General features: G+C 74.2%; 55 protein-coding genes and 2 tRNA genes (1 of these 57 only partly in view). 23 read left to right on the top strand and 34 right to left on the bottom strand.

The genetic code is table 11. The features are described 5' to 3' along the window. On the bottom strand, positions 1 to 533 hold the start of the coding sequence (locus WCD41_RS27465) for an OFA family MFS transporter (protein ID WP_337718426.1). The gene continues 844 nt to the left of window position 1, outside the view; only the first 533 of its 1,377 coding nucleotides appear in the window; the start codon lies at positions 531 to 533; its stop codon lies beyond the left edge, outside the window. 95 nt (positions 534 to 628) lie between these two features. On the opposite strand from WCD41_RS27465, the gene fdhD reads away from it, so the two are divergent. Continuing rightward, positions 629 to 1,486: a formate dehydrogenase accessory sulfurtransferase FdhD gene (gene fdhD / locus WCD41_RS27460; protein ID WP_337718425.1), complete on the top strand. Its 858-nt coding sequence runs from the start codon at positions 629 to 631 to the stop codon at positions 1,484 to 1,486. A 66-nt stretch (positions 1,487 to 1,552) separates the two neighbouring features. Then, positions 1,553 to 2,488, top strand: coding sequence for an alpha/beta hydrolase (locus WCD41_RS27455; protein ID WP_337718424.1), 936 nt, complete (start codon positions 1,553 to 1,555; stop codon positions 2,486 to 2,488). Positions 2,489 to 2,715: 227 nt separating this feature from the next. Here the strand turns inward: WCD41_RS27455 and clpX are convergent, their stop codons facing one another. From clpX to tig, 4 genes are all read right to left on the bottom strand, one after another. Continuing rightward, a complete protein-coding gene (clpX, locus tag WCD41_RS27450) occupies positions 2,716 to 4,002 on the bottom strand; it encodes an ATP-dependent Clp protease ATP-binding subunit ClpX (RefSeq protein WP_337718423.1) in 1,287 nt (428 codons plus the stop codon). A 273-nt stretch (positions 4,003 to 4,275) separates the two neighbouring features. Further along, the gene (locus tag WCD41_RS27445) at positions 4,276 to 4,929 is read right to left on the bottom strand and encodes an ATP-dependent Clp protease proteolytic subunit (protein ID WP_337718422.1); all 654 of its coding nucleotides are present in this window, start codon (positions 4,927 to 4,929) and stop codon (positions 4,276 to 4,278) included. Between the two features lie 17 nt (positions 4,930 to 4,946). Beyond that, a complete protein-coding gene (locus tag WCD41_RS27440; protein ID WP_133828384.1) occupies positions 4,947 to 5,546 on the bottom strand; it encodes an ATP-dependent Clp protease proteolytic subunit in 600 nt (199 codons plus the stop codon). A 211-nt stretch (positions 5,547 to 5,757) separates the two neighbouring features. Beyond that, positions 5,758 to 7,251: a trigger factor gene (gene tig / locus WCD41_RS27435; RefSeq protein WP_337718421.1), complete on the bottom strand. Its 1,494-nt coding sequence runs from the start codon at positions 7,249 to 7,251 to the stop codon at positions 5,758 to 5,760. Positions 7,252 to 7,908: 657 nt separating this feature from the next. Here tig and WCD41_RS27430 point away from each other — a divergent pair. Continuing rightward, positions 7,909 to 8,709: a pentapeptide repeat-containing protein gene (locus WCD41_RS27430; RefSeq protein WP_337718420.1), complete on the top strand. Its 801-nt coding sequence runs from the start codon at positions 7,909 to 7,911 to the stop codon at positions 8,707 to 8,709. Next, positions 8,706 to 9,032 carry a YnfA family protein gene (locus WCD41_RS27425; RefSeq protein WP_337718419.1) on the top strand — a complete coding sequence of 109 codons (327 nt, stop codon included), beginning with the start codon at positions 8,706 to 8,708 and terminating at the stop codon, positions 9,030 to 9,032. Before WCD41_RS27430 ends, WCD41_RS27425 begins: the two co-directional genes overlap by 4 nt. On the opposite strand, the gene WCD41_RS27420 is transcribed toward WCD41_RS27425, so the two are convergent. From WCD41_RS27420 to WCD41_RS27400, 5 genes are all read right to left on the bottom strand, one after another. Then, a complete protein-coding gene (locus tag WCD41_RS27420) occupies positions 9,013 to 9,366 on the bottom strand; it encodes a DUF4180 domain-containing protein (RefSeq protein WP_337718484.1) in 354 nt (117 codons plus the stop codon). The two genes, WCD41_RS27425 and WCD41_RS27420, sit on opposite strands and share 20 nt — an antisense overlap. 148 nt (positions 9,367 to 9,514) lie before the next feature. After that, positions 9,515 to 9,916: a cupin domain-containing protein gene (locus tag WCD41_RS27415; protein ID WP_337718418.1), complete on the bottom strand. Its 402-nt coding sequence runs from the start codon at positions 9,914 to 9,916 to the stop codon at positions 9,515 to 9,517. A 39-nt stretch (positions 9,917 to 9,955) separates the two neighbouring features. Beyond that, positions 9,956 to 10,159: a helix-hairpin-helix domain-containing protein gene (locus WCD41_RS27410; RefSeq protein WP_337718417.1), complete on the bottom strand. Its 204-nt coding sequence runs from the start codon at positions 10,157 to 10,159 to the stop codon at positions 9,956 to 9,958. Between the two features lie 43 nt (positions 10,160 to 10,202). Beyond that, positions 10,203 to 10,415 (bottom strand): hypothetical protein, encoded by a 213-nt coding sequence (locus tag WCD41_RS27405; RefSeq protein WP_337718416.1) that lies wholly within the window; start codon positions 10,413 to 10,415, stop codon positions 10,203 to 10,205. A 234-nt stretch (positions 10,416 to 10,649) separates the two neighbouring features. Further along, a tRNA-Pro gene (locus tag WCD41_RS27400) sits at positions 10,650 to 10,723 on the bottom strand. Positions 10,724 to 11,106: 383 nt separating this feature from the next. Between WCD41_RS27400 and WCD41_RS27395 the strand changes: the two genes are divergently transcribed. Together WCD41_RS27395 and WCD41_RS27390 are read left to right on the top strand one after the other, a co-directional pair. Continuing rightward, a tRNA-Gly gene (locus WCD41_RS27395) sits at positions 11,107 to 11,180 on the top strand. 28 nt (positions 11,181 to 11,208) lie between these two features. Next, positions 11,209 to 11,592 (top strand): VOC family protein, encoded by a 384-nt coding sequence (locus WCD41_RS27390; RefSeq protein WP_337718415.1) that lies wholly within the window; start codon positions 11,209 to 11,211, stop codon positions 11,590 to 11,592. Here the strand turns inward: WCD41_RS27390 and WCD41_RS27385 are convergent. Both WCD41_RS27385 and WCD41_RS27380 read right to left on the bottom strand, forming a co-directional pair. Next, on the bottom strand, positions 11,540 to 12,505 hold the full coding sequence (locus tag WCD41_RS27385) for a DMT family transporter (RefSeq protein ID WP_337718414.1): 966 nt from the start codon (positions 12,503 to 12,505) through the stop codon (positions 11,540 to 11,542). The genes WCD41_RS27390 and WCD41_RS27385 overlap by 53 nt on opposite strands. Before the next feature lie 47 nt (positions 12,506 to 12,552). After that, positions 12,553 to 13,725, bottom strand: a complete 1,173-nt coding sequence (locus WCD41_RS27380) for a serine hydrolase domain-containing protein (protein ID WP_337718413.1) — start codon at positions 13,723 to 13,725, stop codon at positions 12,553 to 12,555. A 112-nt stretch (positions 13,726 to 13,837) separates the two neighbouring features. On the opposite strand from WCD41_RS27380, the gene WCD41_RS27375 reads away from it, so the two are divergent. The 5 genes from WCD41_RS27375 (at position 13,838) to WCD41_RS27355 (ending at position 18,189) form a co-directional block, all read left to right on the top strand. Then, positions 13,838 to 14,386: a DinB family protein gene (locus WCD41_RS27375; RefSeq protein WP_337718412.1), complete on the top strand. Its 549-nt coding sequence runs from the start codon at positions 13,838 to 13,840 to the stop codon at positions 14,384 to 14,386. A 64-nt stretch (positions 14,387 to 14,450) separates the two neighbouring features. Then, positions 14,451 to 15,962: a glycan biosynthesis hexose transferase WsfD gene (gene wsfD, locus WCD41_RS27370; RefSeq protein WP_337718411.1), complete on the top strand. Its 1,512-nt coding sequence runs from the start codon at positions 14,451 to 14,453 to the stop codon at positions 15,960 to 15,962. Between the two features lie 9 nt (positions 15,963 to 15,971). Beyond that, on the top strand, positions 15,972 to 16,877 hold the full coding sequence (locus tag WCD41_RS27365) for an NADP-dependent oxidoreductase (RefSeq protein WP_337718410.1): 906 nt from the start codon (positions 15,972 to 15,974) through the stop codon (positions 16,875 to 16,877). A gap of 251 nt (positions 16,878 to 17,128) precedes the next feature. Further along, positions 17,129 to 17,413 (top strand): hypothetical protein, encoded by a 285-nt coding sequence (locus tag WCD41_RS27360; RefSeq protein ID WP_337718409.1) that lies wholly within the window; start codon positions 17,129 to 17,131, stop codon positions 17,411 to 17,413. Between the two features lie 149 nt (positions 17,414 to 17,562). Then, a complete protein-coding gene (locus WCD41_RS27355) occupies positions 17,563 to 18,189 on the top strand; it encodes a TetR/AcrR family transcriptional regulator (RefSeq protein ID WP_337718408.1) in 627 nt (208 codons plus the stop codon). On the opposite strand, the gene WCD41_RS27350 is transcribed toward WCD41_RS27355, so the two are convergent. From WCD41_RS27350 to WCD41_RS27335, 4 genes are read right to left on the bottom strand one after another with little or no spacing between them, the layout of a single operon-like run. Further along, positions 18,186 to 19,547: a uracil-xanthine permease family protein gene (locus tag WCD41_RS27350; protein ID WP_373695206.1), complete on the bottom strand. Its 1,362-nt coding sequence runs from the start codon at positions 19,545 to 19,547 to the stop codon at positions 18,186 to 18,188. The two genes, WCD41_RS27355 and WCD41_RS27350, sit on opposite strands and share 4 nt — an antisense overlap. Positions 19,548 to 19,557: 10 nt before the next feature. Continuing rightward, positions 19,558 to 20,151: a TetR/AcrR family transcriptional regulator gene (locus WCD41_RS27345; RefSeq protein WP_337718407.1), complete on the bottom strand. Its 594-nt coding sequence runs from the start codon at positions 20,149 to 20,151 to the stop codon at positions 19,558 to 19,560. 34 nt (positions 20,152 to 20,185) lie between these two features. Then, entirely contained in the window at positions 20,186 to 20,380 is a 195-nt protein-coding gene (locus WCD41_RS27340; protein WP_337718406.1) for a ferredoxin, read from the bottom strand. Positions 20,381 to 20,402: 22 nt separating this feature from the next. Next, positions 20,403 to 21,587, bottom strand: coding sequence for a cytochrome P450 (locus WCD41_RS27335; RefSeq protein WP_337718405.1), 1,185 nt, complete (start codon positions 21,585 to 21,587; stop codon positions 20,403 to 20,405). A 100-nt stretch (positions 21,588 to 21,687) separates the two neighbouring features. Between WCD41_RS27335 and WCD41_RS27330 the strand changes: the two genes are divergently transcribed. Beyond that, complete coding sequence (locus WCD41_RS27330) at positions 21,688 to 22,389, top strand: SDR family NAD(P)-dependent oxidoreductase (protein WP_337718404.1); 702 nt, start codon at positions 21,688 to 21,690, stop codon at positions 22,387 to 22,389. 43 nt (positions 22,390 to 22,432) lie between these two features. Here WCD41_RS27330 and WCD41_RS27325 read toward each other — a convergent pair whose 3' ends face one another. Further along, complete coding sequence (locus WCD41_RS27325) at positions 22,433 to 23,320, bottom strand: LysR family transcriptional regulator (protein ID WP_337718403.1); 888 nt, start codon at positions 23,318 to 23,320, stop codon at positions 22,433 to 22,435. A gap of 139 nt (positions 23,321 to 23,459) precedes the next feature. On the opposite strand from WCD41_RS27325, the gene WCD41_RS27320 reads away from it, so the two are divergent. Further along, positions 23,460 to 24,581, top strand: coding sequence for an FAD-dependent oxidoreductase (locus WCD41_RS27320; RefSeq protein ID WP_337718402.1), 1,122 nt, complete (start codon positions 23,460 to 23,462; stop codon positions 24,579 to 24,581). Positions 24,582 to 24,703: 122 nt separating this feature from the next. Beyond that, on the top strand, positions 24,704 to 25,660 hold the full coding sequence (locus tag WCD41_RS27315) for an SGNH/GDSL hydrolase family protein (RefSeq protein WP_337718401.1): 957 nt from the start codon (positions 24,704 to 24,706) through the stop codon (positions 25,658 to 25,660). A 22-nt stretch (positions 25,661 to 25,682) separates the two neighbouring features. Here the strand turns inward: WCD41_RS27315 and WCD41_RS27310 are convergent, their stop codons facing one another. From WCD41_RS27310 to WCD41_RS27285, 6 genes are all read right to left on the bottom strand, one after another. Further along, entirely contained in the window at positions 25,683 to 26,387 is a 705-nt protein-coding gene (locus WCD41_RS27310; RefSeq protein ID WP_337718400.1) for a PIG-L deacetylase family protein, read from the bottom strand. A gap of 34 nt (positions 26,388 to 26,421) precedes the next feature. Beyond that, entirely contained in the window at positions 26,422 to 26,793 is a 372-nt protein-coding gene (locus WCD41_RS27305) for an MmcQ/YjbR family DNA-binding protein (RefSeq protein ID WP_337718399.1), read from the bottom strand. Positions 26,794 to 26,806: 13 nt separating this feature from the next. Beyond that, positions 26,807 to 26,935 (bottom strand): hypothetical protein, encoded by a 129-nt coding sequence (locus WCD41_RS27300; RefSeq protein WP_337718398.1) that lies wholly within the window; start codon positions 26,933 to 26,935, stop codon positions 26,807 to 26,809. Positions 26,936 to 26,975: 40 nt separating this feature from the next. Continuing rightward, positions 26,976 to 28,124, bottom strand: a complete 1,149-nt coding sequence (locus WCD41_RS27295; RefSeq protein WP_337718397.1) for a hypothetical protein — start codon at positions 28,122 to 28,124, stop codon at positions 26,976 to 26,978. Between the two features lie 140 nt (positions 28,125 to 28,264). Beyond that, positions 28,265 to 29,080: an Fpg/Nei family DNA glycosylase gene (locus tag WCD41_RS27290; RefSeq protein ID WP_337718396.1), complete on the bottom strand. Its 816-nt coding sequence runs from the start codon at positions 29,078 to 29,080 to the stop codon at positions 28,265 to 28,267. Positions 29,081 to 29,109: 29 nt separating this feature from the next. After that, positions 29,110 to 29,580 carry a ribose-5-phosphate isomerase gene (locus WCD41_RS27285; RefSeq protein ID WP_337718395.1) on the bottom strand — a complete coding sequence of 157 codons (471 nt, stop codon included), beginning with the start codon at positions 29,578 to 29,580 and terminating at the stop codon, positions 29,110 to 29,112. A gap of 95 nt (positions 29,581 to 29,675) precedes the next feature. Here WCD41_RS27285 and WCD41_RS27280 point away from each other — a divergent pair, with 95 nt between their 5' ends. From WCD41_RS27280 to WCD41_RS27270, 3 genes are read left to right on the top strand one after another with little or no spacing between them, the layout of a single operon-like run. Further along, entirely contained in the window at positions 29,676 to 32,237 is a 2,562-nt protein-coding gene (locus WCD41_RS27280) for a glutamate--cysteine ligase (protein WP_337718394.1), read from the top strand. 27 nt (positions 32,238 to 32,264) lie between these two features. Next, a complete protein-coding gene (locus tag WCD41_RS27275) occupies positions 32,265 to 34,040 on the top strand; it encodes an N-acetylglutaminylglutamine amidotransferase (protein WP_337718393.1) in 1,776 nt (591 codons plus the stop codon). A 14-nt stretch (positions 34,041 to 34,054) separates the two neighbouring features. After that, a complete protein-coding gene (locus WCD41_RS27270) occupies positions 34,055 to 35,911 on the top strand; it encodes a prolyl oligopeptidase family serine peptidase (RefSeq protein ID WP_337718392.1) in 1,857 nt (618 codons plus the stop codon). Positions 35,912 to 35,935: 24 nt separating this feature from the next. Here the strand turns inward: WCD41_RS27270 and WCD41_RS27265 are convergent, their stop codons facing one another. Continuing rightward, entirely contained in the window at positions 35,936 to 36,226 is a 291-nt protein-coding gene (locus WCD41_RS27265; RefSeq protein WP_337718391.1) for a hypothetical protein, read from the bottom strand. Positions 36,227 to 36,334: 108 nt separating this feature from the next. Here WCD41_RS27265 and WCD41_RS27260 point away from each other — a divergent pair, with 108 nt between their 5' ends. Beyond that, on the top strand, positions 36,335 to 36,694 hold the full coding sequence (locus WCD41_RS27260; RefSeq protein WP_337718390.1) for a DUF488 domain-containing protein: 360 nt from the start codon (positions 36,335 to 36,337) through the stop codon (positions 36,692 to 36,694). On the opposite strand, the gene WCD41_RS27255 is transcribed toward WCD41_RS27260, so the two are convergent. From WCD41_RS27255 to WCD41_RS27245, 3 genes are all read right to left on the bottom strand, one after another. After that, a complete protein-coding gene (locus WCD41_RS27255) occupies positions 36,675 to 38,099 on the bottom strand; it encodes an aldehyde dehydrogenase family protein (protein WP_337718389.1) in 1,425 nt (474 codons plus the stop codon). The genes WCD41_RS27260 and WCD41_RS27255 overlap by 20 nt on opposite strands. A gap of 128 nt (positions 38,100 to 38,227) precedes the next feature. Next, the gene (locus WCD41_RS27250) at positions 38,228 to 39,118 is read right to left on the bottom strand and encodes an endonuclease domain-containing protein (RefSeq protein WP_337718388.1); all 891 of its coding nucleotides are present in this window, start codon (positions 39,116 to 39,118) and stop codon (positions 38,228 to 38,230) included. Between the two features lie 119 nt (positions 39,119 to 39,237). Then, on the bottom strand, positions 39,238 to 39,846 hold the full coding sequence (locus tag WCD41_RS27245) for a mycothiol-dependent nitroreductase Rv2466c family protein (protein WP_337718387.1): 609 nt from the start codon (positions 39,844 to 39,846) through the stop codon (positions 39,238 to 39,240). Between the two features lie 126 nt (positions 39,847 to 39,972). On the opposite strand from WCD41_RS27245, the gene pepN reads away from it, so the two are divergent. Further along, positions 39,973 to 42,534 carry an aminopeptidase N gene (gene pepN, locus WCD41_RS27240; RefSeq protein WP_337718386.1) on the top strand — a complete coding sequence of 854 codons (2,562 nt, stop codon included), beginning with the start codon at positions 39,973 to 39,975 and terminating at the stop codon, positions 42,532 to 42,534. Between the two features lie 80 nt (positions 42,535 to 42,614). On the opposite strand, the gene WCD41_RS27235 is transcribed toward pepN, so the two are convergent. From WCD41_RS27235 to WCD41_RS27220, 4 genes are all read right to left on the bottom strand, one after another. Next, a complete protein-coding gene (locus WCD41_RS27235) occupies positions 42,615 to 43,145 on the bottom strand; it encodes a DUF5130 family protein (RefSeq protein WP_337718385.1) in 531 nt (176 codons plus the stop codon). Continuing rightward, positions 43,132 to 43,386 carry an aa3-type cytochrome oxidase subunit CtaJ gene (ctaJ, locus tag WCD41_RS27230; RefSeq protein WP_337718384.1) on the bottom strand — a complete coding sequence of 85 codons (255 nt, stop codon included), beginning with the start codon at positions 43,384 to 43,386 and terminating at the stop codon, positions 43,132 to 43,134. The genes WCD41_RS27235 and ctaJ overlap by 14 nt, the downstream gene beginning before the upstream one ends. Positions 43,387 to 43,454: 68 nt before the next feature. After that, on the bottom strand, positions 43,455 to 44,861 hold the full coding sequence (locus WCD41_RS27225; protein WP_337718383.1) for an amidase: 1,407 nt from the start codon (positions 44,859 to 44,861) through the stop codon (positions 43,455 to 43,457). Between the two features lie 40 nt (positions 44,862 to 44,901). Then, positions 44,902 to 45,564 carry an HNH endonuclease gene (locus tag WCD41_RS27220; RefSeq protein ID WP_337718382.1) on the bottom strand — a complete coding sequence of 221 codons (663 nt, stop codon included), beginning with the start codon at positions 45,562 to 45,564 and terminating at the stop codon, positions 44,902 to 44,904. Between the two features lie 249 nt (positions 45,565 to 45,813). On the opposite strand from WCD41_RS27220, the gene WCD41_RS27215 reads away from it, so the two are divergent. Genes WCD41_RS27215 through WCD41_RS27205 form a run of 3 tightly spaced genes read left to right on the top strand, consistent with a single transcriptional unit; the run spans position 45,814 to position 47,937 of the window. Then, a complete protein-coding gene (locus WCD41_RS27215) occupies positions 45,814 to 46,803 on the top strand; it encodes a mechanosensitive ion channel family protein (protein ID WP_337718482.1) in 990 nt (329 codons plus the stop codon). 37 nt (positions 46,804 to 46,840) lie between these two features. After that, positions 46,841 to 47,239 (top strand): globin, encoded by a 399-nt coding sequence (locus WCD41_RS27210; protein ID WP_337718381.1) that lies wholly within the window; start codon positions 46,841 to 46,843, stop codon positions 47,237 to 47,239. A 2-nt stretch (positions 47,240 to 47,241) separates the two neighbouring features. Beyond that, entirely contained in the window at positions 47,242 to 47,937 is a 696-nt protein-coding gene (locus WCD41_RS27205) for a dienelactone hydrolase family protein (RefSeq protein ID WP_337718481.1), read from the top strand. Positions 47,938 to 47,982: 45 nt separating this feature from the next. Here WCD41_RS27205 and WCD41_RS27200 read toward each other — a convergent pair whose 3' ends face one another. From WCD41_RS27200 to WCD41_RS27190, 3 genes are read right to left on the bottom strand one after another with little or no spacing between them, the layout of a single operon-like run. Next, positions 47,983 to 48,555, bottom strand: coding sequence for a DUF8010 domain-containing protein (locus tag WCD41_RS27200; protein ID WP_337718380.1), 573 nt, complete (start codon positions 48,553 to 48,555; stop codon positions 47,983 to 47,985). Then, positions 48,552 to 48,989 (bottom strand): acyl-CoA thioesterase, encoded by a 438-nt coding sequence (locus WCD41_RS27195; protein ID WP_337718379.1) that lies wholly within the window; start codon positions 48,987 to 48,989, stop codon positions 48,552 to 48,554. Before WCD41_RS27195 ends, WCD41_RS27200 begins: the two co-directional genes overlap by 4 nt. A 22-nt stretch (positions 48,990 to 49,011) precedes the next feature. Beyond that, entirely contained in the window at positions 49,012 to 53,946 is a 4,935-nt protein-coding gene (locus WCD41_RS27190; protein ID WP_337718378.1) for an NAD-glutamate dehydrogenase, read from the bottom strand. 189 nt (positions 53,947 to 54,135) lie between these two features. Between WCD41_RS27190 and WCD41_RS27185 the strand changes: the two genes are divergently transcribed. Continuing rightward, on the top strand, positions 54,136 to 55,134 hold the full coding sequence (locus WCD41_RS27185; protein ID WP_337718377.1) for a molybdopterin-dependent oxidoreductase: 999 nt from the start codon (positions 54,136 to 54,138) through the stop codon (positions 55,132 to 55,134). Positions 55,135 to 55,176: the final 42 nt, after the last annotated feature.

Here is a 55,176-nt window from a genome sequence, read left to right as displayed (position 1 = left end):
GGCGACGTCCCGAAGCCGGAGAGCAGCGCCTTCTCGACGGGCTGGGCGATGAGCGCGCCGCCGCCGAAGCCCATGATCGCGATACCGGTCGCCATGCCGGGCCGGTCGGCGAACCACTTGATCAGCGTCGAGACCGGCGAGATGTACCCGATGCCCAGGCCGATGCCGCCGACGAAGCCGTAGCCCACGACGACCAGCCAGTACTGGCCGATCGCGATGCCGCCCGCCGAGATGAGGAACCCGGCGGCGAAGCAGACGGTGGACACGAACATCGCCCACCGCGGCCCCTTGCGCTCGACCATGGTGCCGCCGAACGCCGCGGAGAGCCCGAGCATCACGATCGCGAGCTGGAAGGGCAGCGCCGTCGCCGTGCCGGAGAGCCCCAGACCCTGCCCCAGCCCGGCCTTGAGCACGCTCCACGCGTACGCCTGCCCGATGCCGAGGTGCACGGCCAGCGCGGCCGGCGGAACGAGCCAGCGACTCCATCCCGGTGGTGCGACGATGGAGGAGCGATCGAAGAAGCCGCCGGCCATGGATGGTCTCCCTTCGACCCGGTGCGGTGCCGGGCGACTACCCGGTCGGACGATCGGTCACACACCGATCACACACAGCGAGCAGGGAGGTCGGCATGGGACGGGTCACCGTGAAGCGTCCGGTGCTGCGCATCGTCGACGGCGAGACACGACGGCGTCCCGACACGCTGGCCGCCGAGGAACCGCTGGAGATCCGGGTCGCCGGCCGGCCGCTGGCGGTCACCATGCGCACGCCGGGCCACGACGTCGAGCTCACCCACGGCTTCCTGCTCACCGAGGGCGTCATCGGCGACCGCGAGGACGTCTCGACGGCCCGCTACTGCGACTCGCTGGACGACCACGGCCGCAACACCTACAACGTGCTCGACGTCGCCCTCGCCCCCGGCGTCGCCCCGCCGGACGACTCGGTGGAACGCCGCTTCTACACCACGTCGTCGTGCGGGGTGTGCGGCAAGGCCTCGCTCGACGCGGTGCGCACGAAGACGCGCTTCGCGCCCGGCGACGACCCGGTCACGCTGACGCCGGACCTCCTGTCGACGCTGCCCGACGCGCTGCGCGAGGCGCAGGCCGTGTTCGACAGCACCGGCGGGCTCCACGGCGCCGGCCTCTTCCGCGCCGACGGCACGCTGATCGTGGCCCGGGAGGACGTCGGGCGGCACAACGCGGTCGACAAGGTCCTCGGCCACGCGCTGCTCGAGGGCGCGATCCCGGCGACGGGCACGATCCTCATGGTGTCCGGGCGGGCGTCGTTCGAGCTGACCCAGAAGGCCGTGATGGCCGGGGTCCCGGTGCTCGCCGCGGTGTCCGCGCCCTCGTCACTGGCGGTGGAGATGGCCCGCGAGAGCGGGATGACGCTCGTGGGGTTCCTGCGTGGCCGCTCGATGAACGTCTACGCCGGCACGCACCGGATCGTCACCGAGGATGCTCCCCTGGTGGGTGCCGACGGCGCCTGACGCGCCGCGACGGCCCGTACGGTGGGCGGACCGCCCGCCCGCCCGTGTGTCAGGAGGTCACCGACCGTGCCGGCACGCCCGACCCGACGCCAGTTCCTCCTCGGCACCGCGGGCGCGCTCGGGGTCGCCGGCGCCGTGGGGCTGGGCGGGGTGCTCGTCGGGCAGGACAGCCCGGCGCCGCCGCCGCAGCGGATCCCGGCGCCGTCGCGCCGCCCGGAGCCCACCGACGCGGTCAGCACCGTCGAGTGGGTGGACTCCACCGCGCGCGGACGCCCGGTGCGGTTGGTGACCGTGCTGCCGCCCGCCGCGCAGCGGGCCGGCCTGCCGGTCTGCGTCGCCCTGCACGGGCTGCGGGGCAACGCGCTGTGGTGGGGCGAGGCCGGCAACCGCGGGCTGCTCGGCGACGCCTGGGCCCGCGGGGTGCCCCCGTTCGCGGTGGTCGGCGTCGACGGCGGCGACAACTACTGGCACCCCTACACAGCGGGCGACGACCCGCTGCGCATGCTGCTCGACGAGCTCCCGGAGTGGCTGCGCCGGCGGGGCCTCGCGACGACCCCCGCGTCCGGCGACATGCCCGGCGAGCCGGCGATGGTCACGGGCATCTCGATGGGCGGCGCCGGCGCGCTGCTCTACACCCGCGAGCGGATGCGGCGGCGCCGCCCGCTGCGCGCGGTCGCCGCCGTCAGCCCCGGGCTGTTCACCGACTGGCGGGTCGCCTCACGCCGCCCGTTCGCCGGGCAGGCCGACTGGGAGGCCAACGACCCGCTGCGCTTCTCCGGCGAGATCGCGGCGACGCCCGCGGGCATCTGGTGCGGCGACCGCGACCCCTTCGTCGACGCCACGCGCCGCTACATCACGACGGCGCGCCCCGAGGTCGGGGCGATCAGCCCGGGACGCCACGACGGCGTCTACTACGCGAAGGTCATGCCGGAGGTGGCCGGCTTCCTCGGCCGGCACGCCCGCGACGAACCGATCGGCCCCGGGGCGCGCCGGGCGGGCTGAGCGCGATCGGGGCAGTCGCCGTGATCGTGAGGTCGGTGACGGAAGCCCGCGGATGTGCGGGTGTTCGTCACCCGGTTGACGATCTTCTGCTGCGGACGGTGGACGCCCCGGCGGCACGAGCGAACGGGGACTTCGGACGCAGAGAAGCGGCGAACCGCACGTTCGCTGCCACAGCGACAGGGTCACGGCTCCCGCGGGGGAAGGGGAGCCGGGCGGGGGTGAGCCCGTCAGGCCGACTTGTCGCGGCGCTCCCGCCGCGAGGGCTGGCGCGGGACGATCGTCGGGTTGACGTTGTCCTTCACCGTCTGCTCGGTGACCACGACCTTGGCGACGTCGTCACGACCCGGGATGTCGTACATGACCGGGTTGAGGACCTCTTCCATGATCGCGCGCAGACCGCGGGCGCCGGTGCCGCGCAGGATCGCGAGGTCGGCGATGGCCTCGAGCGCCTCGGGCGCGAACTCGAGCTCGACGCCGTCCATCTCGAAGAGCTTCTGGTACTGCTTCACCAGCGCGTTGCGCGGCTCGGTGAGGATCTGCACGAGGCTCGGCTGGTCGAGGTTCGACACCGACGCCACGATCGGCACGCGGCCGATGAACTCGGGGATGAGCCCGAACTTGATGAGGTCCTCGGGCAGCGTGTCGCCGAACGACTCCGCGGACTCCATCTCGGCCTTCGACCGGATGTCCGCGCCGAAGCCCAGGCCGCCCTTGCCGACACGCTCGGCGATGATCTTCTCGAGACCAGCGAAGGCCCCCGCCACGATGAACAGCACGTTCGTCGTGTCGATCTGGATGAACTCCTGGTGCGGGTGCTTGCGCCCGCCCTGGGGCGGCACCGACGCCGTGGTGCCCTCGAGGATCTTCAGCAGCGCCTGCTGCACGCCCTCGCCGGAGACGTCGCGCGTGATCGACGGGTTCTCCGACTTCCGCGCGATCTTGTCGACCTCGTCGATGTAGATGATGCCGGTCTCGGCGCGCTTGACGTCGTAGTCGGCGGCCTGGATCAGCTTGAGGAGGATGTTCTCGACGTCCTCGCCGACGTAGCCGGCCTCGGTCAGCGCCGTGGCGTCCGCGATGGCGAAGGGGACGTTGAGCAGCTTCGCGAGCGTCTGGGCGAGGTAGGTCTTGCCGCAGCCCGTGGGGCCGAGCATGAGGATGTTGGACTTGGCCAGCTCGACGGTGTCGTCGTTGCGGCTGCCCTCGCGGTTCTTCTCGCCCGCCTGGACGCGCTTGTAGTGGTTGTAGACCGCCACCGACAGCGTCTTCTTGGTGTCGTCCTGGCCGATCACGTACTGATCGAGGAACTCGTGGATCTCGGTCGGCTTCGGGAGCTCGTCGAGCTTGACCTCACCGGCCTCGGCGAGCTCCTCCTCGATGATCTCGTTGCACAGGTCGATGCACTCATCGCAGATGTACACACCGGGGCCGGCGATGAGCTTCTTGACCTGCTTCTGGCTCTTCCCGCAGAAGGAGCACTTCAGCAGGTCACCGCCGTCGCCGATGCGTGCCATCGCAGCAGACCTCGTGTCCCCTCCGGCGCACCGTGGTCGATGCGCTCATCCGTGGTTGACCGTACCCGCCCACCCCGTCGGACGGGGAGGTTCGCGCACTGTCGATCGTGCCGTGGATCGTGCAGGTCGCGGGCCCGGGACGTCTTCTCCTGCCCGGGCGTCGCGCCGCTCCCTCGACGGGCGGTCGGCCCGCTGCGCCGGGTGCGCCGGAAGGTACCGCTGCCCCTCCCGGGGCCGCGTGGGACGCGGCCCCGGGAACGGGGCGTCGGGGCGTCAGCGGCCGGCGGAGAGCTTCCGGCTCGCCACCACGTCGTCGATGAGGCCGTACTCCTTGGCCTCCGGCGCGGTCAGGATCTTGTCGCGCTCGACGTCGGAGCGGATCTGCTCGGCGCTGCGGTTGGTGTGCGTCGCGAGCGTCTCCTCCATGAGGCGGCGCATGCGCGAGATCTCCTGGGCCTGGATCTCCAGGTCCGACGCCTGGCCGTAGAAGCCCTCGGTCGCCGGCTGGTGGATCATGACCCGGGCGTTCGGCACGGCGAGCCGCTTGCCCGGCGCGCCGGCGGCGAGGATCACCGCGGCGGCGGAGGCGGCCTGGCCCAGGCACACCGTGGCGATGTCCGGGCGCACGTACTGCATCGTGTCGTAGATCGCCATGAGCGCCGTGAACGAGCCGCCGGGCGAGTTGATGTACATCGTGATGTCGCGGTCCGGGTCGTTCGACTCCAGGAACAGCAGCTGCGCCATCACGTCGTTCGCCGACGCGTCGTCGATCTGCACCCCGAGGAAGATGATCCTTTCCTCGAAGAGCTTGTTGTAGGGGTTGGACTCCTTGACGCCGTAGCTCGTGCGCTCGACGAAGGAGGGAAGGATGTAGCGCGCCTGCGGCGAGGCCGGAGCCGTGCCGCCGGGCACGTGGAGCTCACTCATGTGCTCTGTCTCCCGTCTCAGGACTGACCGTTGCCGTTGCTCGACGGCGTCTCGCTCGCGCGGGTGACCACGTGGTCGATGAAGCCGTACTCGAGGGCCTCGTAGGGGTCGAACCAGCGGTCGCGGTCCGAGTCCTCGGTGATGCGCTCGAACGTCTGGCCCGTGTGCTGGGCGATGAGCTCGGCGAGCTGGCGCTTGAGCTTCTTCATGGACTCGGCGCGGATCGTGATGTCCGATTCGGTGCCGCCGAGGCCGCCCGAGGGCTGGTGCATCATGATCTGCGCGTGCGGCAGGGCGAGGCGCTTGCCGCGGGCCCCGGCCGAGAGCAGGAACTGGCCCATCGAGGCGGCCAGGCCCATCGCGACCGTGGACACGTCCGGCTCGATCCACTCCATGGTGTCGTAGATCGCCATGCCCGCCGACACCGAGCCGCCGGGCGAGTTGATGTAGAGCGTGATGTCGCTCTTCGGGTCCTCGGCCGAGAGCAGCAGCAGCTGCGCCGAGATCTGGTTCGCGATGGTGTCGTTGACTTCCTGGCCCAGGACCACGATGCGCTCCCGGAGGAGGCGCTCGTAGACCGAGTCGTTGAGCGACATCGACCCGCCGGCGGTACGCATGACCGCCCCGGCCGCGTCGGAGAGGTGCTGGGTCACCTGGGTCCCTGCTTTCTTCGCTGAGGTGATCTCGTTCTGGCGTCGGTCGGGCCCACCGACCTCGACAGTAACCACCGGCGCGGGCCGGACAGTCCGTCGACGGGCCGTGTTCGCTCCCGGCCGATGAACTGCCCGCCCGACCGACCGGTGGACGAGCGGGCGTGCGCCGTCCGGGTCAGGCGCGCGACGTCGAGTCCGGGGCGCCGACGACCTCGGTGTCGGCCGTGTCGTCCACCTCCACCTGCGAGCTCGGCGACTCCGGGTCGCCGGTGTCGGTGGCCGTGCTGGTGTCGGTGTCGGCCTCGGCGACCTCGGTGCCCTCGTCGACCGTCTCCCCCTCGACCTCGCCGGCGGTGCCGAAGAGCTCCGAGAGGTCGACGTCGGCGCCGCCGGGGCCGGTGATCGTCGCGGCCTGGACGACCGTGGCGAGCGCCTTGCCGCGGCGGACGTCGGCGAAGATCGCGCCGAGCTGGTTGGCCTGCTGCGCCTGCTGGATGTACTCCTCGGGGCTCACCCCGAAGCGCTGGGCCTGCATCATGATGCGTTCCATCAGCTCGTTCTGCTCGACCTGCACGTTCGCCTCGTCGGCGATCCGGTCGAGGAGCAGCTGGGTCTTCACGGCCTGCTCGGCGTTGGTGCGCAGCTCGGTGTCGAACTCCTCGCGGGTCTGGCCCTGGGACTCGACGTACTCGGTGAGCTTGGCCTCGTCGTGGTCGAACTCGTGCACCGCCTCGTGGGCGCGCACCTCGACCTCGGACTGGACGACCGACTCCGGCAGCGGCACGTCGGCGGCCTCGAGGAGGGCGTCGAGCACGCGGTCGCGTGCCTGGCTGCCCTGCTCCATCTTCTTGACGCGCGAGTAGCGCGTGCGCAGGTCGTCCTTGAGCTCGTCGAGCGTGTCGAACTCGCTGGCGAGCTGGGCGAACTCGTCGTCGGCGTCGGGGAGCTGGCGCTCCTTGACCGTCTGCACCGAGACCGTGACCTCGGCGTCCTTGCCGGCGTGGTCGCCGGCGACGAGCTTGGTGGTGAACTGCTTGGTCTCGCCGGCGCTCATGCCCTCGAGCGCCTCGTCGAGGCCCTCGATGAGCTGGCCGGAACCGACCTCGTGGGACATGCCCGTGGTCTGGGCCTCCTCGACGGCCTCGCCGTCGACGGTGGCCGAGAGGTCGATGACGACGAAGTCGCCGCTCTGCACGGCGCGCTCGACGCCGGTGAGCGTGCCGAAGCGCGCCTGGAGGCCCTTGAGCTGGTCGTCGACGTCGTCGTCGGTGACCTCGGCGTCGTCGACCTCCACGGCGATCGACGCGTAGTCCGGCACCGTGAACTCGGGACGGACGTCGACCTCGGCGGTGAAGGCGAGCTTGTCGCCGTCCTCGATCTCGGTGACCTCGATGTCGGGCTGGCCCAGCGGCTGGACCTCGGCCTCGCTGACGGCCTCGCCGTACTTGGCGGGGACGGCCTCGTTGACGACCTCCTCGAGCACGACCCCGCGGCCCAGGCGCTGGTCGAGGATGCGCGCGGGCGCCTTCCCGGGACGGAAGCCCGGGATGCGCACCTGCTGCGCGATCTTCTTGTAGGCGCGGTCGAAGTTGGGCTTGAGCTCGTCGAAGGGCACCTCGACGGCGAGTTTGACGCGCGTCGGCGACAGGTGCTCGACGGTGGACTTCACTGGTCGTCTCTCCTCGGTGCCGGGCCATCGTGCGCTCGTGCGGTGACCTGCCCGCATCCTGAGGAGTACGGGCGGGTCGGTCCGTGGCGTGACGCGGGAGGCCGTCCTCACCGCTCACGGTCGAGGAGCACCGGAGCACCGGTGCCTGTACCTGCTGACGCGCCCGCCCGGGCGTGGCGGCGAGTCTAGACGTCACCCCCGACCGCTCGCCGTGGCGCCCGTCCGGACCGGCCGGGACGGCCTCCCCGGCCCTCCGTCGCGGGGCCCCGCGCGGTACCCCGTCGCGGCCACCGTCGATCTCCCCGTGCCGACCGCCGATCTCATCGTCGCCGGCCGGTCGGTGCCCCCGCGATCGCCGCCGGACGCCGCCCGCCGACGGGACCGGACGGCGCGTCGCTCGTCCGGGCGGCGACACGCCGACGGATACGGCCGTTCGGAGGACGGCGGGGGCTCCCGTCGCGGGGGTGGGTCGCGCGCGGGCGGCCTGGCACGGTGGTGGGGCCTCGCCACCGCTCCCCGTGCGGCGGGGCCCGCCACGAGGAGGGACATGAGCCCCATGAAGAAGCTGCGCAACAACCTCGAGCGTGCCCTCGAGACCTTCGAGGTCCTCGCCGGCTACGGCACCAAGCGCCGGAAGCGCGCGCGGCGCTGAGCCGGGTGGCGGCGGGGTCGGCCCCCGAGAGGTCGGCGGACTGCTCCCGGTGCCTGGCGCTGTGCTGCGTCGGGCCCTCGTTCGCCGCCTCCGCCGACTTCGCCGTCGACAAGCCGGCCCACACCCCGTGCCGCCACCTGCGCCCCGACGACGGGTGCGGCATCCACGACCGGCTCCGTGCCCGCGGCTTCCCGGGCTGCGCGGTGTTCGACTGCTTCGGCGCCGGTCAGCAGGTGGTGCAGGTGACGTTCGGGGGCGCGCGGCGCCGGACACGGGAGATGTTCGACGCCCTCGAGGTCCTGCGGCCCCTGCACGAGGTCCTCGCGCTGCTCGACGAGGCCGTCCGGTCGCCGGCGGTCGGTGCCGAGGCCGCCGCGCTCGCGGCGCGCGTCGAGGACCTCGTCGCCCTGCCGGCGGACGCGCTCACGACCGTCGACGTGGGCGCGGTCCGTCGGGAGGCCGGCGCGCTGTTCGACGATCTCGTCGCCGCCGCGCAGGCCGGGCGCGACGGACCCGACCTGCGCGGTGCCGATCTCCTCGGCGCCGACCTGCGCCGTCGCGACCTGCGCTCCGCCCGATTGCGGGGCGCGCTGCTCGTCGGCGCCGACCTGCGCGGGCTCGACCTCGACGGCGCCGAGCTGCTCGGTGCCGACCTGCGGGGCGCCGACGTCCGCGGCGCCCGCCTCGACGGCGCGCTCCTGCTCACCGCGCTGCAGCTCGAGGCCGCCCGCGGGGATGCCGCGACGACCGTGCCCGGGCACCTCGCCCGTCCCGGCCACTGGGCTGCTCTACCGTCCGCGCGGTGACCGTCCGCTCGATCGCGCTGTTCGTCCTCGCCGCGGTGCTGGAGATCGGCGGCGCCTGGCTGGTGTGGCAGGCGATGCGCGAGGGCCGGGCGTGGTGGTTCGCCGCGCTCGGCGTCGTCGCGCTCGGGCTCTACGGCTTCGTCGCCGCGTTCCAGCCCGACGCCGCCTTCGGCCGGGTGCTCGCCGCCTACGGCGGGGTGTTCGTCGCGGGCTCGCTGGCGTGGGGCGTCGTCCTCGACGGCTACCGGCCCGACCGCTACGACCTGCTGGGCGCGCTGATCTGCCTCGTCGGCGTCGGCGTGATCATGTACGCGCCGCGCTGAGGCGGCGCCCCAGCTCGTCCAGGTCGGCGACGAACCACAGCTCGCGGCCCTGGTTCGCCTCGCGCACCCAGTCGTCGACGGGACCGGACGTCTCGCCGAGTGCGCCGACCACCACCAGGCGCAGCCGGTAGTTGACGAACTTCTGGACGATCGCGCCGGCGATCCCGCTGGCGAGCTGCGCGAACGCCGGGTCGAGACGCTCGACGGGCACGGCGACGACGTCGACGCCGGTGCCGTAGGTCTCGCCGATGACGTCGAGCGCGCCCGCCTCGTCGCCGATGATCGGTCCCTCGCGGTCGAGGACCAGGACGGGGACCCCGTTGAGCTCGGTCATGGTGCTCACGGCAACGATCCTGCCGTGCGGCGCGAGGAGATTGCGCGGACGTGGAGTGGCGGCCCTGCCGGTGAAGAGCCACCTGTCACGGCAGGGCCGCCCCGAGCGGCTGCGCGCGTGAACCGCCGCCCGGAATGGTGCACTCCGCTCACATCGTCGGCGCGTGCGGGTCGCTCTCGTCGCCGACGAAGTGGATGTCGAACTCCTTGTTGGTGATGAACAGGAACGTCACGTCCCGGTCCTGGGTGGCGCCGTGCTGCATGACCCCGCCCTCGGGGAACCAGACGAAGCTGCCGGCCGGGTAGTCGCCCTGGTGGGTGTTGAGCACGCCCTCGAGCACGTAGACGCCGTGCGCGCAGGGGTGGCTGTGCCAGGGATTGGTGAAGCCCGCGCGGTAGACCATCTTGAGGACGGTCATGCCCGTCTCGGGGTCCGCGACGAGCGGGACGTGCTCGAGGTTCGCCCCGATGTAGGAGACGGGGAAGCCCTGCCAGGCCTCCTGCGTGGTGTCGACGACGGTCAGCTCGACGGGCGTGCTCTTCGTGGCCATGGGTGGACCTTCGTGCCCGCGAGCCCGGGCCCACAAGCCTCAGGACAGCCGCATCCCCTGCTCCGCGAGGGCCTCCTGCAACAGCCGCACGGCCTTCGGGCCGACGCCGTGCAGGGCGAGGAGATCCTTCGCGGGGACGCCGTCGAGCTGGGCCATGCGCGTGTACCCGGCGGCCCGGAGCGCGCCCGTCGCCGGGCGGCCGATGCTGCGCGGGAAGTCGACGTCGTCGGCGGTGGCGTCCATGAAGGGTCAGGCTAGGGCCGCGAGAGGCACGTTCTGCAGGCCATCAGTCCTGTTGATCATGCGAGACGTGCCTGTCGGGGCGCCGGAAGCGGGCGTCGCGCTCCGGTCCCGGGCTCAGGCCGTACGAGCGGTGGGCGGGGTCGGGCCGATACCGGCGGTGGCGGCCCCGCACGACCAGGAGGGTCACCGCGGCGACGCAGACGATCACCGCGATCAGCAGGAACGGGCCGAGGAGCGCGGCGGTCCACTCACCCACGGCGCCACCCCGATCGTTGCGGATCTCCCGCCGCACCCTCCCACAGGAACGATGATCGCTCCAGGTGCTCCGGGCACCCGTCAGGCGCGGGCGCAGGAGCACCGGGGGCGATCTCCGACGGCGCGCGGCACCGGCGGCCGGTCGCCCCTGACGGCGGTGGCCGCCGCTCCACCCGGCAGGTCGTGCCGGGGAGCGGGTGCGGTCGCGGTGCGTGTCGCCGCTCGTCGTGCCCGGTCGGGGTGGCGGGATTCGAACCCACGGCCCCTCGCTCCCAAAGCGAGTGCGCTACCAAGCTGCGCTACACCCCGTCGACATGAGTCTAGGGGCGAGGCGCGGGGACCGTGGAGGCGCCGCTGCCTCCCGGTCCGGTGTCGCGTCGGACGTCAGTCCAGTCCGCGGACGATGTGGTCGTCGTCGATGCGCTCGACCGTGTCGACGACCTCCGTGGCGATGCTCATGACCTGTCTCCCTCCTCCGTTGCGGCTCGTCTCCCCATGGTGCCGAGGAGTCTGTACCTACCGTCGCGTATCCGTAGGACGTCACTCTCGGCTGATCGTTCCAGTCGATCGGTCAAGTACCGGTCCGGATCGTTCACGAAGACGTCGACCGGCGTTCCCGGGGCAGCCACCGACCCACGGGGCCGGGCGGGGAGGGCGCATCCGCTACGGTGGAACCGGGCCACAGGGCCTGCGCGGGCGTAGCTCAATGGTAGAGCCCCAGTCTTCCAAACTGGCTACGCGGGTTCGATTCCCGTCGCCCGCTCCACGCCGTTCGTGCAGGTCATCATGGGCCCATGCCCACGCTCGGATCGTTCGTCCTCGGCACCCCGGACCCTCCCGGGCTCGCCGCCTTCTACCGCGAGCTCCTGGGGTGGGTGACGGTCGAGGGTGCCGACGACCCCACGTTCCTCCGCCTGCGCTCCCCCGAGCAGGAACGCCCGGGCCTGAGCTTCCAGCTCGAGCCCGGCCACGTCGCGCCGACGTGGCCACCGCGCGACGGCGAGCAGCGGATGCACGCCCACCTCGACCTGCTGGTCGAGCCGGACGCCCTCGACGCCGAGGTCGCCAGGGCCCGCAGCCTCGGCGCCACCCGCGAGGACCACCAGCCGGCCGAGGGCGTCGTGGTCATGCGTGACCCGGACGGCCACCTGTTCTGCCTGTTCGTGCCGGGCGCCTGAGCAGCCCGAGCCCGACGTACATCCCCACGAGCGCGACGACGAGGCCGACGACGGCGTGCGCGGTCAGCGGCTCGCCGAGGATCGGGACCGCGGCGATCGCGGTCACCGCGGGCACGAGGTTGAGCAGCGAGCTCACGTGCACCGTCGAACGCCACCGCAGCAGCACGAACATCAGCACGAACGCGCCCGCGGAGTTGACGACGCCGAGCCACAGCGCGGTCCACCAGCCGGTGGCGTCCGACGGCAGCCAGGCCGCACCCAGGAACGGCATGGCGGCGGCGGTGACGACGAGGGAGGTCCCCATCTGCACGGCGACGCTCGTCGCGACGGGCGTGTCGTCGTTGAACCGCTTCTGGTACAGCGTGCCGGCGGCCATCGACAGCGCCCCGAGCACGGGCAGCACGACCGTCGAGCCGAGCGCCCCGCCGAGGCGGTCGGACAGGACGATGTAGACCCCGCAGGCCCCGATGATCAGCCCGACGACCGGCGCGGCGCCCAGCCGGGTGGAGAGCACGAGCGGGGTGAACAGCCCGACGAGCAGCGGCGCCATGCCCAGCACCAGGCTCGTCACCCCGGCCGGGACGCCGGCGGCGAGCCCCGTGTAGCAGAACGCGAACTGGCCGACCTGCAGGAGCAGGGCCGTCACGACGAGGTGGCCCCAGGCGCGTCGGGACCGCGGCAGCGCGGGCCGGGTCGCGACGACGGCGACCAGCACCACGACCAGCGCGACGAGGAAGCGCCACAGCAGCACCGTCGGCACCGCCATGTGCGCGGTGGCGATCTTGCCGACGACGAACCCGGACGCGTAGACGGGCACGAACAGCGCGCTGAGCACCGGGACGAGCCAGGTGCGCGACGGCCCCGTGGTGCTCGCGGGAGGCGCCACGGGGCCGGCGCGCCTGTCACGGAGCATGACCCCCAGTCCATAGCACCGCTAACGACAACGCAAACGGTCGCCCGCTACAACGCGGCGTAGAGCGCCGACTCGAAGTCGCCGTAGAGCTTCCACGCCTCGTTCTCGGAGATGAACGGCAGGGAGTTGGTGTAGATCGACGCGCAGATGCCCGTGGTGCGGTCGATCCAGAAGTGCGTGTTGAGCAGGCCGGCCCAGGCCCCGCTCCACGCCCGGCGCCGCCCGGGGACGTCGTCGGTGTTGAGCAGCAGCCCGTAGCCCCAGGTCCAGCCCGGACCGAGGTGGAGGCTGTCGGTGGTGGCCGGGTCGGCGGAGGCGATCTCCTCCGGCAGCGGGATGCCGCCGAGCTGGTCGGAGAACGCGGCGTCGACGGTCTCCTGGCGCAGGATGCGGGTCCCGTCGAGCTCGCCGCCGCGCAGCAGCGCCCGCTCGAAGCGGATGTAGTCGCGCGGCGTCGAGTGCAGGCCGTGCCCGCCCGGCCACCACTCCGGGTCGTCCGGGAGGAAGTTGCCGGCCGACATCCACGCGCCGTCCTCGCCGCGCACGTGCACGGGCGTCTTGTTGCCCTGCCGCCCGTCGTCGAGGGCGAACATCGTGTCGTCCATGCCGAGCGGGCCGGTGACGTTCTCCTTGATGACGACGTCGAGCGTCGTGCCGGCGACAGCCTCGACGACCTGGCCGAGCCAGTCGGTGTTGATGCCGTACTCGTAGCGCGTCCCCGGGTCGGCGATCATCGGCGCGAAGAGCGCACGCTTCTCGCCGGGCACCACGTTCGGCAGGCCGGTGAGCTGCTCGTAGCGGCCGATGTCGGCGTTCCAGAACCAGTAGCTCAGCCCCGAGGTGTGGGTGACGAGCTGCTTCACGGTGGCCTGGCTCGCCGGCGTGCGCAGCTTCGGGGTGTCGCCGTCGAAGCCGTCGAGGACCTGGATGTCCGCGAACGCCGGCACGTACTGCTCGACCGGGGCGTCGAGGTCGAGCTCGCCGCGCTCCACCTGCTGCAGCGCGGTGACCGTGGCGACCATCTTGGTCATCGACATGATCCGGAAGTGGGTGCTCGTCGAGACCTGGCCGGGCTCGCCCACGACGCGGGGTCCGGCGCCGCCCTCGTAGAAGACGCCGTCGGCGTCGGCGGCGATCGCCGCGACGTGCGGCACGTTCCCGGCGTCCACCGCGCCCGCCAGCACCTTGTCGATCCCCGAACCGTCGATCGTCCTGCTCATGGTGTGAACCCTCCTGGAGTGATCGGCGCCACAGAGTCTCCTGGCGATGGCGGCCGTCCACACCTGCCCGAGCAGCCAGGACCGTCGGTGCGCGGCGCTACCGTCCGCGGGCATGGCCCTGGACTGGAACACGCTGCTGCTCGACCAGATCGACTTCCCGTGGCGCGGCGCGTGGCGCCCGCGGCTCGAGGGCCTCACCGACGAGCAGTACCTCTGGGAGCCCGCCCCGGGCGCGTGGTCGGTGCGGCCCCGGGAGCGGGCGACGACGCCGATGGCGGCCGGCGCCGGAGAGATGGTGATCGACTTCGCCCTCCCCGAGCCCGACCCGCCCCCGGTCACCACCGTCGCTTGGCGGCTCGGGCACGTCATCGTCGGCGTCCTCGCGATGCGGGTGGCGAGCCACTTCGGCGGGCCGCCGGTCGACTACGCCACCCACCACTACGCGGCGACGGCACGCGAGGCGCTCGCCCAGCTCGACGACGCGTACGCCGCCTGGACCGCCGGTGTGCGCGAGGCCGATCTGGAACGGCCGTGCGGGCCGGCCGAGGGGCCGTACGCCGAGGCGCCGATGGCGATGCTCGTGCTGCACATCCACCGCGAGCTGCTGCACCACGGTGCCGAGATCGCCCTCCTGCTCGACCTGTACAGAGCAGCGCGTTAGGCCGTACGGAGGTCAACTCCGGGGCCGGACGATCACGCTCCCGACTCGGGCACACTGGTCGCCGATGGCCACCGGGACGGCGGACGTGACCGAGACGAGCGATCCGCCCCGGCGGCCCGACCCGCCGGCGGCTCCGCGCCCGTCCGGACGCGTGGCGCTCGGGGCCGTCGCCGGCCTCGCCGCCACCCTGCTGGTCGTCCTCGCCACGCGGCTGTTCAGCGCGCGCCCGCTCGGCGTCACCGACAACGGCGACGGCTACCGCTTGTACTGCGGGGCCGGGCTGCGCCCCGACACCCTCGACGGCGTCGCCAGCTGGCAGGGCGGCTGGGTGTGGTCGTACGCGCTCGGCCCGCCCACGTGCGCCGACCCCGTCCCCTCGTCGGCGCTGGTCATCGCCCGCGCCACCACCCTGGTCACCTCCGGCACCTGGTCGCCGGCGGTGCTGGGCTGGACCTACGCGGTCCTGGTCGGCCTCGTCGTCGGCCTCGGCGCCTGGGCCGCCGCGGCCGCGGGGCGCCGGCGCGCGCTGGCCGTCGCCGTCCCGGTCCTCCCCCTGGCCGCCGCCACGTTCCCGCGCTTCTTCGTCTCCACCTACAGCGAGCCCGCCGCCCTGCTGGGGACGGTCGCGGCGGCCGTCGGCGTCGCCGCCGTGCTCGTCACACGGCGCGAGCACCGGTCGGCCCGGGTCGTGGCGCTGGTCCTCACCGCGGGCGGCGGGCTGCTGGCGACCACGGCGAAGGTCGCCTACGTCCCGGTGCTCGTCGCGGCGGTGCTCGTCTGCGCGGTGACCGCGGTCGGCGTCCGCCGGGCCCGGCGCGCGGGCCCCGCGCTCGCCGCCCTGACCGTCCTGCTCGCGGCCGTCCCCGTCACCGCCGCGCTCGAGCGCCAGCAGGAGGCCTACGAGTCGGTCAACGCCCACGACCTCGTGTTCACCACCGTGCTGGTCGAGCTCGGCCCGCCGGCCGCCGCCGAGCTGGGCCTGCCGCCCGAGGCGGTGGCGCTGACCGGCAACGGCTTCTACAACGGCCCACCCCGCCCCGAGGGGCAGGCCTGGTGGGAGGACGCGATCGTCCGGCGGCCCGGCGAGACACGGAACGCGGCCCTGGCCCTGCTCGCCGGCCACCCGGCAGCCGCGGCCCGCGCCGTGGGCGTCGGGCTGCAGGCCACGACCCGGGCCGACCTCCCCTACCTCGACGCCCTGCCCGCGTCGCCGTCGCGGCTGGCCACGCCGTCCGGGGACCCGGGGTGGTCGGGGGCGCGCCAGCCCGATCTCGCGCAGGTCCTCGACGATCCCGGTCGCCCGGCCTGGCTCCCGAGCGTGCTGGTGCTCGTCGCCCTCGCCGCCGCGGCCACCGCGCGGTGGCAGGGCCGCGCCCGGCGCTGGTCGCTCGCCGCGGGCCTCGCCGCGGGCACCGCGCTCGCCCTGGTCGTCGTCGCGGTCGCCGGGGACGGCTACTTCGAGGTGTTCAAGCACGTGTGGCTCGCGGCGTACCTGCTCGTCCTCGCCGCGCTGGCGCTGGTCGGCGCGGTGGGCACCGCCGTCCTCGGGCGGTGGAGGGTGCGCCGCGGGGAGTAGGAAGGAGCCGTGCGCGCGTACGGATTCCGCCGGGCCGGCGGCCCCGACCAGCAGGCCTACCTCGACGTCGCGGTGCCCGAGCCCGGACCCGGTGAGCTGCTCGTGCGGGTGCGCGTCGCCGGCGTCAACCCGGGCGACTGGCGGCTGCGCCGCGGCGAGTACGGCCACGAGGGGCCGGCGGTGCTCGGCCGCGAGGTCGCGGGGACGGTCGTCGCCGCCGGGAAGGGCGTCACCGGCTTCGCCCCCGGCGACGAGGTGTTCGGTGGCTGCCCCGGCATGGTCGGCGGGTGGGCCGAGCAGGCGCTGGTGACGGCGTCCTTCGCCGCCCACCGTCCGCCGGGGGTGTCGGCCCGCGACGCCGCGGCACTGCCCGTCGCCGCCGGGACCGCGTACGACGCGCTCACGGCGCTGGCCCTGCCCGCGGGCGCCACGCTCCTGGTCAACGGCGCGGGCGGCGGCGTCGGCATCCCCACGGTGCAGCTCGCCCGGGCGCGCGGCCTGCACGTCGTCGGCACCGCGAGCGAGGGCAAGCAGGACCTGCTGGGCGACCTGGGCGCGACGGCCGTCGTCGGCGGTCCCCACGTCGCCCACCACGTCCGCGCCGCCGCCCCGGATGGTGTCGACGGCGTCTTCGACCTCGTCGGCGGCGACGCCTTGCGCGCCGTGGCCCCGCTGACCGACCCGGCGCGGCTGTTCTCGGTGGCCGACAAGCCCCTGGTCGCCGAGCTCGGCGGCCGCGACGTCCCGCGTGACCGCAGCACCGCCGTGCTCGACGCCCTGGCCGCGCGCGTCGCCGCGCAGGACCTCGACCCCTGGGTGCGCACGGTGCTGCCCTTCGACCGGGCCGCCGAGGCGCTCGCGGCGGTGGAGGACGGGCACGTGCTCGGCAAGGTCGTCATCGCGATCGACGCCTGAGCTGGCGATGTCACCGAGGGCGAACACCACCGGCGTCATTTCACCTGAACGTCGCAGTCATCACTCCGTCGAGCGTCCCTGAGAGCCAACTGCTCAATCTGAGTACTCCGAACGGATCGACTCAAGGGGCCAAGCGTTTGACTGAGTCGTCGTTCATCGAATGACCCCTCGCTGAACCATCGCTCACCTCCTCGGGAGACTCCTCGGCGCCGCGATCACCGCGGTGAGTGCAACCCGAAGGGGAGATCACCATGAAGCGACTCCAGCGGATCGCCGCCGCCACCGCCCTCGCGGGCGCGGGCACCCTCGCCCTCTCCGGGGTGGCGAGCGCGTCCGAGTCCCACGGGTCGGACAGCGGGAGCGAGTCGGGCCACGGCGCCCACCACGGCGACCGCAAGGGCCTCGTCGGCGGCCTCGTCGGCGCGGGCGGCGAGCTCGTCGGCGGCGTCGGCGGGCTCCTGGGTGGCGTCGGTGGCGCCGCCGGCAGCGTGCTGGGGAGCGACGCGGTCGGCGACGTGGTCGACGGCCTGCTCTGACCGACGCGGCGTTCCGACCCATCGGGGGAGCCGGAACGTCCACGGGCCGAGCAGGACACGGGTACGGGTCCCGGTGGCGCCGGAATCGCCACCGGGCCCCGCACTCGTTCAAGTTTGCAGGACCCCGCGGGCCCGGCGAGGCTGTGGCCGTGGAGCACCCGACCCCGCCCGGCGGCACGCCCCGCAGCGGCTCGCGGGCCGAGGCCAAGGAACGCACCCACGCCGGGCTCCTCGACGCCGCGGCCACCGTCTTCGCCGACAAGGGCTACGGCGCCGCGTCGGTCGGCGAGATCGCCCGCACCGCCGGCGTCTCCGTCGGCGCCCTCTACGCCCACTTCCCCAGCAAGCAGGACCTCTTCCTCGCGCTCATGGACCGGCGCCGCGTCGCCGAGATGACCGCCGCCCGCACGCACCTCGCCGACGGCCTCCCGTCCGCGCTCGACGCCCTCGACCGTCAGGTCACCGACACCGCCGACGACGAGCGCGCCGCCCTCCTCGGCGCCGAGGCCTGGCTCTACGCCGTCCGCGACGCCGACTTCGGGGCCGACCTCGCCGCCCACCACCAGCGCCTGCGCGGTGACCTGCTGCCGCTGATCCGCGCCGAGCGCGAGCGCCGGGGCGTGACGTGGGCGCTGCGCGACGAGGAGATCGCCGCCGTCGTGCTCGGGCTGTTCACCGGCCTCGTCCAGCACCGTCGGCTCGCCCGCGACACCGTCCCGGCCGACCTCTACGGCCGCGCGCTGCTCGCCCTGCTCGACGGGCTGGCGACCGGCTAGTCCTCCCGCTCGTCGCGCCGCTCGAGGGGCTCCTTCGGGGCCAGCCGCCGCAGCGCGTGGTAGCCGACGATGACGACGATCGACCCCAGCGCGATCCCCGACAGCGACCCGCCGCCGATCGACAGGGCCACGTCGCCGATCCCGATGACGATGCCGGCCGCGAGCGGGACGAGGACCTCGGGCCGGGAGAAGTCGACCTTGTTCTCCACCCAGATCCGCGCCCCGAGCAGGCCGATCATCCCGTAGAGGACGACCGTGATGCCCCCGAGCACCCCGCCGGGCGTGGCCGCGACGACGGCGCCGAACTTCGGGCAGAAGCCGATGAGGACCGCGACGCCCGCGGCCACCCAGTACGCGGCGGTCGAGTAGACGCGGGTCGCCGCCATGACGCCGATGTTCTCGGCGTAGGTGGTGGTCGGCGAGCCGCCGACGCCACCGGCCACGGCCGTCGCGATGCCGTCCGCGGCGAGGGCCCGGCCGAGGTAGGGGTCGAGGTCCTCGCGGGTCATGCTCGCGACGCCCTTGACGTGCCCGGTGTTCTCGGCGATCAGCGCGATCGCCACCGGGACGATCAGCAGGATCGCCGAGGCGCTGAAGGCGGGCAGGTGCAGCCCGGGCAGCTCCGGCGTGCCCAGCGGCAGCCCGATCCACGGCGCGTCGCCGACCCCGGACAGGTCGACGCGGGGGTGCGTGGACACGACGCCCGACGCGTCCGGGCCCGTGATCGGGCCGAGGGTCGCGTCGAGCAGCAGCGAGAGCGCGAAGCCGACGACGAGCCCGACGAGCACCCCGAGGCGGGACAGCATGCCGCGGCCGGCGACGGCGGTGACCATCACCACGAGCATCGTGACCAGCGCGACGAGCTCGTCCTGCGGCCAGTAGGTGCCGGCCACGACCGGGGCGAGGTTGAAGCCGATGAGCAGCACGACGGCCCCGGTGACCGCGGGCGGCAGCGCCGCCGAGACGAACCGGGCGCCGCCGCGGTGGACGGCGAGGCCCACGAGGGCGACGACCACCCCGCAGACCGCGATCGCCCCGGTGACCTCGGCGCTGGTGCCCCCGTCCGCCCGGACGGCGGCGACGACGCCGACGAACGACGCGCTGGTGCCCAGGTAGCTCGGGACGCGCCCGCGCGTCATCAGCAGGAACAGCATCGTCGCGAGTCCCGAGAGCAGGATCGCGAGGTTCGGGTCGAGGCCCATGAGCACGGGGAAGACGAACGTCGCCCCGAACATCGCCAGCACGTGCTGGGCGCCGAGGCCCACCGTGCGACCCCACGACAGGCGTTCGTCGGGCTTGACGACCTCGCCGGGCGCGGGCGCCCGTCCGTCACCGTGGACGGTCCATCCCCTGATCACGGCGCAGAGACTAAGGGCGCAGGTCACCCGCGGCGCGCGGCCGCCCCACCGCCATCCCGTCGAGGAGCAGGTCCAGGTACCGCGGCCAGCGGCGCGAATCGTGCTCGGCGGTGACGACGGCCATGTGCACGACCACGAGCAGGTCGTCCGGCTCGAGGTCGCCGCGGACCACGCCGGCGGCCTGCCCGCGGCGCAGCAGCTCGCCCAGCGGCCCGAGGGTGCGGGCGGCGAGCTCGGGGGTGAACGCCCCCACCGCCTTCGCGGCCGCGAGCAGGCCACGGTGACGGGTGACGCCGTCGACGAGCCCCTCGAGCACCCCGGTCAGCGCGCCCCACGGGTCCTCGTCCGCCGCGGCGCGGGCCAGCAGCGGCTCGACGGACTCGGCGACGTAGTCCTCGAGCACCGCGGCGACGAGCTCGTCGCGCCCGGAGAAGCGCCGGTAGAGCGTCGAGGGCGCCACCCCGGCCCGGCGCGCGACCTCCTCGAGCGCGACGTCCGCACCGTCCGCCTCGAGCGCCGACCGGGCGGCGGCGAGGATCGCGGCGTGGTTGCGGGCGGCGTCCGCGCGCAGGGGCCGGATCACCGGGTCCGACGGGGCCGACATCCACGTCACCCTAATCGGCCGTGCTCCACCGGTCTCAGTCGTCGACCAGCGAGAGCGCCCCGGACGGGCACTGCGCGACGGCGTTGCGGACCTCGGACTCCTGGTCGGGCCCGGGGTGGTCCTCGAGCACCTCGACGAGCGCCTCGTCGTCCTGGTCGAAGACGTCCTCGGCGGCGAGCACGCAGTTGCCCGCGCCGATGCACACGTCGCGGTCGGCCTGGATCTTCATGGTTCTCCTCCGGTGGTGGTGGTCACCAGGTCACGGGCAGCGCGCGCAGCCCGTGCACCACGGTGGCCGAGCGGAACTCGACCTCGTCGAACGGAATGCCCAGCGCGAGCCCCGGGAATCGTCGCAGCAGCGCGGGGAACGCCACCGCCATCTCGGCGCGGGCCAGCGGGGCGCCGAGGCAGTGGTGCACGCCGTGCCCGAACGCGACGTGCGGGGCGATCGCGCGGGTGACGTCGAGGTCGTCGGGGTGCTCGGTGGCCGCCGGGTCGCGGTTGGCCGCGGGCAGCGAGAGCACGAGCAGTTCCCCGGCCGCGACGGGCCGCCCGCCGACCGTCGTGTCGTGCCGGGCGAGGCGCGGGACGCCGGAGTGGACGACCGAGAGGTAGCGCAGCAGCTCCTCGATCGCGGGGGCGACGGCGCCGGGCTCGTCGCGCACCACGGCCAGCTGGTCGGGGGCGCGCAGCAGCGCGAGCGTGCCGAGGCCGAGCATGTTCGCCGTCGTCTCGTGGCCGGCGATGAGCAGCAGCGACGCGATGCCGATGAGCTCCGAGCGCTCGAGGTCGTCGCCGTGCTCGCGGACGAGCATCCCGAGCATGTCGTCGCCGGGGTCGGACCACGCGCGGTCGACCAGCTCGCCCATGTAGGCCCGCGACTCGGCGGCCACGCGGCCGCGCTCCTCGAGGGACAGGCTCAGGTCGATCTGGCGGGTGGCGCGGCCCTGGAACTCGTCGCGGTCGGCGTACGGGACGCCGAGCAGCTCGCAGATGACGAGGCTCGGCACCGGGAGCGCGAAGGCGCTGACGAGGTCCGCCGGCGGGCCCGCCGCCGCCATGGCGTCGAGGTGGTCGTCGACGATCTCGGTGATGCGCGGCTCGAGGCGGCGGATGCGCTTGACCGTGAACTCGCCGGTGAGCAGGCGGCGCAGCCGGGTGTGCTCGGGCGGGTCGGTGGCGAGGAGGTTGCCCGCCCGGGGGTCCGCGGTGTCCGGGCCGTCGTCCGGCGTGGGCAGGCGCGGCAGGCCGGTGTTGGAGAAGCGCTCGGCGTCACCGAGCACCTCGCGGACGTCGGCGTAGCGCGTGACCAGCCGGGCGGTGGTGCCGAGCGCCGTCCGGATCGTCGGGAAGTCGTCCTCGTCGCGGGCCGCCTGGGTCTCCGGGACGGGCGCGAACCGGTCGCGCTGCATGTGCCGCGGGATGGTGGTGGTCATCGTCGCTCCCCATCGTCGGATGCCCCGACCGTACGCGAAGTGACAGTAAACTTCCGTTTAGGGACGTTGGCCGCCCGGCCCCGGCGGATACTCGACGGACATGAGCGGAGCGAACGACGGGCGTGTCGTCCTGGTGACCGGCGCGGGACGCGGGCTGGGCGTGGAGATCGCCCGGCAGCTGGTGGCCGCGGGCGACACCGTGGTCGTCGCGGCGCGCGACGCCGCGGCCGGCGCCTCGACGGCGAAGGAGCTGGGCGAGCGCGCGTGGGCGCTCACCCTCGACGTCACCGATCCCTCGTCCGTGCAGGCCGCCGTCGAGGCGGTCGACGGGCGCCACGGGCGGCTGGACGCGCTGGTGAACAACGCGGCGACGAATTTCGACTCCGGCGCCGACCCGGTCACCGAGGACCTCGAGATCGCCGACGGGGCGTGGCGCACCAACGTCCTCGCGCCGTGGCGGACGATCCAGGCGTTCGCGCCGCTGCTGCGCGCCGGGCGCGAGCCGGTGATCGTCAACGTGACCAGCGGGCTCGGGTCCCTGAGCCGCATGGGCGCGCACTCGCCGGCCTACAGCGTGTCGAAGGCGGGCGTGAACGCCCTGACCCGCGTGTTCGCCGACGCGCTGACCCGCGACGGGATCGCGGTGCAGGCCGTGTCGCCGGGCTGGACCGCCACCGACATGGGCGGCGCCGGCGGGCGTCCGGTCGCGGACGGCGCGGCCGGGATCGTCGACGTCGTCCGCTCCCCCGGCGCCTTCCCCTCCGGCTCCTGCCTCCAGGACGGCGAGCACGTCCCCTGGTGACCCCCATGTGAGCGAACTTCGGGGCTATAGCCCCGAAGTTCGCTCACGTACCGAGGGCGCGCGCCGCGTCGACGAAGTGCGCGACGGCGGGCGAGCGGTCGGAGCGGCGCCAGGCGACCTGCAGCGCCACCATCGGCACGTCGCCCGACAACGGGCGGAACACCACGCCCGGCGGGCGCAGGTTCGCGTAGTACGCCGGCTGCAGCGACACCCCGAGCCCCGCGGCGACGAGCCCGAGCTGGGTCTCGATGTCGGCGCCCTCGGCGACGATGTCCGGGCTGAAGCCGTGGTCGCGGCAGTAGCTCGTGATGATGTCGAAGAACGCCGTCCCCAGCGGACGGGGCCACAGCACGAACGGCTCCTCGGCCAGCGCCTCGGGCTCGATCTCCTCCCGGCCGGCCAGGGGATGGTCCCCCGGCAGCGCCGCCAGCAGGGGCTCGGAGACGAGGTGCTCCACGGCCACCGTCTCGGTCGACGGCGCCGCGCGCACCAGCCCGACGTCGAGGCGGCCGTCGGCGATCGCCACGAGCTGGGCGGCGGTGTCCTGCTGGGAGACCTCGAGCTGGAGGTCGGGGAACGACGCGCGCATCGAGCGCAGGATGCGCGGCGTGATCGAGGCGAGCGCCGTGCCGACCGACCCGACGACGAGCAGGCCCACCGCCCCGTTCGACGCCTGGGTCACCAACGACTGCGCCCGCTCCGCCTCGAACAGCACGCGCGGCGCCGCGTCGAGCAGCACCCGCCCGGCGGGCGTGAGCTCCGTGGCCCGGCTGGAGCGGTCGAAGAGCGCCGCGCCCAGCGTCTTCTCCAGCGCCCGGATCTGCTGCGAGAGCGCGGGCTGGCTGACGTGCAGCCGCTTCGCCGCCCGGCTGAAGTGCAGCTCAGACGCCACGGTGAGGAACACCCGCAGCTGCCGCAGCTCGACGTCCATGACGGTGATGGTGCCGGATGACGCCGACTCATAAGGGCGACCTGATGACAGCAGAGGCAAGGGCGATCGCCGATCCGCTCCACGGGACCGGGTCGGCGTCGAAGGTGGGGAGCACACCGAACCCATCGGGGTGATCACCGTGTCCCGCCCAGGCTCCGATCTGCGCCACGTCGTCGTCGGCTGCGGAGGCCTCGGCTCCGCGGCGGCCTACTGGCTCTCCCGCGCGATGGGTGGCCGCGTCCTCGCGCTCGAGCAGCACGCTCTCGGCGGGAGCGCCCACGACGCCCGTCCCGTGCACCTGCTGCAGCACCACGACGCCGACGCGGCCCTCGCCCCCGCCGCCTACGCGACCTGGCGCGACGTCGAGCGCGTCTCGGGCCTGCCACTCCTCACCGAGACCGGCGGCCTGGTGATCGCCGACGATGCGGCCCGCCGGCGGATCGGGCGGCTCGCCGCGGTCGCCGACCGCCACGACGTCGACTTCGAGCTGCTCGACCCCCGCGCCCTGCGGCGGCGGTGGCCGCAGTTCCGCGTCACCGGCACCGAGGACGCGCTCCACCAGCGCCGCAGCGGCATCGTCGACGCCGCCCGCGCCGGCGCGACGCACCTCGCGCTCGCCCGCGGCCACGGCGCGGAGATCCGCGAGCACAGCCCGGTGCGCGCCCTGCGGGCCACACCGAGCCACGTCGAGGTCGTCCTCGACGACGAGGTGATCCGCGCGGAGCGCGTCGTGGTCGCCGCGGACGTGGGGACCACCGAGGTCCTCGACGGCCTCGGCGGGCTGTCGCTGACGGTCGCCCGGGAGCAGGTCACGTCCTACGCGACGCCGCACCTGCTCGACTTCTCGTCCGCCCGGTTCCCGGTCTTCACCTGGCACGGCGCGGACGACGTCTCCGGAATCGGGGTCCACGGCGAGGTGGCCACGACGCTCGGGCAGCACGGGGCCGGCGACGGCCCGCTGCGCCGACGGCGCGAGGAGTTCCTCGCCGAGCACGTCCCGGGCTTCGCCGGCCCCGAGATCGCCACCCGGAGCCGCCTGTCCGCCGTCCCGTCCGACGGTCACCACGTGATCGGCGCCGTGCCCGGCGAGCCGCGGGTCGCCGTGGGGGTCGGGGCCCGACCCGAGGCCACGTTCACGTCGCTGATCGGCCGCATCCTCGCCGAGCTCGCGACCACCGGGTCGAGCAGGCACCCGATCGGCGCGTTCGCCCTCGACCGTCCCGCCCTGGCCGCACCGAGCCGGTGGCGCTCGCACGCCTGACCCCGGCCCACCCGTGTGGGTGGTCGCCGCCCCCGATGGCGTGACGTCACCGCCTCGTGTGGCTGTCGAGGCCGACACTGACCGCCGTCCGGAGCGTGATCACGACGGGGTCGGGGGCAGGGATGGGCGGTCGGTCGGTGGTGGCGGCGGCGCTCGTGGCGGCGGCGCTCGTGGCGGCGGCGCTCGTGGCGGCGGCACTGGTCCTGGGCGCGACACCCGCCGCGGGCATGCCCGCCGGCAGCCCGGGCAGCGGTGGCGACGGCACGAAGCGCGTCGCGCTCGGCGACTCCTGGGCGGCCGGGACCGCGGCCGGCGGCATCGAGGCCGCCTCCGGGACCTGCCGGCGCAGCGCGCTCGCGTACCCCCCGCTGCTCGCCCGCGCCTCGGGCGAGACGGCCTGGACCTCGCGCGCCTGCGCGTCGGCCGCCGGCGGCGGGAACGGGCAGTTCACCTCGCTCGCGGCCGCGACCGAGGTCGTCACGGCCACCGTCGGCGCCGACGCCACGGGCCTCGGGGCCCTCGGCGCGGCCTGCTCCACCGCCGGTACCCCCGCGCGCTGCGACGAGGCCGCCGCCCGGTTCGACCGCGCGCTGCGGACCCTCCCGGGCGCGCTCGACACGGCGCTCACCGACATCCGCCGCCGCGCCCCGCGCGCCGCGGTCACGTTCACCGGCTATCCGCTGCTCGCCGAGGGCAGGGCGTGCCCGAAGGGTGCCGCCGACGCCGCCCGCGCGAAGCGCCTCGACGACGCCGTGAACCGGCTCGACACGGTGCTCGCCGCGCGGGTCGCCGCCGCCGGGATGCGGTTCGTCGACGTCCGGCCGGCGTTCGCCGGCCGCGGTGTCTGCGGGCAGGCGCCCTGGCTGACCGCCCTCACCGAGGGCGAGGCCCTCCTCGCCGGCGGGCCCACCGCCGAGGGGCACGCGCTCGGCGTCCTGCCCGCGATCGCCGCGGCGGGTCCGGCGCCCGTGCCGACCCCGACGGCCACGCCCACCACCCCGACCGCGCCCGCCGCGTCACCGGCGCCGCCGGCATCACCGGCCGACGGGCGCTCGGCGCCGGGGCTGTTCCCGGGCTGAGTCGTCCTCGGCCGGGGCACCGTCAGCCGAACACCTCGAACGACACCCGTCCTCCGGCGGTGGTCGCGAGCACGACCTCCCGCGCCTGCTCCTCCACCGGACGCGGATCGAGCGCGGCGAGGTAGGCACGGTGCTCGGCCAGCGACGCGATCGCGGCCTCCTGGTGGTCGGCGACGTCCACCGCGTGCGTCGGCTGCGTCGAGGCCGCCACCGCGACCCACCGCACCCCGCCCCACGGCGGGAACCCTTCCTCGACCAGCTCGGGGAAGATCCAGCGGTTGCCGGCGTCCCCGGCCGCGTCGATCGTCGCGCGGCCGACCGCCCGGTGGTCCGCGCTGTTCCAGGCGCCCGGCCCGAACGTCTCGTGGTGGCTGTTGACGACGACGAGCTCCGGGCGGACACGACGGATCTCGCGCGCGAGGTCGCGGCGCAGGTCGATCCCCTCGACGACCACGCCGTCGCGGTGATCGAGGAAGCGCACGTCGTGCACGCCGACCGCCGCCGCGCTGCGCCGTTCCTCCTGCTCGCGCACGACGGCGGCCTGCTCGGGCGGCATGTCGGCGATGCCGGCCTCGCCGCGGGTCGCGAGGACGTAGGACACCTCGCGCCCGGACGCCGTCCAGGCGGCGACGGCGGCGGCCGCGCCGTACTCGAGGTCGTCGGGGTGGGCCGCGACGGCCAGCACCCGCGCGAAGTCGTCGGGGAGGGCCGGGAGGTCGGTGCTCATGGCGGCCAGCCTGGGACCTCGAGCAAGGTCGAGGTCAAGCGTCCTGGTCGACGCGCGGCGCCAGCCGCTTCGGCGCGATGACCCGGTAGGCGTCGGTGACGACCTCGCGGACCTCGTCCCAGTCCGGCCCCTCGGGCTCGACGTCGAGGCGCATCCCGAGCCAGCCGCGGTGTCCCACGTAGGGCGGGACGAAGAACCGCGCGGGCTCGGCGGTGACCATCTCCTCCTGCGCACCCTCCGGCGCGGCCACCCAGATCGCGAGGTGCTCGTCGCCGTGGTGGTGCCCGACGTAGCCCACGAACATCTTCCGCACGAACCACGACGGCGACCCGTGACTGATCTTCTCGGTGACCTCGGGCAGCGCGAGGCACACCCGGCGCAGGCGCTCGACCAGCTCGTCCTCCACGCCGGCATCCTGCCTACACGGCGAGCGCGGCCACCAGTGTCCCGAGCACGAACACGGCGAGGACGATCACGGTGACCACGCGGACCCAGGGTCGGTGGGTGGTCGTCCCCGGTTCGGAGGCGCCCTCGGTGGGGTCGGTCATCACAATCCTCACGGACGGGACGGATCGGGCAGCCGCGAGGCTACCGGCCGGAGGCGGCGTGGCTGCCGGAGGTCACGGTCGCGTGCCGTCCGGAGTTCGGCTCGGGCCGCCCGCGGCGCGCCGCGACCGGGTCCTCGACGTCGGCACGGTGCCGCGGCCGCCGGGGCTCGGGGGCTTCGGCGTGCGCCGCGTGGCGGCGGCCGGCCGGGCGTGACACCTCGCCGAACGTCCACGCGGCGGTCGGCAGCGGGCCGGAGATCGGCGACGGGGTCCGCGGCGCGGGGGCGACGTCGACGGGGCGAGCGGCATCGGCGGCCAGCACGGCCTCGGCCCTCAGGGCCGGCACCGGCGTCGCCGGGTCGAGCGGATCGGGTCGAGCGCTCCCCCGGACGGGCGCCGCGGCGGGCTCGCCGGCACCGAACGACAGCGACGGACCACCGGGGCGGCCGAGCATCGCGGTCGCGGGGACGGCGGGGACGGCGGGGGCTGCGGGGGCTGCGGGGGCTGCGGGGGCTGCGTGAACGGCGGGCTCGGGCCGGGCCGGCGGGCGCGTGACGCGCTGCGGCCGCATCGCGACGGTCGTCGGCTCCGGAGCGGGAGTGGCGACCGGACGCTCGGGTCGCGGGGCGCGCGTCGTGGCGGGCGCCGCAGTGGGCGCCGGGCGCACGACGGCAGCAGTGCGAGCGGGCTCGGGGCGCGCGGGCTCGGGGCGCGCAGGCTCCGTGCGCGCGGGGCGGGCCGCCGGGCGCACCTCGGTGCGAGCGGCACGTTCCGCAGCCCGGACGCCCTCTCGATCATGCGCAACGTGCCCCTCGCGGGCCGACGCGCCGGCCGGCGCCGCCTCGTCGCGCCGGGCGCGGGGACGGGCCGGGCGGACGGGCACGGGGACGATCTCCTCGACCGGCGCGGCGACCGGCGGGGCGGGCGGGGGCTGCCGGCGGTCGCGCAGGCGCTGGACCGCGGCCGAGGAGAGGTAGCCGAAGCCGACGAGGCCCCAGAACGCGACGACCACGATCTGCACGACGGTCGGGGGGTCGCTGAGCATCGCGACCTGCACGCCCGCGACCGCGAGGCCGGCGAGCCCGAGCACGAGGGCGAACCGTGAGCGGGTGGTCAGCTGCCACCGCGACCGCCGCTCCGTCTCGCCACCGACGGGTCGAGCTCCGCTCCGCTCCGTCTCGCGCGCCACGCACACCTCCTCGCCGGGCCGGACGACCCGGACAGAACGGACTCACCCGAGGACGTTACGTGACCGGTTCCCCCGATCGAGATCGGGCACGCGTCATCCCCTCGGGTGACGCATCGGCGCCGGGGGGCGAAACGTAACGGTCAGGTCGCGGCCTGACAGTGCGCGCACCAGAAGAGATTCCGGCTCGCGTGCGTCCGTTTGCTGATCTCCGTGCTGCAGACGCGGCACGGCTGGCCCGTCCGGCGGTACACGTACACCTCGCGGCCACAGCTGCGTCGGTGCGGCTGGTCGTGCTCGTGATCACAGGATCGGTGCTCGTACCGGACGGTGTCGATCGCGCCGCGCCGGACGCCGTCGGCGAGCAGGTCGACGAGATCCGCCCACAGCGCGTCGAACCGCTCCCGGCCGAGGTCGCGTCCCGGCAGCAGCGGGTCGAGCCCGTGCCGGAAGAGGACCTCGGCGCGGTAGACGTTGCCGACGCCCGCGATCACCGACTGGTCCATGAGCAGGGTGGCCAGCGGGGCCCGCGAGCGGGAGATCCGCGCCCAGGCGGACTCCGGGTCGGTGTCGCGACGCAGCGGGTCGGCGCCCAGCCGCGCGCGCAGCCCCTCGACCTCGCCCTCGGTGAGCACCTCGCAGGCGATCGGGCCGCGCAGGTCGGCCCAGTGGGTCGGGCCGACCATGCGCATGCGCACCTGGCCGCGCGGCGCCGCGACGTCGCCGGCGTGCATCGAGAACTTGCCGTACAGCCCGAGGTGGACGTGCACGACGAGGTCGTCGGCGTAGACGTGGAAGAGGTGCTTGCCGTGGGCGTCGGCCCGGCGCAGCACCCGCCCGTCGACGAGCTCGGCGTCGCGGGAGAACCGTCCCTGCGGGGACGACACCGCCACCTCGTGGCCCACGAACCGCCGGGTGTGCGTCTTCGCGAGGCGACGGATCGTGTGGCCTTCGGGCACCCGGCGTGCCTACCCGAGCACCGGCTCGGTCACTCCTGCGGCAGGGCCGGGGGCTCGCCGGTCTGCTCGTAGGCGGTGAGCATGTCGATGCGGCGCTGGTGGCGCCCGCCCTCGAAGGCCGTGGCGAGGAACGCCGACACGATCTCGGTGGCGGCCTCGGGGGTGTGCATGCGGGCGCCGACGGCGACGACCTGCGCGTCGTTGTGCCTGCGCCCGAGCTGCGCGGTCTCGACGCTCCACGCGAGCGCGGCCCGGCACCCGGGCACCTTGTTGGCCGCGATCTGCTCGCCGTTGCCCGACCCGCCGATCACGACGCCGAGGCTGCCGGGGGTCGCGACCGTCCGGCGTCCGGTCTCGACGCAGAACGGGGGGTAGTCGTCGTTCGGGTCGAACTCGGCCGGGCCGACGTCGACGACGTCGTGGCCGGCCTGCGCCAGCTCGCGCAGCAGATGGGCCTTGAGCTCGAACCCCGCGTGGTCCGATCCGAGGAAGACGCGCACCCGGGCAGTCTGGCAGGTGTTCGTCACAGGGCGACGGGGCCCACGATCGGGCCCTGGGAAACATGCCCGTGACACGCCCCGCCTACGTTGACGCCATGTCATCGACACCCGCACGCGACGTCGTCATGGGGGTCGAGGAGGAGTTCCATCTCGTCGACCTCGAGACGCGCTCCGCCGTGCCCCGGGTGCCGGACCTGCTCGGCGAGCTGCAGTCGCTCGACGGCGAGGCGTTCGCCGCCGAGCTCAAGCCGTCGATCATCGAGACGAACTCCCGCCCGACCACCGACCTCGCCGACCTGCGCACCGACCTCGTGCGGCTGCGCGGCCTGCTGGCCCACATCGCCGACGAGCACGGCCTCGGCGTCGTCGGCGCCGGCAGCGTCCCGTTGATCGACGGGTCCGCCGCGGGCATCACGCCGTCCCCGCGGTACGAGCGGATGCGCGACGAGTACCAGATGCTCGCCTTCGAGCAGCAGATCTGCGGCACCCAGGTGCACGTCGACGTCCCCGACCGCGACGCCGCGATCACCGTCATGCAGCACAGCGCGCCCTGGCTGCCGGTGCTCCTGGCGCTGTCGGCCTCCAGCCCGTTCTGGAAGAGCGAGGACACCGGCTACGCCAGCTCCCGCACGCTCGCCTGGCACCGCTGGCCCACGGCCGGCCCGCCCGCGCCGCTGCGCGACGCCGCCGACTACGACGCCCTCATCGCCGACCTGCTCGCCTCGGGGACCATGTCCGACCCCGGCATGGTCTATTTCGACATGCGGCCCTCGGCGCACCAGAAGACCGTCGAGGTGCGCATCTGCGACGCGAGCCCGAGCGTCGACGGCGTCGTGCTCATCGCCGGGCTCTCCCGCGCGCTCGTGCGCCACGGCGTGCGGGCCCACCTCGAAGGACGCCCGACCCCGTCGTACCGCGCCGAGCTGCTGCGCGCCGCGAGCTGGCGGGCGGCGCGCTCCGGCCTGGAGGGCGACCTGGTCGACGTCCCGGGACGCGACCTCGTGCCACCGTCGCGCGCGGTGCGGCTCATGCTCGAGCACCTGGCCGACGACCTCGAGGAGGCCGGCGACCGCGACGTCGTCGAGGAGCTCGCGCTGGAGGCGCTCGCCCGCGGCAGCTCGGCGGCGCGGCAGCGCCAGCGGGCCAACCGCAGCGGCGGGCTCGAGGCCGTGGTCGACATGCTCGTCGCCGAGACGCGCGGCGCGCCGGACTCGCCCGTCGACGCCCCCGTCGGCGAGACGGTCGCCCCGGTCATGCTCGAGGACTACCGGTCACCGGGGTTCGACGAGGCCGTCGCCCAGGACGGCACCGTGCGCCCCGCGTACTCGTGGCTGGTCTCGACCCTCGAGCGGATCGGGCCGTCCGGCCTGCAGGTCCACGAGAAGAGCCGCGACGCCGAGCAGCGCGCCCGCGGGATGTTCTTCCCCCAGGCCGAGGACGCCGAGCGGCTCTTCCCCCTCGACCTCGTGCCCCGCCTCATCACCCCCGGGGAGTGGGCGACGCTCACCGAGGGCCTGGTCCAGCGGGCCCGCACCTGCGAGGCGCTGCTGCAGGACCTGCACGGCGAGCGCGCCTGCCTGCACGACGGCGTCCTGCCCGAGGCCGCGCTGCGCTGGCTCCCCGCGCCACGCGAGGCCGCCATGAACCTCCACCCCGGCGCCGTCCGCGCGCTGATCAGCGGGCTCGACCTCGTGTGCGACGCCGAGGGCGAGTGGAAGGTGCTGGAGGACAACCTGCGCATCCCCTCGGGCATCGGGTTCGCCCTGGCCGACCGCCGGGTCGTGCGCAGCGTCCTGCCTGAGCTCCAGGCACCCCACGGCGTGCTCGACGCCGACGAGGGCCCGGCGCTGCTGCGCGAGGCGCTCCTCGCGGCCGCGCCGCCCGCCGCCGGCGACGACCCCGTGCTCGCCGTCGTCACCGAGGGCGAGAGCGACTCGGCGTACTTCGAGCACCGGCTGCTCGCCGAGGAGATGGGTGTGCCGCTGCTCACCCCGGGCGAGCTCCGGGCGGCCGCCGGGATGATCACCATCGCGGCGAGCGGGCGGCCCGTCGACGTGGTCTACCGCCGCATCGACGAGGAGGTGCTCTTCGCCGCCACCGACGCGGGAGGCGTGCGCCTCGGCGGCCCCGTCCAGGAGGCCGTGCGCACCGGGCGGCTCACCCTCGCCAACGCGCCGGGCAACGGCCTCGTCGACGACAAGGGCGTCTACCCCTTCATCTCCGCGCTCACCGAGTACTACCTGGGTGAGAAGGCGACCCTCGCGGCCGTCCCGACCTGGTCGTGCGCCGATCCCGAGCAGCGCGAGCACGTGCTGGACCACCTCGGCGAGCTCGTGCTCAAGCCCGTCGACGGCTTCGGCGGGCAGGGCATCGTCATCGGCCCGCACGCGGACGCCGACGAGCTGGCGCAGGCGGCGGCCGCCGTCCGCGAGCACCCCGCCGGTTTCGTCGCGCAGGAGACGATCCGGATCTCCACACACCCGACGTTCACGGGCACTGCGCTGGAGCCGCGCGTCGTCGACCTGCGCGCGTTCGTCGTCCTCGCTCCGACACCGACGGTGCTGCCGACACCCTTGACTCGTGTCGCGCCCGCCGACTCGCTCGTGGTCAACTCCTCGCGGGGTGGGGGCTCGAAGGACACCTGGATCCTGCGCTGACGCGCAGCACGACCGAGGAGGCCACACGTGTGCGGCATCGCCGGTGAGTTCCGCTTCGACGGCCGGGCGGCCGAGGTCGCGACCGTGCTCGACATGGCCCAGGTCCTCGAGCCGCGCGGCCCCGACGGCTGGGGCGTCGTCGGGCACGGGCCGCTCGCGCTCGCCCACCAGCGCCTGAAGATCATCGACCTGTCCGAGGCCGGCGCCCAGCCGATGGTGGACGCCGAGCTGGGCCTCACCGCCGTCTTCAACGGGATCATCTACAACTACAAGGAGCTCCGCGAGGAGCTGCACGGTCAGGGCTACCGCTTCTTCTCGACCTCCGACACCGAGGTCCTGATCAAGTCCTTCCATCGCTGGGGCAAAGCCTGCGTCGAGCACTTCAAGGGCATGTTCGCGTTCGCGGTCTCGGACCGGCGCACCGGCGAGCTCGTGCTGGGCCGCGACCGGCTGGGGATCAAGCCGCTCTACGTCGCCCAGGTGCCCGGCGCGCTGCGCTTCGCGTCGTCGCTGCCCGCGCTCCTCGCCGGCGGCGGGCTCAACACCGACGTCGACCGCGTCGCCCTGCACCACTACATGAGCTTCCACTCGGTGGTCCCGGCACCGCGCACGATCCTGCAGGGCGTGCGGAAGCTCCCGCCGGCGACGGTCCGCACGGTCTCCCCCGACGGCGGCACCGACGACTGGGTCTATTGGGAGCCGACGTTCACGCGGAACGGCGAGCGCTCGCAGGAGGAGTGGGCGGAGACCGCGCTGTCCTCGCTGCGCACGGCCGTCGAGCGCCGCATGGTCGCCGATGTCCCCGTCGGCGTGCTGCTCTCCGGCGGCATCGACTCGTCGATCGTCGTGGCGCTGCTCGCCGAGATGGGGCAGAAGGACCTCAAGACCTTCTCCATCGGCTTCGAGGCCGAGGCCGGCGAGACGGGCGACGAGTTCGACTACTCCGACCTGGTCGCGCAGACCTACGGCACCGACCACGTCCGGTTCACGGTGCCCAAGCACGAGACCGACGACGCGCTCGCGGGCGCCGTCGCCGCCATGGCCGAGCCGATGGTCAGCCACGACGTCGTCGCCTTCTACCTGCTCTCGCGCGAGGTCTCGAAGTCCATCAAGGTCGTGCAGTCCGGCCAGGGCGCCGACGAGATCCTCGGCGGCTACGACTGGTACCCGCCGCTCGCCGGGGTGCCGCGCGACGGCGCGCTCGACGCCTACCAGAAGGCGTTCTTCGACCGCCCCCACAGCGAGGTCGCCCAGCTGCTCACGCCGGAGGCGCTCGTCGACGACGACGTCAGCCGCGCGTTCGTCGCCGAGCACTTCGGCCGGCCCGGCGCCGACTCGGCGGTCGACGCGGCGCTGCGGCTCGACACCACGATCATGCTCGTCGACGACCCGGTGAAGCGCGTCGACAACATGACGATGGCCTGGGGTCTCGAGGCGCGCGTCCCGTTCCTCGACCACGACTTCGTCGAGGCGATGGGCGCCTGCCCGCCCGAGTACAAGCTCAGCGACGGCGGCAAGGGCGTGCTCAAGGCCGCCGCCCGGGGGGTGCTCCCGGACGAGATCATCGACCGCAAGAAGGGCTACTTCCCGGTCCCGGCGATCCGCCAGCTCTCCGGCCCGGTGCTCGAGCGCGTCCGGGGAGCGCTCACCGACCCGGCCGCCACGTCCCGCGGGCTGTTCCGTCCCGAGGCGGTGACGCAGATGCTCGACGACCCCAACTCGGGGCGCACCAACCTCGGCGCCAACGCCCTGTGGCAGGTCGCACTGCTCGAGATGTGGCTGCAGGCGAACGGCATCACGTAGGTAGCGTGCGGTCCGTGGACGAGTGGATCAGCGCGACGCGTTGCTGGTCGCCCAGCCCCTCCCCCGACGGCACCGCGATCGCGTTCGTCTGGGACGGCGACGGTCGACCGCAGGTGCGGATGCACCGCCGCGCCACCGGCGAGGAGTGGTCGCTCGACACCGGTGACGACCTCGTCTCCACGGTCCGCTGGTCGCCCGACGGGACGTGGCTCGCCGTCGAGACCGCGCCCGACGGCGGGGAGCGGACGCAGGTCGCGATCGTCCGTCCCGACGGCACCGACGTGCGGCCCGTCCGCGGTGTCGGCGACGGCGACCGCGGCGCGGTGTCGCTCGACCGCTTCACCCACACCGGCTCGGTCCTCGCGATCACCGAGTCGGACACCGAGACGACCACGGCGTGGCTGGTCGACGCCGACACCGGGCAGCGCCGCCGCCTGGGCTCCGGGCACGCCCTGCAGATCCTCGACGTGAGCCGCGACCGGCGCCGGGTGCTCCTGCGCCGCGGCCGCCGGGGCTCCCGGCACGTCGGCATCGTCGACCTCGACGGCACCGAGGGCTGGCACGAGATCGACACGCGGCGCGGGCCCGGCGGCCCGCCCGGCGCCGTCGAGCACCCGATCGCGATCACCCGCGACTCCAGCGTCGTCGCCGGGCGCTTCACCCCCGACGGCACGAGGATGCTGCTGCTCACCGACGGCGGCCGCGAGCGCGCGGCGCTGGTGGCGGTCGACGTCGCCACCGACGCGAGCCCGATGACGCCGGAGGTGCTCGCCGAGCGCGTCGACGCCGACCTCGAGCACTTCGCGCTCACCGAGGACGCGACGCTCGCCGCGCTGGTGTGGAACGTGGAGGGCCGCAGCGAGGTCGACCTGCTCGACCTCGGGTCCGGCAAGTGCTCGTCGTACACCCCGCCCGGCGATGTCGTCACGGGCGCGGTGTTCAGCCACGACGGCGACTCGCTGGTCATGGGCATCCAGTCGCCCGAGGTGCCGGCCGCGGTGTGGTGCCACGAGCTCTCGTCGGACACCACCGCGCTCATCTGCCCGCAGGAGGAGCCTCGCTGGTCACCGGGCCAGCTCGTGCACCCGAGCCTCGAGGTCGTCACCACGCCGGACGGCCTGCGCCTGCCCGGCTGGCTCTACCGTCCGCGCGGCAGCGCGGGCCCGCTCCCGACGGTGATCTACCTGCACGGCGGGCCGGAGGCGCAGGAGCGCCCGGTGTTCACGCCGCTCTACCAGCACCTGCTCGCCCGCGGCGTCGCCGTCTACGCCGCCAACGTGCGCGGGTCCTCGGGCTTCGGACGCTCGTTCGTCAACGCCGACAACGGCGCCGGGCGCTTCGCGGCGATCCGCGACGTGGCGACGTGCGTCGAGCACCTCGTCGACTCCGGGGTCGCCGACCCCGCCCGCGTCGCCGTGATGGGCCGCTCCTACGGCGGCTACCTCACCCTCGCCGCGCTCGTGAACCACCCCGAGCTCTTCGCCGTCGGCATCGACGTGTGCGGGATGGCCGACTTCGAGACCTTCTTCGCCCGCACCGAGCCGTGGATCGCCGACGCCGCGGTCGGCGAGTACGGCCACCCCATCCACGACCGCAACCTGCTGCGCGAGCTCTCCCCCGTGCACCGCATGGAGCACCTGCGCGCGCCCCTGCTCGTCGTGCACGGGAAGTGGGACACCAACGTGCCGGTCCACGAGGCCGAGCTCGCCGTGCACGGCGCCAAGGCCGCCGGAGTCCCCGTGCGCTACCTGCTCTTCGACGACGAGGGCCACGAGATCCAGCGCACCGAGAACCGCGTGCGCTTCATCCACGAGTGCGTCGACTGGCTGGGCGAGCACTTCGGGCTCGAGCGGCGCGCGGACGCCGGGTAGCCCCTCCGGGACGACGGCCACCGCTCAGCGCCGCGACGCGACCTCGCCGACGGCGAGGCCGACCAGCCACACCGGCCAGGCGAGCGCGATCCACCACCCCGCGCGCCGACCCCGCGCCGCCCGCACCGTCCCGACGACGCCGAGGACGAGTCCGAGGACGAAACTCGCGGCGAGGAGGACGCGCACCCGCAGCACGGCGGCCGCGTCGCACGCGAACGCCCCGGGCGCGCAGTCCTCGTTCGTCCAGCCCGTGAACGCCACCACCAGCGCCGTGACGAACCCGGCGACCAGCACGAACGCCACGAGCGACAGCACGGCGGCGCCGGTGGTGCCCCTGGGGCTCTCCCTGTCGATCTTCCGAGGGTGTCAGCCGTGTCGTGGACCGCGCCGCCGACACGCGCCACGCACGGCACGATCCCGGTCGTGACGACCGTGCAGGTGAAGCGTGTGCGCGAGGAGCGGGCCGAGGGCGACGGCACCCGGGTGCTCGTCGACCGGCTGTGGCCGCGCGGGCTGGCGAAGGCCGACGCCGACCACGACGACTGGCTGCGCGAGGTCGCCCCCAGCAGCGAGCTGCGGAAGTGGTTCGGCCACGACCCCGCGAGGTACGAGGAGTTCGCCCGCCGCTACCGCGCCGAGCTGGACGAGGAGCCCGCCGCGTCGGCGCTCGCGTCGTTGCGCGACACGGCGGGCCCGCTCACCCTGCTCACGGCCACCCGCGACGTGGAGCACAGCCACGCCCGGGTGCTCGCGGAGGTGCTGTCTACAGCTGGATCGACTTGACCTCGAGGAACTCCTCGAGCCCGTAGCGGCCGAGCTCGCGGCCCGTGCCCGACTGCTTGTAGCCGCCGAACGGGGCGAGCGGGTTGAACTGGCCGCCGTTGACGTCGACCTGTCCGGTGCGCATGCGCTTGGCCACCTCGAGGCCGCGCTCCTGCGACCCCGCGAACACCGCCCCGGCGAGCCCGTAGACCGTGGCGTTGGCGATCTCGACGGCCTCGTCCTCGTCGGCGTAGGGCATCACCGAGAGGACCGGCCCGAAGATCTCCTCCTGGGCGATCGTCATGCCCGGCCGCACGCCCGAGAAGATCGTCGGGCGGACGTAGGCGCCGGTCTCGAGGCCGTCCGGGCGTCCCGATCCCCCGGCGGCGAGCTCGGCGCCCTCGGACACACCCTGGGTGATGTAGCCCTCGACGCGCTCGCGCTGGCGCTCCGAGGACATCGGCCCGATGCGGGTCGACTCGTCGGTGGGGTCGCCGACGGTGTACTTGGCCGCCTGCGCGACGGCCATCTCCACGACCTCGTCGTGCAGCGACTGCGGCACCAGCAGCCGGGTCCACGCCGTGCAGGTCTGGCCGCCGTTGATGAAGCAGTTGCCGAGGCCGAGCTTGACGGCCTGGGTGAGGTCGGCGTCGTCGAGGACGATGTTGGCGGACTTGCCGCCGAGCTCGAGGGCCACGCGCTTGACGGTGCCGGCGGCGACCTCCTGCACGCGGCGGCCGGCGGGCACCGAGCCGGTGAACGACATCATGTCGACGCCCGGGTGCGACGCCAGCGCCTCGCCGGCATCGGGGCCGGTGCCGTGCACGACGTTGAACACGCCCGCGGGCAGGCCGGCCTCGCGGGTGATCTCGGCGAGGATGCCGGCGGTCAGCGGGGCGACCTCGCTGGGCTTGAGCACGATGGTGCAGCCCGCGACCAGCGCCGGCGCGACCTTGGCGACGACCTGGTGCAGCGGGTAGTTCCACGGCGTCACCGCGCCGACCACGCCGACCGGCTCGCGCACGACCAGCGAGTTGCCGATCTCCTCGGTCCACGGGAACGACTCCGCGAGCCCCGCGACGCCCTTTGAGGTCGCCATGGGCATGCCGACCTGGACCGAGTTCGCGAACTTCGTCGGCGAGCCCATCTCGGCGGTGATCGAGGCCGCGATCTCGCCGCTGCGGGCCTTGATGCCCTCGCGGATCGCGAGCACCATCGCCACCCGGTCCGCGAGCGGGGTCGCCGCCCAGCGCGGGAAGGCATGGCGCGCGGCCATCACCGCGGCGTCGACCTCGGCCGCGCCGCCGGAGGGCACCTCCGCGATCGTCTGCCCGGTCGCCGGGTTCACCACGGCGATCGACCCGGACCCCTCCTGCCAGGCCCCGTCGATCCAGTGCCGCGTCAGTGTGTCCGTACCGGTCGTCATCGAGTGCCTCCAAGCCACGGGTGTCCACCTCCACCCTGCCCGACGCGCGGCCGGCGCACCTCCGCGAGTGATCGTCGGTTCGAGGACGCCCCGGGCGCCTGGCGCGGCGGAGCTCCTGGAACCGGCGATCACGCCGCGACCGAGAGGCGCAGGAGGGTGCGGCGGAGCTCGGTGACCAGCGCATCGGGCGCGGTGACGAGGTCGTGCCAGGTCACCTCGATCACGACCCACCCGTCGGCCACCAGGGCGCGTTTGCGGGCCCGGTCGTCCACGAAACGGTCGACGTCCTCGTGATGGGCCCACCCGTCCACCTCGACGGCCAGCCGGACGCCGGGGAAGGCGATGTCGATGAGGGCCCGACGTCCGTCGGTGAGCCGCACCTCCAGGTTGACCGACCAGCCCGTCAACCCGGCGGCGCGCGGCAGCCCGATCATGCGTCGCTCGGCCTCAGACGCGGCCCTGTCCGCCGCGTGCGCGAGCAGCCGCCCCGCGGCGCGGGAACCCCACCGACCCAGGGTCCGGGACTGCGCCGCCCGGAGCTCGTCCAGGTCGACGTGCTGCTGGAGCGCGCGGTCGAGGAAGCGGGCGCCGTCGGCGCGGAGGGCGACGGCAGCGTCCAGAACGGTCAGCGGGACCCTCGTCACCCACAGCTCGCGGTGGCGCGTCCGCTCCTCGCGCACCTCCCGCTGCACGACACGCACTCCGGTGGGTGGCCGGCGCGAGCTACCCGGCGGCAGCGCGACGGTGACGGGTCGGGGGTCGAGGACGCCCAGCCCCAGCCACCAGGCGGCCGTCACCCCGATCAGGGTGCCCTGCTCGCCGGCCCAGGCCGCTGCCGTGCGCACCCGGGCCGCGATCGTCCAGGCCCAGGCGATGTCCAGGTAGGTCCGCGGGGCCCGCCGCTTCCACCGGCCCGTGGCCAGACGCCAGGCGATGGCGTCCTCGCTGAGGCCGCACGCCCGCGCCTGGTCGCGGCTCACGACCCCGTCGTGGGAGGCGAGGAACCGTTCGATGTCCATGCAGGTTGGACGCAGCCGGTGCCCGCACGGCTCCCTCGACGCCCGTGATCGCCGGTTCGAGGACGTGCTCCGCGCCAGGCGCTCGGCGTGTCCTGGAACCGGCGATCACTCGCGGGACGTCAGTCGAACTTGAGCTCCGTGTCGCGCGTGCGCTTGAGCTCGTAGAAGTACTCGTAGCCGGCGAGGAGCTTGGCGCCGTCGAAGATCTGCCCCGCCTGCTCGCCCCGGGGGATGCGGGTCATGACCGGGCCGAAGTACGCCGAGCCCTCGACGTGGATGACCGGGGTGCCGACGTCCATGCCCACCGGGTCCATGCCCTCGTGGTGGCTCTTCTTCAGCGCCTCGTCGTACTCGTCGGTGTGCGCGGCCTGCGCGAGCGTGCTGTCGAGGCCGACCTCGTCGAGCGCCTTGGCGATGACGTCGTCGAAGTCCTTGTTGCCGTTGTCGTGGATCTCGGTGCCCATGGCGGTGTAGAGCGGGGCGAGGATGTCGTCGCCCTTCTGCTGCGCCGCGGCGATGGCCACCCGCACCGGGCCCCACGCCTTCTTCATCATCTCGGCGTACTCCTCGGGCAGGTCCCTGCCCTCGTTGAGCACCGCGAGGCTCATGACGTGCCAGTGCGTCTCGACGTCGCGCACCTGCTCGACCTCGAGCATCCAGCGCGAGGTGATCCAGGCGAACGGGCACAGCGGGTCGAACCAGAAGTCGACGCGGGTCTTGTCTGCCATGGCGGTCGGGTTCCCTTCTCGGACGTCCTCACCCGTGGCAACCCCCGCACGCCCCGGCGATGTTCCCACTGCGCTCCCTTGGTCCGGCTCCGCTGCGCTCCGCGTCCCCCGCCGTAGGGTGTTGTCGTGGCTGCCCCGAACCTGACCCGCGACGACGCCGCGACGCGCGCCGAGCTGCTCGAGGTCGACTCCTACGACATCGACCTCGACCTGACCGACCCGGCGACCGGCGGACCCGGCGAGTCCACGTTCCGCTCGATCACCACCGTGCGCTTCCGCGCCACGCGTCCCGGCGCGTCGACCTGGATCGACATCGTGGCCGCCGGCGTGCGCTCGGCGGTGCTCAACGGCACCGAGCTCGACGTGGCGGACTACGACGAGGAGAAGGGGCTCGCGCTGCCCGACCTCGCGGCCGAGAACGAGCTGGTCGTCGACGCCGACTGCCGCTACATGAACACCGGCGAGGGCCTGCACCGCTTCGTCGACCCCGTCGACGGCGGCGTGTACCTCTACAGCCAGTTCGAGACCGCGGACGCCAAGCGGATGTTCGCCTGCTTCGACCAGCCCGACCTCAAGGCGACGATCGCCGCGACGGTGACCGCGCCGTCGAGCTGGGAGGTCATCGCCAACGGTGCCGCCGCGGAGGCCGCCGAAGCCGGCGGCGTCACCCGCCACTCCTTCACCACGACGCCGCGGATCTCGACCTACCTCGTCGCCCTCGTCGCCGGCCCGTACGCCAAGTGGACCGACACCTACACCGACGAGCACGGCTCGATCCCGCTGGGCATCTACTGCCGCGCGAGCCTCGCCGAGTTCATGGACGCCGAGCGGCTGTTCACCGAGACCAAGCAGGGCTTCGGCTTCTACCACCGCAACTTCGGGGTGCCCTACCCCTTCGACAAGTACGACCAGCTCTTCGTGCCCGAGTTCAACGCCGGCGCGATGGAGAACGTCGGCGCCGTGACGTTCCTCGAGGACTACGTCTTCCGCAGCCGCGTCACCCGCTACCTCTACGAGCGCCGCGCCGAGACCGTGCTGCACGAGATGGCGCACATGTGGTTCGGCGACCTCGTCACCATGCGCTGGTGGGACGACCTGTGGCTCAACGAGTCGTTCGCGACCTGGGCCAGCGTCGTGAGCCAGGCCGAGGCCACCGAGTACCGCAACGCGTGGACGACGTTCGCGAACGTCGAGAAGTCGTGGGCGTACCGCCAGGACCAGCTGCCCTCGACCCACCCCGTCGCCGCCGACATCCCCGACCTGCAGGCCGTCGAGGTGAACTTCGACGGCATCACCTACGCCAAGGGCGCGTCGGTGCTCAAGCAGCTCGTCGCCTACGTCGGGCAGGACGAGTTCCTCTCGGGGCTGCGGCTGTACTTCTCGCGCCACGCCTACGGCAACGCGACGTTCGACGACCTGCTGGGTGCGCTCACCGAGGCCTCGGGGCGCGACCTGTCGGGCTGGAGCGCGCAGTGGCTGCGCACGACGGGGCTCAACTCGCTCTCGCCGTCGTTCTCCGTCGGTGAGAACGGGAAGTACACGGCGTTCGAGGTCGTGCAGGGCGGCGCGCGTCCGGGGGCCGGCGAGCTGCGCACCCACCGTCTCGCGGTCGGGATCTACGGTGACGACGGCTCCGGCAAGCTCGTGCGGCAGCACCGCGTCGAGCTCGACGTCGACGGCGACCGCACCGAGGTGCCGGAGCTCGTCGGTGTCGAGGCCGGCTCGCTCGTGCTCGTCAACGACGACGACCTCACCTACTGCACGATGCGCCTCGACGAGCGCTCGCTGACCACGCTCATCGACCGGATCGGCGACATCGCCGAGCCCCTGCCGCGCACCCTGTGCTGGTCGGCGGCCTGGGAGATGACCCGCGAGGCCGAGCTGCGCGCCCGCGACTTCGTCACCCTCGTGCTGAACGGGCTCGCCGCCGAGTCCGAGGTCGGCGTCGTGCAGCGCCTGCTGCTGCAGGCCCAGACCGCGCTCGCCTCCTACGCCGAGCCGTCGTGGGCGGTCGCCGAGGGCTGGCCGAACTTCGTCGCCCGCCTGCTCGAGCTCGCCCACGCCGACCCGGGCTCGGACCACCAGCTCGCGGTCGTCAACGCCCTCGCCGGGTCGGTGCTCACGCCCCAGGCGCTCGACGCCCTGGCCGGCTGGCGCTCCGAGGAGCACCCGCTCGAGGGCCTGACCGTCGACACCGACCTGCGCTGGCGCCTCCTCCACGCACTCGTCGCCCATGGCGCCGCGGGCGAGGCGGAGATCGACGAGGAGTACGCGCGCGACAACACCGCCACCGGCCGTCGCATGGCCGAGCGGGCCCGCGCGCTGATCCCCGCCCCGGAGGCGAAGGCGGAGGCCTGGCGGCGCGCCGTCGAGGACGACAGCCTGCCGAACGCGATCAACTCCGCGATCATCATGGGCTTCTCGCACCCGGCGCAGCAGGCCCTGCTCACCGACTACGTCGCGAAGTACTTCGCCGCCGTCGACGAGGTGTGGGCACGCCGGTCCTCGGAGCAGGCCCAGCCGATGGTGCAGGGCCTCTTCCCGTCCTGGGCGGTCGAGGGCGCGACGGTCGAGGCCGCCGACGCCTGGCTCGCGGGCGACCACCCGCCGGCCCTGCGCCGCCTGGTCACCGAGGGCCGCGCCGGCGTGGTGCGTGCCCTCGCGGCCCGGGAGTTCGACCGCGGCTGAGGCCCTCGTCTTTCGGAGCGAACGCGCTGTTCGCTGCTTCTAGCGCAGCGAACAGCGCGTTCGTTCCACCAGCTGGGTGCTCAGTGGTGCGCGTGACCCGCCTGGTCGGCGAGCATCGTGAGGCCCTCGACCATGCCGCCGACGAGGTCGGACTCCTTGAACGAGGCGACCATGCTCATCACCGCGAGCTTGGCGCCGCGGTCGTCGATGCGGCGGCTCGACTCGGCGCCGGTGACGATCTCCACGACGCGCTCGCCGGGCGACACGGCGACGACGACCGCCTCGGCAGCGGTGTCGCCGAGCGAGGCGTGCAGCTCCTCGGCGCGCTCGCGCGAGCGGGTGCCGAGCGCCCCGACCCAGAGCGTGAACAGCAGCCCGGTCTCGCGGCAGGCCAGCGTCAGGGCCTCGTCGAGGCGGGAGAGCTGCGACGCGGAGAACGGGGTGCGCGAGTCCTCGGCGAGCACGTCGGTCGCCTCGGAGATGCGCCCGGACGCCGTGGCGACGCGCGCCTGGCCGTAGACCGGGTCCTCGAGGACGCCGGGTCCGCGGGTCAGACGGGTGGTCTCGCCCGGCGCGTCCTGACGTGCGGGGACGACCTCACCAGGTGCCACGAGCGCCTCCTCGGGCGGTGTGATCGGTGGCCGAGCCGGACGGCACGGCCTCGACGGCGGGCCCGGCGACGCCCGAGCCCTTGGGGTTGCCCATCCACCACAGCGGCTCGTGGTCCCACGCGTCACCGGAGCGGTAGCGGGCGCCACGCGACGAGGGGCGGACGAGGGTCATGGCGGCGATGAGGCCGATCCCCCCGAGCGATGTCACGCCGTAGAGCAGGAAGGTGGTCAGCGGGCTCACGCGCAGCACCGTAGTGGATCGCGTCGACGACGTCCCGTCGTAGGCCGCGTCCTCACACCTCGGGGCCCTCACACCTCGGGCGGACGCCGGTCCCGCCACGGCCGCGCCGCCTCGAGCTCGGCGGCCAGCGTGAGCAGCACCGACTCCTCCCCGCGCCGCCCGCGCAGCGCGACACCGATCGGCAGCCCGTCCGACCACCCCAGCGGCAGCGAGATCGCCGGCTCGCCGGTGAGGTTCGCGATCGCGTTCCACGGCGTGAACGCGATCTGGCGGGCGAAGTCGTCGGCGGGGTCGCCGGTGGCGGTGAACCAGCCGACCGGGCGGGGCGGCAGCGCGACGGTCGGGGTGAGGACGGCGTCGTAGGCCGCCCGCCCGGCGACGAACGACCGGGTGAGCACCTGCACGGTGTGCAGCGCGCCCATCGCCGCTGCCCCGTCGATCGCCCGCCCCTCGGCCCGCAGGTGGCGCGTCAGCGGCTGCAGGCGCGGCTCGTCGGCGGGGTCGACCGGATCGCCGAGGGAGAGCACCTTCCACAGCGTGAGGAACGCGGCGACGCCCTCGTCGGGCAGGCGGATCGTCACCGGCTCGACGTCGTGGCCGAGCTCGGCGAGCAGGGTCCCGACGTCCTCGGTGGCGCCGCGGCACGCCGGGTCGACCTCGACACCGTCCAGTGGGGGCTCCACGGCCAGCGCGATCCGCCGCCGCGGCCCGGGCCGCTCGAGGGCGCCGAGGAACCCGCCCTCCGGGGGTGGGGCGGGCACGAACGGCTCGCCGGGCGACCACACGGCCATCGCGTCGAGCAGCGCCGCGGCGTCGGCCACCGTGCGGGCGAGCGGGCCGTTCACCGACAGCCCCGCCGGGTCGCCGCCCGCCGGCCCGGCCGGGACCCGTCCGCGCGTCGTCTTCAGCCCGACCAGCCCGCACACCGAGGCCGGGATCCGGATCGAGCCGCCCCCGTCGGTGCCGTGCGCGACCGGCAGGATGCCGGCGGCCACCGCGGCGGCCGCCCCGCCCGACGACCCGCCGGCCGAGCGGGTCCGGTCCCACGGGGTCACGGCCGGGGCCGCGCCGGCGGGCTCGGTGTAGCAGGGCAGCCCGAACTCGGGCACCGCGGTCTTGCCGATGCTGATCGTGCCGGCGGCGCGCAGCAGGCCGACGACGTCGTCGTCGCGCGTGGGGACGTAGCCGTCGTAGATCACCGAGCCCCGGCGCGTGGGCACGCCGGCGGTCGCGGCGAGGTCCTTGATGGCCGTCGGCACCCCGGCGAGCGGCCCGGTGCCGGCCACCCCGTCCCGGTCGACCGCACGGGCGGCGTCGCGCGCGCGGTCGGGCGTGAGCACCGTGAACGCGCCCAGCGCCGGGCCCAGACGGTCGGCGCGCGCGAGGGCGGCGTCGACGGCGTCGAGAGCCGAGATGTCGCCGCGGCGCACCGCCGCGGCGGTCTCGAGGGCCGTCAGCTCGTGGAGATCGCTCACGGTTGCCCCATGCTGCCCTACGCACGGGGCACGGGCCGGGTCAGGCCGCGCTCTCCCCCAGGTACGGCAGCCACAGCGGGTCGGCGTCGACCAGCCCGGCGAGCAACCGCCAGTGCCGCCCTCGGGGCGCGGTCGGCATCGTGCGCAGCGGCCAGCCCAGCTCGGCCAGCAGCTTGTCGGCCTTGCGGTGGTTGCACCGCGCGCAGCAGGCGACGCAGTTCTCCCAGGTGTGCGTGCCCCCGCGGCTGCGCGGGACGACGTGGTCGATCGTCTCGGCCCGCCCGCCGCAGTACGCGCACCGGAACCGGTCGCGGTGCATGAGCGCCGCCCGGGTCAGCGGCACCCGCGCGCGGTAGGGCACGCGGACGTAGGTGCGCAGGCGGATCACCGACGGGACCTCGACCGAGCCGGTGGCCGAGTGCAGGACGAGACCCGCGGCGTCGCCGTGCACCACCTCGGCCTTGCCGCAGACCAGCAGCACGATCGCGCGGCGAAGCGGCAGCGCGGTGAGGGGCTCGAAGGTGGCGTTGAGGAGGAGGACCCGGCGACGGCCCCAGGGCGGCGACGGCGGCGGGGCGGGGAAATCGTCCGGGGAGTCGGGAGCGAGAGGGGGAGCGACGGTGAGTTCGGGGACGGGATCGGGAGGGTCGGACGCGCCGTACGGCGCGGAAGTGGGCGGGACCTCGCTGACCAGCGGAGTCACGCTGCCGGGTTGTCGTTCGTGCACACGACCACCTCCCGCGAGTAGTCGACCACACAACGGCTCCGATCGCACGTGTGTTAGCACCGAACGCATCGGCACGTCACCGGCGCGTCACCGGGCCGACGGCACGGTCCGGGACGTCCTCTACCGTCGGGCGACGTGACCGTGCCGTCGCCGACTCCTCCACCGGACAGCACCCCGGCCAGTCCAGCACCGGCCCCTGACCTCTCCTCGCCGCTCTCGGCCCCGCTGCCCGTGCAGCCGCCGGCGTGCGCGACCGACGCGGGATCGCTGTGCCAGCGGGTCTACCAGCTCACGCAGACCGACTGGCTCTCCCGCTCGGCCGACCAGCTGGTGACCCACCTCGTCGTCGTCCTGCTGATCATCGTCGTGGCGGTGGTCCTGCGGCTGCTGGTGCACCGCGCGATCCGCCGCCTGACCAGCGGCGCGGGTGAGGGGCGCGTGCCGCAGCTGCTGCGCCCCCTGCGCGACCGCGCCGTCCGCACGATCAAGGACGCGGCGCCGCTGATGGTGGAGCGCCGCACCCAGCGCGCGCAGGCCATCGGGTCGGTGCTGCGGTCGTTCTCCACGATGCTGATCTACGGCGTCGCGTTCGTGCTGATCCTGGGCGAGTTCGGCGTCAACCTCGCCCCGATCATCGCCTCGGCGGGCATCGTCGGCGTCGCCATCGGGTTCGGCGCCCAGAACCTCGTGCGCGACTTCCTGTCCGGCATCTTCATGATGCTCGAGGACCAGTACGGCGTCGGCGACATCGTCGACCTCGGGGAGGCCACCGGCACCGTCGAGGCCGTCGGCCTGCGGGTGACGACGCTGCGCGACATCGCCGGCACCGTCTGGTACGTCCGCAACGGCGAGGTGCTGCGCGTCGGCAACTCCAGCCAGGGCTACTCGGTCGCCGTCGTCGACATCCCCGTCGGGCACAGCGCCGACGTCGACGAGGCCCTCGAGATCGCCGAGCGCGCCGCCGCCGCCGAGTGCGCCGAGCCGAAGATCGCCAGCAAGGTGATCGCGCCCCCGGAGATGCTCGGCGTCCAGTCGGTCACCGCGGAGGGCGTGCTCATGCGCCTGACCATCCGCACCCGCCCCGGCGAGCAGTGGGCGGTGCAGCGCGCGGTGGCCGCCGAGATCAAGACACAGCTCGACGTGGCCGGGGTGCCGGCGCCCTACCCGTTCGCCGGACGGCCGGGCGTCGCCGGGCCCGGCACACCCGCGGTCTGATGACACCCGTCCGGGCCGGATCTGGGACGGTGGTGGGGTGAGCGCACCACAGGCCGGTCGACCCGACACGTTCTACGAGGCCGTGGGCGGGCACGAGACGTTCGTGGCGATCGTGCACCGCTTCTACGAGCAGGTCGCCGACGACCCGGTCCTGCGTCCCCTCTACCCCGAGGAGGACCTGGGCCCGGCCGAGGAGCGGCTGCTGATGTTCCTCGAGCAGTACTGGGGCGGCCCGCAGACCTACTCCCACCAGCGCGGACACCCGCGGCTGCGGATGCGGCACGGCCCCTTCCCGATCGGCCCGCTCGAGCGCGACGCGTGGCTGCGCTGCATGCGCGTCGCCGTCGACGAGGCCCACCTCCCCGAGGAGCGGCGCCGGCAGATGTGGGAGTACTTCGAGATGGCCGCGACCAGCATGATGAACAAGGCCTGGTGAGCATGACCGACAACCCGCTGCAGAACGTCACGTTCCCGAGCAACGGACGCACCGCGCACGGCTACCTGGCGCTGCCCGAGGCGGGCACCGGACCCGGTGTCGTCGTGATCCAGGAGTGGTGGGGCCTGACGGGCCACATCGCCGACGTCACCAACCGGCTCGCGGCCGAGGGCTTCGTCGCGCTCGCTCCCGACCTCTACGGCGGCACCACCACGCACGACGCCGACGAGGCCGGCAGGCTCATGCAGGAGCTGCCCGTCGACCGGGCCGCCACCGACCTCGGCGGCGCCGTCGACTTCCTGCTCGGCCACGAGGCCGTCGTGGGCGACAAGGTCGGCGCGGTGGGGTTCTGCATGGGCGGCGGCTTCGTGCTCGTCCTCGCCGCGCAGCAGGGCGACAAGATCGGCGCCGCGGTGCCGTTCTACGGCGTGCTGGGCGAGGACTACCCGAGCTTCACGAACCTCTCCGCGCCGCTGCTCGGCCACTTCGGCGAGGAGGACGAGATGGCCCCGCCCGAGGCCGTCGAGGAGCTCGCCGAGCGCATCGAGGCGGAGTCCGGCGTCACCCCCGACTTCCGGATCTACCCGTCCGGGCACGCGTTCTTCAACGAGGAGAACCACCTGGGCACCTACGACCCCGAGCAGGCCCTCAAGGCCTGGAGCGCCACCCGCGACTTCCTGCGCAAGCACCTGGGCTGACCGGCCTATGTGAGTGAAATTGTCGGCTATAGCCCACAATTTCACTCACATGAGGACGGTGAGGGACGGACGGCGGTGGCGGACGATCGCCGCGACGCCGAGGTCGAGCCGCATCCACGCACCGTCGGACGACACCGCCACCGGCACCGGGGCGCCGCCCTCCGGCCACCCCATCCCGGCCACGGCGACGACGCACCGCGCGGGGACACGCACCCCGCCGGCCTCCCACACCGGCTCGTCGAGCCCGGACGGGTCGGCGCGGGCGACGACGGCGTCGATCTCCGCCGCCCCGATCTCCCCGACGACGTCCCAGCGCACCGGGCCCGGGAGGTCCCCGCGCCACCGGTCGTCCACCGCCGTGCCGGGGTCGAGTGCGGGGGCGTCGACGACGGTCAGCGCCGCGAGCAGGTCCGACCCCACCACCGTCACGTCGGCGGGCTCGACGCGGCCGGGAGCCGCGGCGGCCACCAGCACCGCGAACGGCGTGCCCGCCCACAGCGCGACCCCGTCGCCGACGGTCCGCAGCCGCACCACCGCAGCCGGGTCCAGCCGCACCACGCGGCCGACGACGTCGGCGAGCGCCGCCCGGTCGGCCGCCGCGGGGACGGCGAGGCTCACGTGTACTCCGCCAGGAAGTCCCGCTCCTCGCCGGTCAGGCGCCGCGGGCGCTGGGTCGCGAGGTCGTAGGGCACGAGCTGGGTGGTCGCGGTCGCGGCGGGCTTCGCCTCGTCGAAGCCCCCGTGCCCGTTCCCGGACGGCAGCAGGAGCCGGTAGGCGACGAGGAACGACGCGGCCTTCACGTCCTGCGCCGTCATCTCCACCCGCACTCCGGCCGGGGTCCACGGGATCGGCCGGCGGTAGCGCACCTCCAGCGTCGCGACGAGCAGCCCGGCCTCGAAGGCGGCCACGCCCGCCCGGGTCGCGGCGTCGAAGAGCAGGCCGGTCCGGGCGTCCTCGAGCAGCGTCACCACGCGGGCGTGGTTGACGTGCCCGTAGGCGTCCTGGTCGGACCAGCGCACCGCGACGTCGTTGACGTAGGGCGCCACGCGCATTCCTCCGGGGGTGTGTCGGTGATCAGCGGACCATGCTGCGGATCTGACGGGCGGCCACCGAGACGGTCGCGAGGTCGGCGCGGCCCACCTTCGCGATCTCGGCCAGCGCCGAGCGCGCGCGCATCAGCCGCGACGCGTTCGCCTGCTCCCAGTGCTCGATCTTCTCGTCCGCGGACTCGTCGAAGCCGGTGTCGGCGAGGACGTCGAGCGTGATCGCCCGCAACGACGAGTAGAGCTCGTCGCGCAGGGACAGGCGCGCGAGCGCGTGCCACCGGTCGCCCCGCTCGAGCCCGGCGACCGCCGTGAGCAGCGCGTCGAAGCCGAGGTGCTCGGAGAGCGCGTAGTACAGCTCGGCCACCGCGAACATCTCGTCGTCGGTGACCTCCCCGTCGTCCGCGCGCAGACCGCCCCGCTCGCGCTCGGCGAACTCGGCGATCTCGACGACGTCGAGGAGCCCGAACGCGTAGAGCCCGCCGACCGCGCGCCGGGCCAGGTCGACCGGCGCTCCCCCGTCGACGAGCGCCTGCGTGTGCTCCGCGAGACCCTCGGCCTCCTCGCCCCGCAGCAGCTCCGGGACCCGCGGCGCCAGCTGCGTGAGCCACGGCGAGAACCGCGCGATCTCCGCCCCGACCGCCAGCGGCTGCGGGCGGTGGGTGAGGAACCAGCGCGAGGCGCGGTCCAGCTGGCGCCGGGAGGCGAGCGTGAGCCGGTCGGCGACGAGGGTCGGCAGCGTCCGCTCCCCCGCCGCGACGTCGTCGGCCAGGACGTCGAGACCGAACACCGTGGTGGCGACGTGGTAGGCGCGGACCGCGTCGCCCGCCGTCGCGGCCACCTCCTGGGCCAGACGGTGCACGTAGGTCAGCCCGCCGCCGTCGACGACCGCGTTCGCCAGCATCGTCGTCACGATCTGGCGGCGCAGCGGGTGCGCGGACACCGCCTCGGGGTAGCGCTCGGCGAGCACCGCCGGGAAGTACGACGGCAGGCGCCGGGCGAACACCTCGAGGTCGGGGACCTCCGAGGCGGCGAGGGCGTCGGTGAGGTCGAGCTTCACGTGCGCCATCAGCGTCGAGAGCTCCGGGCTCGACAGGCCCTCGCCCGCGGCGAGGCGGGCGGCGAACTCCTCGGCGTCGGGCAGGACGTCCAGGGCGCGGTCGAGCCGGCCCCGCGCCTCGAGGTCGTCGATCAGGGATGCCTGGACGTGGGCCATCGGCGCCGCGTGGTACCGCGACACCCCCAGGACCTCGTTCTGGCTGACGTTGTCGGCGAGGACGAGGTCGGCGACCTCGTCGGTGGTCGCGGCGATCTGTTCGTCGCGGTCGGCCGGCGCGAGCTCGCCGCGCTCGACCAGCGAGTCGAGCAGGATCTTGATGTTGACCTCGTGGTCGGAGCAGTCGACGCCCGCGCTGTTGTCGATCGCGTCGGTGTTGACCTTCCCGCCGCGCCGGGCGTACTCGATGCGGCCTCGCTGGGTCAGTCCCAGGTTGCCGCCCTCGCCGACGACCGCCACGCGCAGCTCGTCCCCGTCGACGCGCACGGCGTCGTTGCCCTTGTCGCCGACCTCGGCGTCGGTCTCGGTCGAGGCCCTGACGTAGGTACCGATCCCGCCGTTCCACAGCAGGTCCGCGGGCGCGCGCAGCACCGCGCGCACGAGCGAGGGCGGGTCGATCTCGCCGGGGTCGATGCCGAGCACCTCGGCCGCGCGCGCGGACACCGGGATCGCCTTCATCGTGCGCGGGTAGACGCCGCCGCCGTCGCTGATCAGGGAGGTGTCGTAGTCGGCCCACGACGAGCGCGCGAGCGCGAACAGGCGGCTGCGCTCGGCGAACGAGGCGGCCGGGTCCGGGTCCGGGTCGAGGAACACGTGGCGGTGGTCGAACGCCGCGACGATCCTGAGGTGCTCGGAGAGCAGCATCCCGTTGCCGAACACGTCGCCGGACATGTCGCCGACGCCGACGACGGTGATCTCGTCGCTCGCGACGTCGCGCCCGAGCTCGCGGAAGTGGCGGCGCACCGACTCCCACGCACCGCGGGCGGTGATGCCCATGGCCTTGTGGTCGTAGCCGACCGAGCCCCCGGAGGCGAACGCGTCGCCCAGCCAGAACCCGTACTCGCCGGCCACCCCGTTCGCGATGTCCGAGAACGTCGCGGTGCCCTTGTCGGCCGCCACCACCAGGTAGGGGTCGTCGCCGTCGTAGCGCAGGACGTCCGCCGGGGTGCGGATGTCCGACTGCGCGGCGTGCCCGGCCCGGTCGTCGACGAGGTCGAGCAGACCGGACACGAACATGCGGTAGCACGTGACGCCCTCGGCGCGCGCGGCGTCGCGGTCGGCGGCGGCGTCGCCGGTCGCGGCCGGCGGGCGCTTCACCACGAACCCGCCCTTGGCGCCGACCGGCACGATGACCGCGTTCTTGACGGCCTGCGCCTTGACCAGACCGAGGATCTCGGTGCGGTAGTCCTGGAGGCGGTCCGACCAGCGCAGCCCCCCGCGCGCGATCGGCCCGAACCGCAGGTGCACGCCCTCGACGCGCGCCGAGTACACGAACGTCTCGATCGCGGGCACCGGCTCGGGCACCCCCGGCACCCGCGACGGGTCGAGCTTGAGGGCGAGGAACGGGCGGGGCGCGCCGTGCTCGTCGCGGCGGAAGTGGTTGGTGCGCAGGACCGCGCGGACCACCCCGAGCAGCGAGCGCAGGATCCGGTCCGCGTCGAGGCTCGTGACGTCCGCGATCGCGGCCGTCACGCGCCCGTCGACCTCGGCCACCCGGCGCTCGCGCTCCTCGTCGCCCAAAGCCGGGTCGAAGCGGGCCTCGAAGAGCTCGACGAGGCCCACCGCGACGTCCCGGTGGGCCCCGACGACATCGGTGATGTAGCTCTGGCCGTAGGGGTTCCCGATCTGGCGCAGGTACCGCGAGAACGCCCGCAGCACCGCCGCCTGACGCCAGCCCAGGCCGGCCCGCAGGACGAGCGCGTTGAAGCCGTCCGCGCCCGCCCGCTCGCTCCACACCGCGTCGAACGCCTCGGCGAACCGCTCGGTGAGGTCGTGCTCGGTGCCCGGTGGGACGGTGTCGGCGGCGCCGAGGCGCAGGCCGAAGTCGTTGATCCAGCAGGTGACGCCGTCGCTGCGCGTCACCTGGTAGGGCCGCTCGTCGACGACCACGACGCCCAGCGACTGCAGCGCGGGCAGCACCGACGACAGCGTCGCGCGCCGGCCCGCCAGGTAGAGCTTGAGGCGGCGGTCGCCCGCGTCGGGGTTGGTCGGGTGGTAGAGCCGGACGGCGGTGTCGCGGCCGCCGTCCTCCCCGGGGGTCAGGCCCTCCAGGACGCGCAGGTCGAGGAGGCCGCGTTCGGGGCCGAAGTCCTCCTTGTACGCCTCGGCGAACGGCTCGCCCACCGTCGCGATGACTGCCCGCTCCTCGCCGGTGGCGGCCTCGCGCAGGCGGTCCGACCACGTCCGCGCGGCCTCGGCCAGGTCGTCGGTGAGCGCCTCGAGGTCGGGCGTGACCGGGTCCTCGCGTCCGGTGTGCACGGTGACGTGCAGCAGCGCGAGCTGGTCCTCCGTGACACGCGCGGTGTGCTCGATGTCGGTGCCGCGCAGCTCACGGGTCAGGACGTCCTGCATCCGCAGCCGGGCCGCCGTCGTGTACCGGTCGCGCGGCAGGTAGATCATGCAGGAGAAGTAGCGGCCGTACGGGTCGCGGCGCAGGAACAGCCGCACGCGGCGCCGCTCGGCGAGGTCGAGCACGCCGGTGGCCGTGGCCTCCAGCGAGGCCCGGTCGGTGCACAGGAGCTCGGCGCGCGGGTAGGTCTGCAGCACCTCGAGCAGGCGCTGCCCCGACCACGAGTCGACGGGCAGCCCCGCCTCCACGACGACCTCCTGCACGCGCCGCGAGACCACGGGGATCCCGAGCACGTCGGCGTGCCGCGCGGCGACGGTGAGGATGCCCAGGAACCGGTGCTCGCCGACGAGGCGGCCCTCGGCGTCGAAGATGCTCACGCCCACGTAGAGCGGGTGCTCCGGGCGGTGCACGGTCGAGCGGGCGCTCGCCCGCGTCAGCACCAGCAGGCGGCGCGCGGCGGTGTCGCCCGCCGTCCCGGCGGGGCTCACGCTGTCCGGGCTCGCGGTCAGGGTGCGCGCGACGAGGCTGTCGCGGCGCAGCACGCCGAGACCGGTGGCGAGCACGCCGCGCAGCGCCGGCCCTTCCGGGGTGTCGACGAGCTCCTGGCGCCGGTACCCGAGCATGATCAGGTTCCCCTGCGCGAACCACCGCAGGAGAGCGACCGTGTCCGCGGTCTCCACGTCCCCGCCGGCCCCGTCGAGCTCGTCGGCGAGCGCCCGCGCGGTGGACACCATCCTGGTGTCGTCCTCGACGACCTCGCGGACGTCGGTGAGCACGCTCGACAGGCGTGCGTGCAGGTCGGCGGCGAGGTCCCGGGCCGGGTCGGAGCCCGGCAGGTCGCCCAGCTCGATGTTCATCCACGATTCGGCCACCGCGCCCGGCGGCGGCGCCGCGGCGTCGGCGAGCGGCAGGATGTCGAGCAGCTCCCCGCGCACGTCCCGGCGCACGACCACCACCGGGTGCACGACGCGGTGCACGCTCGCGCCGGTGCGGTCGAGCTCGGCGAGCACCGAGTCGATGAGGAACGGCATGTCGTCGGTGACCACGAGCACCGAGATGCGGCCCTCGGAGCCCGGGGTGTCGAGCACCGCGGTGACCGGCTTGCCCGGCACCCGGAGGCGGGCGAGGCTGCGGTGGGCGCGGACGGTGGCGAGGGCGTCGTGGGGGTCCGCGACGAGCTCGGCGTCGGCGACCCGGTCGAAGTACGTGACCGCGAGCTCACCCAGCGCGGAGTCCGGCGGGCGCTGCTCGGTGGCGGTCGTGCGCAGCACCCCACGGTCGGTCGGCCAGCCGTTGGCCGCCCCGGTGGGGGCAGCGGCCTGCTCGGTGCCCGTCGTCATGCCGCGCCCCCGGGGGTCAGGGGCCGTCGGGTCGCTGCCCGCGCGGCCCGGGGATCGTCACCGTTCCTCCGGGCGTCCACGACCGCCACCCTAACGATCCGCTCACGGCCCGCCCGGGGTCACCGCGTCCCCAGGGGCGTCGGGGACGTGGCACGGTGACGGTCGGAGCGCCGAAGGAGGTGGACGGGCATGGCCACGGTGCCGATGGAGCCCGGCGAGACCACCAAGTGGCAGCCCGCGCCGGGCCGGCTCTCCGCGCCGACCACCCCGGTGGACGACCTCTACGTCATCGGGCACTTCGGCATCGCTCACGTCCCGGCCGACGACTGGGGGCTGCGGGTCGACGGTCTCGTGGAACGGCCGCTGCGGGTGGGCCTCGCCGAGCTCCGGGCCATGCCGAGCGTCACCGTCCAGGCCGTCCTCGAGTGCTTCGGCAATCCGCTGCGTCCGGACGAGCCGACCCGGCGGGCCGGGAACGTCGAGTGGCGCGGGGTGCCCGTCGCCGCCGTCCTGGACCAGGCGGGCGCCCCGGGGCGGGGGAGCCTGTGGGCGGCGGGCCTCGACTCCGGTGTCTTCGACGGCACCCCGTGCACCGAGTACCTCAAGGACCTGCCGCTGGACGTCGTCCGCGAGCGCGGAGTGCTGGCGTACGAGATGAACGGTGCGCCCCTCACCGCGGAGCACGGCCACCCGGTGAGGTTGTTCGTGCCGGGCTACTTCGGGACGAACAACGTGAAATGGCTCCGGTCGTTGACCGTCGCCGACCACCGGCCGGAGCACCTGTTCACCACGACGCTGTACCTCCGCACGGCGCCCGGCGGCACGACGCCCGAGCCGGTGCGCGATCTCGACGTGAACAGCATCATCACCGACGTCCGCAGCGGAGACCGCGGACCCGAGGTGCGCGGATGGGCATGGAGCTCATCGGAGATCGTCGGTGTCGACGTCGCGGTCGTCCGCCGAGGAGCGCCGGACGCCGGCGACGGATGGCAGGACGCCGACCTCGGTCCGGTGGTCGGCGGGCCGTACGGATGGCGGCGGTTCACCGCTTCCCCGGGCCTCGCGTCCGGCGCCGACGAGGTCACCGCGCGGGCCCGCGACGCGGCGGGACGGCACCAGCCGCTGCGCGGAGCGCGCAATGCCTGCCACGTCGTCGCCGTCCGGGACGCCGCGGACCCGCGCACCTGAGGCTGAATTCCGACACCCTCGACCCGACTCCGTGGCACGACA

Origin of the sequence: Actinomycetospora aeridis, assembly GCF_037400275.1 — a bacterium.
GTDB classification, from domain to species: Bacteria; Actinomycetota; Actinomycetes; order Mycobacteriales; family Pseudonocardiaceae; genus Actinomycetospora; species Actinomycetospora aeridis.
This window is presented reverse-complemented; position numbering and strand designations above follow the sequence as displayed.

What these genes read in the sequence shown, in the direction of transcription:
- fdhD (WP_337718425.1), top strand. Translation starts at nt 629, where the DNA reads ATGGGACGGGTCACCGTGAAGCGTCCGGTGCTGCGCATCGTCGACGGC.
- clpX (WP_337718423.1), bottom strand. Translation starts at nt 4,002, where the DNA reads ATGGCACGCATCGGCGACGGCGGTGACCTGCTGAAGTGCTCCTTCTGC.
- WCD41_RS27445 (WP_337718422.1), bottom strand. Translation starts at nt 4,929, where the DNA reads ATGAGTGAGCTCCACGTGCCCGGCGGCACGGCTCCGGCCTCGCCGCAG.
- WCD41_RS27440 (WP_133828384.1), bottom strand. Translation starts at nt 5,546, where the DNA reads ATGCGTACCGCCGGCGGGTCGATGTCGCTCAACGACTCGGTCTACGAG.
- WCD41_RS27420 (WP_337718484.1), bottom strand. Translation starts at nt 9,366, where the DNA reads ATGACCGAGCTCAACGGGGTCCCCGTCCTGGTCCTCGACCGCGAGGGA.
- WCD41_RS27415 (WP_337718418.1), bottom strand. Translation starts at nt 9,916, where the DNA reads ATGGCCACGAAGAGCACGCCCGTCGAGCTGACCGTCGTCGACACCACG.
- WCD41_RS27410 (WP_337718417.1), bottom strand. Translation starts at nt 10,159, where the DNA reads ATGGACGCCACCGCCGACGACGTCGACTTCCCGCGCAGCATCGGCCGC.
- WCD41_RS27390 (WP_337718415.1), top strand. Translation starts at nt 11,209, where the DNA reads ATGCCCACGCTCGGATCGTTCGTCCTCGGCACCCCGGACCCTCCCGGG.
- WCD41_RS27385 (WP_337718414.1), bottom strand. Translation starts at nt 12,505, where the DNA reads ATGCTCCGTGACAGGCGCGCCGGCCCCGTGGCGCCTCCCGCGAGCACC.
- WCD41_RS27380 (WP_337718413.1), bottom strand. Translation starts at nt 13,725, where the DNA reads ATGAGCAGGACGATCGACGGTTCGGGGATCGACAAGGTGCTGGCGGGC.
- WCD41_RS27375 (WP_337718412.1), top strand. Translation starts at nt 13,838, where the DNA reads ATGGCCCTGGACTGGAACACGCTGCTGCTCGACCAGATCGACTTCCCG.
- wsfD (WP_337718411.1), top strand. Translation starts at nt 14,451, where the DNA reads ATGGCCACCGGGACGGCGGACGTGACCGAGACGAGCGATCCGCCCCGG.
- WCD41_RS27360 (WP_337718409.1), top strand. Translation starts at nt 17,129, where the DNA reads ATGAAGCGACTCCAGCGGATCGCCGCCGCCACCGCCCTCGCGGGCGCG.
- WCD41_RS27345 (WP_337718407.1), bottom strand. Translation starts at nt 20,151, where the DNA reads ATGTCGGCCCCGTCGGACCCGGTGATCCGGCCCCTGCGCGCGGACGCC.
- WCD41_RS27340 (WP_337718406.1), bottom strand. Translation starts at nt 20,380, where the DNA reads ATGAAGATCCAGGCCGACCGCGACGTGTGCATCGGCGCGGGCAACTGC.
- WCD41_RS27335 (WP_337718405.1), bottom strand. Translation starts at nt 21,587, where the DNA reads ATGACCACCACCATCCCGCGGCACATGCAGCGCGACCGGTTCGCGCCC.
- WCD41_RS27330 (WP_337718404.1), top strand. Translation starts at nt 21,688, where the DNA reads ATGAGCGGAGCGAACGACGGGCGTGTCGTCCTGGTGACCGGCGCGGGA.
- WCD41_RS27325 (WP_337718403.1), bottom strand. Translation starts at nt 23,320, where the DNA reads ATGGACGTCGAGCTGCGGCAGCTGCGGGTGTTCCTCACCGTGGCGTCT.
- WCD41_RS27315 (WP_337718401.1), top strand. Translation starts at nt 24,704, where the DNA reads ATGGGCGGTCGGTCGGTGGTGGCGGCGGCGCTCGTGGCGGCGGCGCTC.
- WCD41_RS27310 (WP_337718400.1), bottom strand. Translation starts at nt 26,387, where the DNA reads ATGAGCACCGACCTCCCGGCCCTCCCCGACGACTTCGCGCGGGTGCTG.
- WCD41_RS27300 (WP_337718398.1), bottom strand. Translation starts at nt 26,935, where the DNA reads ATGACCGACCCCACCGAGGGCGCCTCCGAACCGGGGACGACCACCCAC.
- WCD41_RS27280 (WP_337718394.1), top strand. Translation starts at nt 29,676, where the DNA reads ATGTCATCGACACCCGCACGCGACGTCGTCATGGGGGTCGAGGAGGAG.
- WCD41_RS27255 (WP_337718389.1), bottom strand. Translation starts at nt 38,099, where the DNA reads ATGACGACCGGTACGGACACACTGACGCGGCACTGGATCGACGGGGCC.
- WCD41_RS27250 (WP_337718388.1), bottom strand. Translation starts at nt 39,118, where the DNA reads ATGGACATCGAACGGTTCCTCGCCTCCCACGACGGGGTCGTGAGCCGC.
- WCD41_RS27245 (WP_337718387.1), bottom strand. Translation starts at nt 39,846, where the DNA reads ATGGCAGACAAGACCCGCGTCGACTTCTGGTTCGACCCGCTGTGCCCG.
- WCD41_RS27205 (WP_337718481.1), top strand. Translation starts at nt 47,242, where the DNA reads ATGACCGACAACCCGCTGCAGAACGTCACGTTCCCGAGCAACGGACGC.
- WCD41_RS27195 (WP_337718379.1), bottom strand. Translation starts at nt 48,989, where the DNA reads ATGCGCGTGGCGCCCTACGTCAACGACGTCGCGGTGCGCTGGTCCGAC.
- WCD41_RS27190 (WP_337718378.1), bottom strand. Translation starts at nt 53,946, where the DNA reads ATGACGACGGGCACCGAGCAGGCCGCTGCCCCCACCGGGGCGGCCAAC.
- WCD41_RS27185 (WP_337718377.1), top strand. Translation starts at nt 54,136, where the DNA reads ATGGCCACGGTGCCGATGGAGCCCGGCGAGACCACCAAGTGGCAGCCC.